Source organism: Pseudomonas sp. LY-1 (genome assembly GCF_053502595.1).
On the sequence record NZ_CP094353.1, the window covers coordinates 115,344 to 172,318 of the forward strand.

50 protein-coding genes and 1 pseudogene (2 of these 51 cut by a window edge) are annotated in these 56,975 nt (G+C 62.9%); 27 read left to right on the forward strand and 24 right to left on the reverse strand.

What is annotated here, in order from left to right:
- Positions 1-4,070, forward strand: partial view of a dermonecrotic toxin domain-containing protein gene (locus tag MOQ67_RS00520; protein ID WP_126589096.1) — the 3' portion only. It extends 499 nt beyond the left edge of the window; the window shows 4,070 of its 4,569 coding nt (coding positions 500-4,569); its start codon lies beyond the left edge, outside the window; it ends in the stop codon at positions 4,068-4,070.
- Here MOQ67_RS00520 and pdxR read toward each other — a convergent pair.
- Positions 4,055-5,605, reverse strand: coding sequence for a MocR-like pyridoxine biosynthesis transcription factor PdxR (gene pdxR, locus MOQ67_RS00525; RefSeq protein ID WP_126589097.1), 1,551 nt, complete (start codon positions 5,603-5,605; stop codon positions 4,055-4,057). The genes MOQ67_RS00520 and pdxR overlap by 16 nt on opposite strands.
- Positions 5,606-5,707: 102 nt before the next feature.
- On the opposite strand from pdxR, the gene MOQ67_RS00530 reads away from it, so the two are divergent.
- The 3 genes from MOQ67_RS00530 to MOQ67_RS00540 are packed head-to-tail and all read left to right on the forward strand — an operon-like array spanning position 5,708 to position 7,471.
- Positions 5,708-6,346 (forward strand): FMN-binding negative transcriptional regulator, encoded by a 639-nt coding sequence (locus tag MOQ67_RS00530; protein ID WP_126589098.1) that lies wholly within the window; start codon positions 5,708-5,710, stop codon positions 6,344-6,346.
- Complete coding sequence (locus MOQ67_RS00535; protein ID WP_017850022.1) at positions 6,343-6,789, forward strand: GNAT family N-acetyltransferase; 447 nt, start codon at positions 6,343-6,345, stop codon at positions 6,787-6,789. The genes MOQ67_RS00530 and MOQ67_RS00535 overlap by 4 nt, the downstream gene beginning before the upstream one ends.
- Before the next feature lie 10 nt (positions 6,790-6,799).
- Entirely contained in the window at positions 6,800-7,471 is a 672-nt protein-coding gene (locus MOQ67_RS00540; RefSeq protein ID WP_017850023.1) for a GNAT family N-acetyltransferase, read from the forward strand.
- A gap of 215 nt (positions 7,472-7,686) precedes the next feature.
- Here MOQ67_RS00540 and MOQ67_RS00545 read toward each other — a convergent pair whose 3' ends face one another.
- A complete protein-coding gene (locus tag MOQ67_RS00545; RefSeq protein WP_185833407.1) occupies positions 7,687-8,589 on the reverse strand; it encodes a homocysteine S-methyltransferase family protein in 903 nt (300 codons plus the stop codon).
- Between the two features lie 113 nt (positions 8,590-8,702).
- Here MOQ67_RS00545 and MOQ67_RS00550 point away from each other — a divergent pair, with 113 nt between their 5' ends.
- Together MOQ67_RS00550 and MOQ67_RS00555 are read left to right on the forward strand one after the other, a co-directional pair.
- A complete protein-coding gene (locus MOQ67_RS00550) occupies positions 8,703-9,524 on the forward strand; it encodes an ABC transporter substrate-binding protein (protein WP_017850025.1) in 822 nt (273 codons plus the stop codon).
- Positions 9,521-10,351 (forward strand): amino acid ABC transporter permease, encoded by an 831-nt coding sequence (locus tag MOQ67_RS00555; protein ID WP_057005205.1) that lies wholly within the window; start codon positions 9,521-9,523, stop codon positions 10,349-10,351. Before MOQ67_RS00550 ends, MOQ67_RS00555 begins: the two co-directional genes overlap by 4 nt.
- Positions 10,352-10,355: 4 nt before the next feature.
- Here the strand turns inward: MOQ67_RS00555 and MOQ67_RS00560 are convergent, their stop codons facing one another.
- Both MOQ67_RS00560 and MOQ67_RS00565 read right to left on the reverse strand, forming a co-directional pair.
- On the reverse strand, positions 10,356-10,637 hold the full coding sequence (locus MOQ67_RS00560; protein ID WP_017850027.1) for a helix-turn-helix domain-containing protein: 282 nt from the start codon (positions 10,635-10,637) through the stop codon (positions 10,356-10,358).
- A pseudogene (locus tag MOQ67_RS00565) lies at positions 10,634-10,846 on the reverse strand (type II toxin-antitoxin system HipA family toxin); the annotation flags it as partial. The pseudogene MOQ67_RS00565 and the gene MOQ67_RS00560, both read right to left, overlap by 4 nt.
- 410 nt (positions 10,847-11,256) lie before the next feature.
- Between MOQ67_RS00565 and MOQ67_RS00570 the strand changes: the two are divergent.
- A complete protein-coding gene (locus tag MOQ67_RS00570; protein ID WP_026140406.1) occupies positions 11,257-12,549 on the forward strand; it encodes an autotransporter outer membrane beta-barrel domain-containing protein in 1,293 nt (430 codons plus the stop codon).
- 88 nt (positions 12,550-12,637) lie between these two features.
- On the opposite strand, the gene oadA is transcribed toward MOQ67_RS00570, so the two are convergent.
- Positions 12,638-14,446 (reverse strand): sodium-extruding oxaloacetate decarboxylase subunit alpha, encoded by a 1,809-nt coding sequence (oadA, locus tag MOQ67_RS00575; RefSeq protein WP_017850030.1) that lies wholly within the window; start codon positions 14,444-14,446, stop codon positions 12,638-12,640.
- An 11-nt stretch (positions 14,447-14,457) separates the two neighbouring features.
- Complete coding sequence (locus MOQ67_RS00580; protein WP_003213442.1) at positions 14,458-15,873, reverse strand: acetyl-CoA carboxylase biotin carboxylase subunit; 1,416 nt, start codon at positions 15,871-15,873, stop codon at positions 14,458-14,460.
- A 196-nt stretch (positions 15,874-16,069) separates the two neighbouring features.
- Between MOQ67_RS00580 and MOQ67_RS00585 the strand changes: the two genes are divergently transcribed.
- Entirely contained in the window at positions 16,070-17,044 is a 975-nt protein-coding gene (locus tag MOQ67_RS00585; RefSeq protein ID WP_017850031.1) for a LysR family transcriptional regulator, read from the forward strand.
- On the opposite strand, the gene MOQ67_RS00590 is transcribed toward MOQ67_RS00585, so the two are convergent.
- The 3 genes from MOQ67_RS00590 to MOQ67_RS00600 form a co-directional block, all read right to left on the reverse strand.
- Positions 16,974-17,171: a PA3496 family putative envelope integrity protein gene (locus tag MOQ67_RS00590; RefSeq protein WP_079444958.1), complete on the reverse strand. Its 198-nt coding sequence runs from the start codon at positions 17,169-17,171 to the stop codon at positions 16,974-16,976. The genes MOQ67_RS00585 and MOQ67_RS00590 overlap by 71 nt on opposite strands.
- Positions 17,172-17,392: 221 nt before the next feature.
- Positions 17,393-18,259, reverse strand: a complete 867-nt coding sequence (hexR, locus tag MOQ67_RS00595) for a transcriptional regulator HexR (protein WP_017850032.1) — start codon at positions 18,257-18,259, stop codon at positions 17,393-17,395.
- A gap of 162 nt (positions 18,260-18,421) precedes the next feature.
- The gene (locus tag MOQ67_RS00600) at positions 18,422-21,295 is read right to left on the reverse strand and encodes an EAL domain-containing protein (RefSeq protein ID WP_017850033.1); all 2,874 of its coding nucleotides are present in this window, start codon (positions 21,293-21,295) and stop codon (positions 18,422-18,424) included.
- Between the two features lie 279 nt (positions 21,296-21,574).
- Between MOQ67_RS00600 and uvrD the strand changes: the two genes are divergently transcribed.
- From uvrD to MOQ67_RS00615, 3 genes are all read left to right on the forward strand, one after another.
- Positions 21,575-23,758: a DNA helicase II gene (uvrD, locus tag MOQ67_RS00605; protein WP_017850034.1), complete on the forward strand. Its 2,184-nt coding sequence runs from the start codon at positions 21,575-21,577 to the stop codon at positions 23,756-23,758.
- Positions 23,759-24,073: 315 nt separating this feature from the next.
- The gene (locus MOQ67_RS00610) at positions 24,074-24,943 is read left to right on the forward strand and encodes a Tim44 domain-containing protein (protein ID WP_017850035.1); all 870 of its coding nucleotides are present in this window, start codon (positions 24,074-24,076) and stop codon (positions 24,941-24,943) included.
- Between the two features lie 136 nt (positions 24,944-25,079).
- A complete protein-coding gene (locus tag MOQ67_RS00615; RefSeq protein ID WP_017850036.1) occupies positions 25,080-25,487 on the forward strand; it encodes an SMI1/KNR4 family protein in 408 nt (135 codons plus the stop codon).
- 35 nt (positions 25,488-25,522) lie between these two features.
- Here the strand turns inward: MOQ67_RS00615 and MOQ67_RS00620 are convergent, their stop codons facing one another.
- Positions 25,523-27,286, reverse strand: coding sequence for a cation:proton antiporter (locus MOQ67_RS00620; protein ID WP_017850037.1), 1,764 nt, complete (start codon positions 27,284-27,286; stop codon positions 25,523-25,525).
- 288 nt (positions 27,287-27,574) lie between these two features.
- Here MOQ67_RS00620 and MOQ67_RS00625 point away from each other — a divergent pair, with 288 nt between their 5' ends.
- On the forward strand, positions 27,575-28,060 hold the full coding sequence (locus MOQ67_RS00625; RefSeq protein ID WP_017850038.1) for an acyl-CoA thioesterase: 486 nt from the start codon (positions 27,575-27,577) through the stop codon (positions 28,058-28,060).
- 69 nt (positions 28,061-28,129) lie between these two features.
- On the opposite strand, the gene pdxY is transcribed toward MOQ67_RS00625, so the two are convergent.
- Entirely contained in the window at positions 28,130-29,002 is an 873-nt protein-coding gene (pdxY, locus tag MOQ67_RS00630; protein WP_017850039.1) for a pyridoxal kinase PdxY, read from the reverse strand.
- A gap of 119 nt (positions 29,003-29,121) precedes the next feature.
- Between pdxY and MOQ67_RS00635 the strand changes: the two genes are divergently transcribed.
- Complete coding sequence (locus tag MOQ67_RS00635; RefSeq protein ID WP_017850040.1) at positions 29,122-29,514, forward strand: DUF3301 domain-containing protein; 393 nt, start codon at positions 29,122-29,124, stop codon at positions 29,512-29,514.
- Here MOQ67_RS00635 and MOQ67_RS00640 read toward each other — a convergent pair.
- The 3 genes from MOQ67_RS00640 to zigA are packed head-to-tail and all read right to left on the reverse strand — an operon-like array spanning position 29,508 to position 32,367.
- On the reverse strand, positions 29,508-30,470 hold the full coding sequence (locus MOQ67_RS00640) for a CobW family GTP-binding protein (protein ID WP_126589100.1): 963 nt from the start codon (positions 30,468-30,470) through the stop codon (positions 29,508-29,510). The two genes, MOQ67_RS00635 and MOQ67_RS00640, sit on opposite strands and share 7 nt — an antisense overlap.
- A gap of 44 nt (positions 30,471-30,514) precedes the next feature.
- A complete protein-coding gene (locus MOQ67_RS00645; protein WP_126589101.1) occupies positions 30,515-31,159 on the reverse strand; it encodes a DUF1826 domain-containing protein in 645 nt (214 codons plus the stop codon).
- Positions 31,159-32,367, reverse strand: a complete 1,209-nt coding sequence (gene zigA, locus MOQ67_RS00650) for a zinc metallochaperone GTPase ZigA (RefSeq protein WP_017850043.1) — start codon at positions 32,365-32,367, stop codon at positions 31,159-31,161. The genes MOQ67_RS00645 and zigA overlap by 1 nt, the downstream gene beginning before the upstream one ends.
- A gap of 139 nt (positions 32,368-32,506) precedes the next feature.
- Between zigA and MOQ67_RS00655 the strand changes: the two genes are divergently transcribed.
- Positions 32,507-32,875, forward strand: a complete 369-nt coding sequence (locus MOQ67_RS00655; protein WP_126589102.1) for a glutamine synthetase — start codon at positions 32,507-32,509, stop codon at positions 32,873-32,875.
- Here the strand turns inward: MOQ67_RS00655 and MOQ67_RS00660 are convergent.
- On the reverse strand, positions 32,872-34,074 hold the full coding sequence (locus MOQ67_RS00660) for an N-acetylmuramoyl-L-alanine amidase (RefSeq protein ID WP_017850045.1): 1,203 nt from the start codon (positions 34,072-34,074) through the stop codon (positions 32,872-32,874). The two genes, MOQ67_RS00655 and MOQ67_RS00660, sit on opposite strands and share 4 nt — an antisense overlap.
- A gap of 129 nt (positions 34,075-34,203) precedes the next feature.
- On the opposite strand from MOQ67_RS00660, the gene folE2 reads away from it, so the two are divergent.
- Genes folE2 through MOQ67_RS00690 form a run of 6 tightly spaced genes read left to right on the forward strand, consistent with a single transcriptional unit; the run spans position 34,204 to position 39,413 of the window.
- Positions 34,204-35,094, forward strand: a complete 891-nt coding sequence (gene folE2 / locus MOQ67_RS00665; RefSeq protein ID WP_102618680.1) for a GTP cyclohydrolase FolE2 — start codon at positions 34,204-34,206, stop codon at positions 35,092-35,094.
- A complete protein-coding gene (locus MOQ67_RS00670; protein ID WP_126589103.1) occupies positions 35,091-35,759 on the forward strand; it encodes a metal ABC transporter ATP-binding protein in 669 nt (222 codons plus the stop codon). The genes folE2 and MOQ67_RS00670 overlap by 4 nt, the downstream gene beginning before the upstream one ends.
- Positions 35,759-36,625: a metal ABC transporter permease gene (locus tag MOQ67_RS00675; RefSeq protein WP_017850048.1), complete on the forward strand. Its 867-nt coding sequence runs from the start codon at positions 35,759-35,761 to the stop codon at positions 36,623-36,625. The genes MOQ67_RS00670 and MOQ67_RS00675 overlap by 1 nt, the downstream gene beginning before the upstream one ends.
- Before the next feature lie 11 nt (positions 36,626-36,636).
- Positions 36,637-37,515: a metal ABC transporter substrate-binding protein gene (locus MOQ67_RS00680; RefSeq protein WP_017850049.1), complete on the forward strand. Its 879-nt coding sequence runs from the start codon at positions 36,637-36,639 to the stop codon at positions 37,513-37,515.
- Positions 37,512-38,072 (forward strand): gamma carbonic anhydrase family protein, encoded by a 561-nt coding sequence (locus MOQ67_RS00685; RefSeq protein WP_017850050.1) that lies wholly within the window; start codon positions 37,512-37,514, stop codon positions 38,070-38,072. The genes MOQ67_RS00680 and MOQ67_RS00685 overlap by 4 nt, the downstream gene beginning before the upstream one ends.
- A 3-nt stretch (positions 38,073-38,075) precedes the next feature.
- Positions 38,076-39,413: a dihydroorotase gene (locus MOQ67_RS00690; RefSeq protein ID WP_057005200.1), complete on the forward strand. Its 1,338-nt coding sequence runs from the start codon at positions 38,076-38,078 to the stop codon at positions 39,411-39,413.
- Here MOQ67_RS00690 and MOQ67_RS00695 read toward each other — a convergent pair.
- Positions 39,410-39,931 carry a DUF3617 domain-containing protein gene (locus MOQ67_RS00695; RefSeq protein WP_017850052.1) on the reverse strand — a complete coding sequence of 174 codons (522 nt, stop codon included), beginning with the start codon at positions 39,929-39,931 and terminating at the stop codon, positions 39,410-39,412. The two genes, MOQ67_RS00690 and MOQ67_RS00695, sit on opposite strands and share 4 nt — an antisense overlap.
- A 130-nt stretch (positions 39,932-40,061) precedes the next feature.
- On the opposite strand from MOQ67_RS00695, the gene cls reads away from it, so the two are divergent.
- Positions 40,062-41,501 carry a cardiolipin synthase gene (gene cls / locus MOQ67_RS00700; RefSeq protein ID WP_017850053.1) on the forward strand — a complete coding sequence of 480 codons (1,440 nt, stop codon included), beginning with the start codon at positions 40,062-40,064 and terminating at the stop codon, positions 41,499-41,501.
- A 559-nt stretch (positions 41,502-42,060) separates the two neighbouring features.
- On the opposite strand, the gene cfaB is transcribed toward cls, so the two are convergent.
- The 8 genes from cfaB to hflK (MOQ67_RS00740) all read right to left on the reverse strand — a co-directional run bounded on the left by cfaB (position 42,061) and on the right by hflK (MOQ67_RS00740) (position 51,231).
- On the reverse strand, positions 42,061-43,245 hold the full coding sequence (cfaB, locus tag MOQ67_RS00705; RefSeq protein ID WP_126589441.1) for a C17 cyclopropane fatty acid synthase CfaB: 1,185 nt from the start codon (positions 43,243-43,245) through the stop codon (positions 42,061-42,063).
- Between the two features lie 87 nt (positions 43,246-43,332).
- Entirely contained in the window at positions 43,333-44,121 is a 789-nt protein-coding gene (locus MOQ67_RS00710; protein ID WP_017850055.1) for an HvfC/BufC N-terminal domain-containing protein, read from the reverse strand.
- The gene (gene bufB, locus MOQ67_RS00715) at positions 44,112-44,957 is read right to left on the reverse strand and encodes an MNIO family bufferin maturase (RefSeq protein ID WP_017850056.1); all 846 of its coding nucleotides are present in this window, start codon (positions 44,955-44,957) and stop codon (positions 44,112-44,114) included. The genes MOQ67_RS00710 and bufB overlap by 10 nt, the downstream gene beginning before the upstream one ends.
- 65 nt (positions 44,958-45,022) lie before the next feature.
- Positions 45,023-45,274, reverse strand: coding sequence for a BufA2 family periplasmic bufferin-type metallophore (bufA2, locus tag MOQ67_RS00720; RefSeq protein ID WP_046381596.1), 252 nt, complete (start codon positions 45,272-45,274; stop codon positions 45,023-45,025).
- Positions 45,275-45,389: 115 nt separating this feature from the next.
- Positions 45,390-47,276, reverse strand: a complete 1,887-nt coding sequence (locus MOQ67_RS00725; protein ID WP_026140408.1) for a cation-translocating P-type ATPase — start codon at positions 47,274-47,276, stop codon at positions 45,390-45,392.
- Positions 47,273-48,307, reverse strand: coding sequence for a protease modulator HflK (gene hflK, locus MOQ67_RS00730; protein ID WP_017850059.1), 1,035 nt, complete (start codon positions 48,305-48,307; stop codon positions 47,273-47,275). The genes MOQ67_RS00725 and hflK (MOQ67_RS00730) overlap by 4 nt, the downstream gene beginning before the upstream one ends.
- On the reverse strand, positions 48,304-49,293 hold the full coding sequence (gene hflC, locus MOQ67_RS00735; RefSeq protein ID WP_017850060.1) for a protease modulator HflC: 990 nt from the start codon (positions 49,291-49,293) through the stop codon (positions 48,304-48,306). Before hflC ends, hflK (MOQ67_RS00730) begins: the two co-directional genes overlap by 4 nt.
- A 12-nt stretch (positions 49,294-49,305) precedes the next feature.
- Positions 49,306-51,231 carry a protease modulator HflK gene (gene hflK, locus MOQ67_RS00740; protein WP_448675777.1) on the reverse strand — a complete coding sequence of 642 codons (1,926 nt, stop codon included), beginning with the start codon at positions 51,229-51,231 and terminating at the stop codon, positions 49,306-49,308.
- A gap of 319 nt (positions 51,232-51,550) precedes the next feature.
- Between hflK (MOQ67_RS00740) and MOQ67_RS00745 the strand changes: the two genes are divergently transcribed.
- The 6 genes in view from MOQ67_RS00745 to MOQ67_RS00770 are tightly spaced (at most 10 nt apart) and all read left to right on the forward strand, a layout consistent with a single transcriptional unit that may run on beyond the window.
- Positions 51,551-52,174, forward strand: coding sequence for a CDP-alcohol phosphatidyltransferase family protein (locus MOQ67_RS00745; protein ID WP_104904215.1), 624 nt, complete (start codon positions 51,551-51,553; stop codon positions 52,172-52,174).
- A 10-nt stretch (positions 52,175-52,184) separates the two neighbouring features.
- Entirely contained in the window at positions 52,185-53,939 is a 1,755-nt protein-coding gene (locus MOQ67_RS00750; protein WP_448675778.1) for a bifunctional alpha/beta hydrolase/class I SAM-dependent methyltransferase, read from the forward strand.
- Positions 53,940-53,941: 2 nt separating this feature from the next.
- The gene (locus tag MOQ67_RS00755; protein WP_126589440.1) at positions 53,942-55,240 is read left to right on the forward strand and encodes a phosphatase PAP2/dual specificity phosphatase family protein; all 1,299 of its coding nucleotides are present in this window, start codon (positions 53,942-53,944) and stop codon (positions 55,238-55,240) included.
- Entirely contained in the window at positions 55,230-55,673 is a 444-nt protein-coding gene (locus tag MOQ67_RS00760; protein WP_017850065.1) for a hypothetical protein, read from the forward strand. Before MOQ67_RS00755 ends, MOQ67_RS00760 begins: the two co-directional genes overlap by 11 nt.
- A gap of 9 nt (positions 55,674-55,682) precedes the next feature.
- Complete coding sequence (locus MOQ67_RS00765; RefSeq protein ID WP_126589439.1) at positions 55,683-56,303, forward strand: lysophospholipid acyltransferase family protein; 621 nt, start codon at positions 55,683-55,685, stop codon at positions 56,301-56,303.
- 1 nt (position 56,304) lies between these two features.
- Positions 56,305-56,975, forward strand: partial view of a phosphatidate cytidylyltransferase gene (locus MOQ67_RS00770; RefSeq protein WP_017850067.1) — the 5' portion only. The gene runs 262 nt beyond the window's last position; 671 of the gene's 933 nt are visible here — the first part of the coding sequence; the start codon lies at positions 56,305-56,307; its stop codon lies beyond the right edge, outside the window.

The following is a 56,975-nucleotide window of genomic DNA, read 5'->3' on the forward strand; positions in this document are numbered from 1 at the left end:
ACGAGGATGAATGCAACGTTGCCAGGGCGGTTTTTCACACGCCGGATTACGCCCAGCGCTTGCCCCAGGACAAATACGCGACCAAGGCTTATCTGATCGACGTCGACCTGGAATACGCCACACAGGTCAAACACCTCAACCTGTCGGCATTGGCGGTACTGGTCGGGCGCCTCGGCGAGCGCGACATCATCCTCAGCTATTCGATCGCCGACGGTTACGCCGCCTTCAAGAGCCTGCAAGCGCTTGGCGACGCCCTGAGCATTCAAGTGGCCACTCCACAGGCGACCAAGCTCCACTGGCGACTCTTCCAACCCTCAGGGGACTTTTTCGAGCAGCAGGCCTGTGCGTTTATTTCCCTGCAGATTCAGGCAATCGGCGCAATCGCGTTCAACAGCGGTGAGCTGATCCCGACCATGGCGCACGACAAGCCAGGCAGCGAAATCGCCCCCCGCGCCCCGCTGAATCAAGACAGAATCGGCTGGGTACATCGCGCCTTGCCCGACTGGATACTCACCGCGTCCTCGTCGGATCAGGCCACCTACGGGCGCTACATGATGGACCTCGCGGCCCTGCACCTGCGGCACGCGGGTAAAGCCTTTGATGACGGGATCAAGCACATCGGCGATTTTGCCCTGGATGCGATCCACACCCTGATGGTCAAGGACCACCCCGGCGTGGCCCGCACGACGCTGGACAGCGTGCGGATCAGCGTCACCAGCGTGCAAGCCTGGGGCACCCTGATCGTGCCGGGAAACACCCAGACCCAAACCTTTACCCTCGCCGAGTTGGCCCTGGAAAACCTGATAGCCCTGCCCTTGGGCAACAAAACCGTCGATTATGAAAACGGCAGTGCGGTGCCCGCCTGGATGACGGCGGCCTACCTGGAGCACTTGATTACCCAGGCGAACGTCGGCATGCACTACCCGGCCCTGGTCAAACGCACGCTGCTTGACGACGCTGCCGAGTCCCTGCGAAGGCAACGTCTCTACACCGCTCAATTACGCCTGCAACTGCCGCTACTGGCGTTGCAGTACAAAGTACGAGGTGTCCACGACCTGAGCGAACAGGGCTATCGCTATGTCTGCGCGGCGATGCATCCAGACAGCGCAGCCCGTGTGGTCGACGGCGCGGCGGTGGTCATCCGCCGCTTGTCCCTGCTCCCCAAACGCCGTCTGGGTTCGGCCGTCGACATCGTCGGCAACATGTTCGTCATTGGCCCTCAAGACCCGAAAAAAGGTCCTTGCCTGCTCTATCGCCCGCTGTCCAACCAACCGTTGATGCAGTTCCCGTCACCGACCAACCTGCTGTACGCGATCAAACAAGACACGCCATTGCGCCAATCGGTCCTGGCTTGGCTGCCCGATAAGGTGCGAACGGCTTACGCGCAGTTTGTGTTTCCCGGCAGCCTGCCCTCGCCGTGGGTATTTACCAGTGTGCTGAGCGACCCGCTGAATGCACTGGTGATGACCGGCCCCGTCGAACTGGGGCGGGAAGTGCTGCCAAACGACGACTTCGCCACACTGTTCCGAGCCAACGCCGACGCGCTGGTCACCCTGGCCGACCGCCAATCGGTGTCCAATGCCGAGGCGCGCTGGGAGAGTTTAAAGCACGCCGGGTGGCTGATGTTCAATACCGTGCTGCCGTTCATGGGCCGCGCCGCGGGCGCCGCGACCTGGATCTGGCAATTGATGGACGACCTGCAACAGATGGTCGACGCCAATGAGGTCGGTGACCGTTCCGCCGGGCTCTCGGCGCTGGTGGATATCTTGCTGACGCTCGGCATGGTGTTAACGACGCATGTCGCCACGGCGCATCGGCCCGAGTCGTCCATCGGGAAGCCCGCCAAGCCGCGCGCATTGCCGCCGCCGGAGGTCAAGGTAGAGGTCGTCCAAAAGCCGGATATCACGACGGCAGAGCTGCCCGTCGACCACGAACACACCCTGCACATCAGTGGCGCCCTGAACCGCAGCGCGCAGAACCTGGGCACGTTCCTCGACAGTTTTGCGCAGGCCAAGCCCGATCAATTGGGTACGCAACAGACCGTGGAAGGCCCCCATCAGCATCTCTATGCCAAAGCCTCACACTGGTACGCCCCGGTGGGTACACGATGGTTTGAAGTGATGGTCGACGAAAACGACACCGTGTTGATCATCGATCCGCGCCAACCAGGCCGGCGCGGCCCGCCGCTGATCGCCAATCGCCTGGGGCAATGGTTCGTCGACACGCGCTTGCGCCTACGCGCAGGCGGCCTGCGCAGCCGGCGCAAAAAAGGCGAAGCCCTCAGGCCGCCGAAAATCACCGATTTACGCCGGCAACTGGCAACCTTCGACAGCGAGCAAGCCCAGCGCCAGCACGGTCTTGAAGCCTTGCAAGGCGCCATCGACCGCACGGCGGGTGACGCCAAAGCCGCGGCCAGAACCACCTTTCTCGAACAGGTGGATACGCGTCTCAAAGAATTCGACGTACCGATTTCCCAGCTCAAATCCCTGAATATTCTCGACACGGTGCCCAACTATCAGGACGCCATGGTCGGCTACCTGGAACATCAGCTGTTTCTGGCGCGCTCCGCCATCAGCGAACAACAGATCCCGTTTCGCGAACGACTGGAAGCCATACAGGGCCACCTCGACATCGAGGGCGTTGAAGAAGAAGCCTTGCCCACCGTTCACTACCGCAACATGTATACCGCGACACACGCCATGGCGGAGCGCCTGGGCTACCTTCAGGCACGCTTCAAGGAGGCTCGTGCCCTGGGTGCGCGCGGGGTCAGGCTGATCCAGCAGCATGAGCCGCACCTGCCCGCTTATGCCCTTGATGATCTCAAGGCGTTCAAGATTACCCTGGGCCACTTCCTGTGCGTGGCCGAAGGCGCATCGGCCACACGCGCCGACGCCAGGGAAGCCTTGCGCCGTATCGTCGATGTGGCGGAGCTGGCGGTCCAAAGTTTCAGAGAGGCCGCACAACCGCGCAACATGGTGCCGCCGGAGCAGTTGATCGAAACCCTGGACAGCCTGATGGATCAGTTTTCCAGGGTTGACCAGAACCTGGTGGATCTGCCGGCCGAGTTTCCCAATGACCTCAACAAGCCCGACCTGGAAAACCTGCGCAAGCAAGTGGACGAGTTCGCTCGGCTCGCAGAGAAACAACTGACAACCCTGCTTCGCGAACGCAGAGCCATGGAGCCCACCGCGGGCCCGTCGCGCACCGTCCCCAGGGCGAAGAAAAAATACATCAAGACGCGTTTCAAGGGGATGGTGGTCGGCGAAGAGCGTGAAAGCCCCGACGAAGACGGCAAGACGCTGGTCGACGTAAAGGAACCCCTGACCGGCAAAGTGATTGCAACCTTCCATGAGAAGGAGCCGGGGGTTTGGGTCGAACGCGAGCTGACACCCAAGCCCGCTTCCCGCAGCCAGGCGCTTAACCTGGCAAACAGCATCAGCGACGGTCAGGCGCTGGTCGATGGGGTCGAAACCTTTATCGCCAACAAGGAAGCCTGGGCGAAGGAAACCCGGCAACTGCCGGTGGAAATCGAAGAGCGCTTCCACCAGCACGCCAAAAAACTGCAACGGGCCAACCAGGATATCGAAGAGGCGTTGACCTCCAGCAACCAGACCGAAAGCGCCTCGCCGTCAGCTGCGTTGACTAACCGCCGTCTTGATGAGGCGATCACCCAGCTTTACCGGGAAGGCAAACGGATCAAGCTCGAGGTGCTCAAGCGCCGACCACCGGAGGCGGCGCACGTCGAATTGCTGTTGCGCGAGGGCGCCGTCACGGTAGACCCGCCTGTCGGCGCCCGCACCCGACTCAGGGGCCGCGACAAGGGTTTCCTGCAGGAGTATGCGGTGGTGGACGTCAACACGAACCGTCCGTTGTGGTACGCACACTTTCACTACCCCACCCTCACCGGGCCGGAGGAAGCCTACACCGCCGCCCACCTGAAAAACCGCCAACAGCGCCTGATGGGCGGCAGGTTCGAACCCTTGAGCGACATCGCCGTGTACCGCAGTGAAATCGGTCTGCATCTGGCCCGCTCGCTGTTCCTGAAAGCCAAGCCTCAGCCCTCAGCCTGACCGGTCCAGGCCTGGCGCAACCGCGCGAGCGCCTGACGGATCGCCGCCTCGGGCACTGCGGCAAAGCCCAGCACCAGGCCGGCGCGTTGATCGTCCGGTGGCCCGGCCTGCGCTAGCCAATAGCTGCTCAGGCCATTGACCTCCACGCCCACCGCGCGGGCCTGCGCCACCAGTTGTTGTTCGCGGGCAAGGCTGTCCACCCGCACGGTGAGGTGCAGGCCCGCCGCACTGTTCGGCAGGCTGCCGACCCCCGGCAGCTCGTCCGGCCAGCCGTTCAACAGGACGTTGCGTCGACTGAGCGCAGCGCGACGCATGCGCCGGATATGCCGCTGAAAGTGCCCCGCCGCCATGAACTCCGCCATCACCGCCTGGGTGCTGACCTCCGAGTGCCGCACGTCCACGGCGCGGCGCTGGGCGAATGCGTCGACCAGCGTCGGCGGCAACACCAGGTAACCCAGGCGCAGCGCCGGGAACGCGACCTTGCCGAACGTCCCCACATACAGCACCCGCCCGCTGCGATCCAGGGCCGCCAGCGGGGCCAGCGGCGCGCCGCTGTAACGGTACTCGCCGTCGTAGTCATCCTCGACGACCCAGCCACCGCTGCGTTCGGCCCAGGCCAGCAACTCCAGGCGCCGGGCCAGGCTCATGACCACGCCCAATGGGTACTGATGGGACGGCGTGACATAGGCCAGGCGGCAGTTGTCGAGGCCGTTCAACACGCTGCAGTCGATCCCCTCGCTGTCCACCGCCACACCTTGCAGCTGCGCACCGGCCAGGGCGAAGGCATGACCGGCGGCGCGGTAGCCGGGATTTTCAATCGCCACGCCATCACCTGGGCTCACCAGCAACTGTGCACAAAGGCTGATTGCCTGCTGCGCGCCACTGGTGATCACAATTTGCTCAGCCGTACACTGCATGCCCCGCGAGCTGCGCAGGTAGGCGGCAATCAGGCTGCGCAAGCGCTCGTCCCCGGCCGGGTTGCCATAGCACAGTTGCTTGAGGTCCGGCTTGCGCCAAAAAGCCGCATTCAGCTTGGCCCAGACGTCAAAAGGGAACAGGTCAAAGGCCGGAACCCCCACCCGAAATGCCCGTGGAGGCCCTATGGGCGGCAAGGGCAAATGGTTGTTTTCGAGGCGCTCCAGCGCCGCGCTGTGGATAACTTTTTCGCCCGAAATATCGGCGTTTTTCAGCTCGATTGTGGATAAGGCTGGGGATAAGCCTGTTGAAAACCCTGTGGACAGTTTTGTGGATAGTTTTTTTGAACTGGGCAGTTGGGCGACATACGTCCCGTCGCCGACCCGGCTTTGCGTAAAGCCCTCGGCATACAGCTGATCGTAGGCACGCACCACGCTGTTGCGCGAAATCGACAACGCCGCCGCCAGGTCGCGCGTGGCGGGCAAACGCGTGCCGCCGGCCAGTCGCCCGTCCAGCACGCGTTGGCGCAGGGCTTCGTACAGCTGGCGGGTCAGCCCCTGACGACGATCCAGCTCGATTCCCGCAGGGTTGAACGACAACGGCGGCGCAAGGGACGACATTGGGCAGGCTCCAGAATTGGACCCATGAAATGGGTCATAGATGGCTCTTACAACGAACCATTAGCCTGCCTAGGATGCAGGCATTCGCCAAGGAATACTTTTATGTACACACCACGCGCCTTTGCCCTCGACGATTTGCCCGAACTGCAGCAACTGATCCAGCACACGCGCCTGGCGCAGGTGGTGACCGTGGGTGAACACGGCCTGCTGGCCAGCCACCTGCCACTGCTGCTCAACCCCAACGAAGGCCCGAACGGTACGCTCTACGGCCACATGGCCAAGGCCAACCCGCAGTGGCACGACCTGCAGAACGGCGGCGAAGCGCTGGTGATCTTTGCCGGGGCCGACGCCTATGTCAGCCCGGCGTTTTACCCGAGCAAGGCCGAGCACGGCAAAGTGGTGCCCACCTGGAATTACCTGGCCGTGCATGCCTACGGCACGGCCGACGTGTTTACCGACGCAGAGCGCCTGCTCGGCGTGGTCAGCGCCCTCACCGACCGCCACGAAGGCCGCCGCGACCAGCCCTGGAAGGTCAGCGACGCCCCGGCCGACTACATTGAAGGCATGCTCAAGGCCATCGTCGGTTTCGCCTTGCCCATCGAACGTCTGATCGGCAAACGCAAACTCAGCCAGAACCGCAGTGCCGCCGACATCCAGGGCGTGCGCGAGGGGCTGGCCGCCAGCCTCGACGTGCGCGACCAGACCCTCGCCCGTTTCATTCCCCAAGGAGCCCCAGAATGAGCCCGATCGACATCCGCCCCGTCACCGCCGCCGACCACGCCGCCTGGCTGGCGCTGTGGCACGCGTACTTGCAGTTCTACAACACCGAACTGCCAGACGCCGTCAGCCAGAGCACCTGGCAACGCCTGATCGACGCCCGTGAGCCGACCCATTCCGCGCTCGCCTGGCAGGACGGCAAAGCGGTGGGCATGGTCAACTTCATCTACCATCGCTCCAACTGGAGCATTGAAAACTCCTGCTACCTGCAAGACCTGCTGGTGGCGCCGGCCCAGCGTGGCGGCGGCGTGGGCCGCAAATTGATCGAACACGTCTATGCCACGGCCAAAGCCGACGGCTGCTGCAAGGTCCATTGGCTGACCCACGAGACCAATGCCACCGCGATCCAACTGTACGAACGCATCGCCGAACGCCCTGGCTTCATCCAATTTCGCAAAGGTCTTTAAGGAGCGCAGCATGTCCACCTCTCTCGCCGACTGGCAAGGTGCCCCGGCGCCCACGGTCCAACTGCTCGAAGGGCGTTTCATCCGCCTGGAAAAACTCGACCCGGCGCGCCACGCCGACGGTCTGTGGCAAGCCCTCGAAGGCCCCGGCGCCGACCCCAAGCTGTGGGACTATTTGCCATATGGCCCGTTCAGCGACCGCACCGCGTTCGATGCCTGGCTGAATAACCATGCCCAGCACAACGAGCCGTATTTCTTCAGCGTGATCGACCGCGCCAGCGGCGATGTGCAGGGCATCCTCAGCCTGATGTCCATCGTCCCGGCCCACGGGCGCATCGAAATCGGCCACGTCACCTTCGGCGCGCCGATGCAGCGCTCGCCGAAAAGCACCGAGGCCGTGTATCTGTTGGCCAAGCATGCTTTCGAACTGGGCTACCGCCGCCTGGAGTGGAAATGCAATAACGGCAATGCCCGCTCCAAATACGCCGCCGAGCGCCTGGGGTTCAGTTTTGAAGGGGTGTTCCGCCAGCACATGGTGGTCAAGGGGCAGAACCGGGACACGGCGTGGTATTCGATTCTGGACTCGGAATGGCCGCCGATCGGGGCAGGGTTTGAGCACTGGCTGTCGGAAGCCAACCAGGCAGGTTCAGGCCAATTGAAAAGCCTGGCGGAGTGTCGCGCCTAAATCCCACAGACAGCGCAGCACCAGAATATGAGAGCGGGCTTGCCCGCGAAGCGGTGGGTCAGTCGAGATTGATTTTCGACTGGTCTACCGCTATCGCGGCGTAGGTATCTACACATCCGATGACGCTGAAAACCCCGGTCGTATCGCGAGCTGTTGCTCTGTTTTTGCTCTGTTTTTGATTTTGATCTTAGGCGCCCCGTTAACCACGCTGGGTGTCAGTCGGCAAGCTGCTCGGCCAACACCGCAATATGCTCCGGTCCGATCCCGCAGCAACCGCCCAAATGGCTGGCGCCGCGCTTCTGCCAATCGGCAGCCCATTGCAGGTAGCCCGGCGGGTCGAGGTCGTCGCGCAACGGGTCGAGGCCGTCGTTGGCCGTGGCCTCCTTGGGCTGTGGCGGGAAGGCGTTGGCATAGGCGCCGATCTGGATCGCCCCCCCCAGGCGCTCGAAGGTCTGGCGGGCCGCATCAATCGCCGCGCCGATCACCTCCGGCTGGCTGCAATTGAACAACAACACCTGCACGCCCAGTTGCGCAGCTGCTTCGGCCGCCTCGGCCACCGGCTCGCCGGAACGCAGGCGCGGCACCTCGTCGGTGTCCTCGTCCTTCAAGGTAAACGACAGCCAGAACGGTTTGCCGTCCGCCGGCAGACCGGCATGAATGGCCCGCGCCTCGATGATCGAACTCTGGGTTTCCGCCAGCCACAGGTCGACATAAGGCGCCAGGCCGCTCACCAGGGGCGTCAGCAGTTCGCTGACCCGGTCGGCCTCGAACAGGTCGGGCCGATACGAGCCGAACAGCGGCGGCAGGGAACCGGCCACGCGCACTGCTTGGCCGGACGCCACCACCGCGCGTCGCGCCAATTCACCGGCCAACGCCGCCAGAGCCTGGCCCTCGGCGGCAAACCGCGCTTCGCCGATATGAAACGGTACGACGGCGTAGCTGTTGCTGGTGATCACGTCGGCACCGCTCTGGATGTAAGCCGCGTGTACCGCTTCCACCGCCTGCGGCGCTTCGCTCAACGCCAGCGCCGACCACTCCGGCTGCCGGAACGGCGCGCCGCGACGTTGCAGTTCGCGGCCCATGCCACCATCGAGAATTACTGTGCGTACTGCGGCCATATGCTTTTTACTCATAAGCTTATGAAAATAACTCACTATGAGAGTCTCTCTTATAACTATTTAATACGGTAAATTCGCTTCATAACAACTTCTTTTTTATTCGGGTGCCTCTCTTGAAACTCAAACCGCTACTGGCCCTGGGCCTGACCATGCTGGCTGCCTCCACCCAAGCCTTCGGCGGTGCAACCCTGGACCGGGTTGAGCAAAACCACGAATTGGTCGGCGTGCTGATGGAAAGCTATCCGCCTTTCTCGTTCCTCAACGAGCAGAACCAGCTCGACGGTTTCGACGTCGACGTGGCCAAGGCCGTCGCGCAAAAACTGGGGGTCAAACTGCGCCTGGAAACCCCGTCCTGGGACGTGATCGCCGCCGGCCGCTGGAGCGGGCGCTACGACATCTGCATCTGCTCGATGACCCCAAGCAAGGCCCGCGCCGAAGTGTTCGACTTCCCCGTGGAGTACTACGCCTCGCCTGCGGTGATCGTGGTCAATGCCAAGGATGAGCGCATCCACGGCGCCAAGGACCTGAGCGGCAAGAAAGTCGGCCTCACCAGCGCCTCCAGCTACGAGAGCTACCTGAACAAAAACCTGGTGATCGAAGGCGCCGAAGACACCCAACTGCAGTACCCGTTCGAGAACGTGCAGATTGCCCCCTACGACACCGACAACGTGGCCTTCCAGGACCTGGGCCTGGGCGCCGGCGTGCGCCTGGATGCGATCCTCACCAACCTGGTCACCGCCCAACCGCGCCTGAGCCAGGACAAGCGCTTCAAGCTGGCCGGCGAAGCGCTGTACGCCGAGCCCAACTCGGTGGCCATCGAAAAAGGCGACCCGCAGTGGGACAGCAAAGTGCGTGAAGTCTTCGCGCAGTTGAAGCAGGACGGCACCTTGAGCAAGCTGTCGCAAAAATGGATCGGCGCCGACATCAGCCAATGACCGCGTTCCCCACCCCACCCAAACCACCGATCAGCGCGTCGCGGCTACAACGATTCTTCGGTTTTCGCACGCGCCTGTACCTGACCTGGGCCGCGCTGTTCTGCCTGTTCGCCAGCTTCTTCCTGAGCTTTGACCTGAAGTTCTCGATCATCCTCGACAAGCTGCCCAATCTGGTCGGCGTGCATCTGGCGCCCAACGGGTTTCTGCAAGGCGCGGCGCTGACGGTGTTCCTGTGCCTGTGCTCGATCGTGGCGTCATCGATACTGGGCTTTATCACCGCCCTGGGGCGCCTGTCGAAAAGCGCGGTAGCCTTTGGCGTCGCGAGTTTCTATGCCTCATTCTTCCGTGGCACACCGCTGCTGATCCAGATCCTGCTGATCTACCTGGGCCTGCCGCAACTGGGCCTGGTGCCGGGGGCCATCGTCGCCGGGATCATCGCGCTGTCGCTGAACTACGGCGCCTACCTGAGCGAAATCTTCCGCGCCGGCATCCTCGGCGTGCCCCACGGCCAACGGGAAGCCGCCCTGGCCCTGGGCATGCGCGACAGTGCGATCTTCTGGCACGTCACCCTGCCCCAGGCCATGCGTACCATCGTCCCGCCCGCCACCAACCAGTTCATCTCGATGCTCAAGGACTCCTCCCTGATCTCGGTGATGGGCGTGTGGGAAGTGATGTTCCTCGCGCAATCCTACGGCCGCTCCAGCTATCGCTACATCGAAATGCTCACCACGGCGGCGATCATCTACTGGGTGATGTCCCTCGGCCTGGAACTGATCCAGGCGCGCATGGAGCGGCATTACGGCAAGGGGTATGTGCGACGGGGGTGAGGACTCAGTCATCCCACTCGCGACGCACCTTGACCACGCCCATCTGCAAGCCAAAGGGGCGGAACACGGCGTTCAGCGATTTCAGGGTTTGATTGCCCTCGCCGTGTTCGATATGCACCAGGGTACGCACAGAAATCTTGCACATCTTGGCGAACTGGCTTTGGTGCAGGCCAGTGACTTCGGTGCGCAAGCGGCGCACGGCTTCGCCAATTGCAAGGGAACCATCAGCCAGCCCCTGTTCGACTCGTTCGATTAACAGGGCGCGGGCATCCAGGGTAATGGTCATTTCAGCCCCCATTGCTTCAGACGCATGTCCAGTTTCCCCAACGGGACGCTGGGGTGGTTCAAGGTGACCGCTGGCAAACCGCCTGCAGCCAAGATGTCCGGCAGAGCTCGCAAGTGTTCGGCGTCTTGTCGCAGCCGCTCAAAACTTTGCTCAGGGTCAATAATCTCGGCCAGTGCATCGCAGACCCCTCGCCAATTGATATCACCTGCCCTGCAACGTCCATCAAAACCCTTTTCAGGCTCCGAGAACTCCAACCGCATAGCGTCACGCCAATGACCAGCGGTGAAAATCTGCAGTATCAAAGAGTAGGTCGTTTCCATCTGCATTTAAGTGCACCTGGCAAGCAATGTTCGGGACGCGTACTGCAATATAGTGCATTTCCCGCTCAGCAGATGACCAGATTTACGCATTAAAATGCATTTGTATCGCCAGAATTATTCTAAAAATGCATTTTAATGCAAATGAGATGGCCATTTATCCTGTCGCGGACAAAGCCCGATGCGTTTTTAATCGCACCGCACTACAGACAACTCCCGCAAACCAGGGGTCGATAGCCTGACAGTTATCGCCCCGCCATCTCGCTAAATTTCCGGCCTCATTCATCAGAGGTTGGGATCACATGCCCTTTACACCCCCACGATTTGCACTTGTCATGGCGCTTGCGATCAGCGCCGCCAGCCTTCAACACGCCCAGGCGCGGGGCGATATCGAATACCGGCCGTACCATTTCCAACCCTATGAGGCGCTTGATAATGAGTGGGCCGACGCAGCGTCTGAAAAAGCCGAGCCCATCGACGGTTACCTCACTCAGCGCGCCACCACGCACAATGGCCTGCAGCTCGCCAAGGCCCTGGAACCTGCGCTGGTTCAGTTGCTGGAGTCCGGCGAACTGACCTCCGAACAGATCAAAGCCCTGGAAAAATTCGCCGACGCGCTGGACAAGCAGCCCGGTGGCATCGGCGCAGCCCTTGAGCAATTGGCCGCCAGCCAGAACGCCAACCTCGCCGCCGCGACCCAGAACACCACGCAGCAACTGAGCAGCCAACTGCTGTCGATCCTGCGCACCCTGCCCGCCGACGACGCTGGCCACTTCTGGGTGCAAAGCCTGGGCAACGACGGCACGCTCGACAAAAAAGGCGGCAGCGCCGGTCTGAAACATGGCACCCAAGGCCTGTTGCTGGGGGCCGACTGGGCGCTGGACCACGCCTGGCGTGTCGGCGTGATGGGCGCCAAGTCCAGCAGCCACCTCGACGCCGCGCGTTTTTCCGCCGACCTCGACAGCTGGCACCTGGGCAGCTATGCCGTGCGGCAGGACGGCCCGTTGGCCCTGCGCCTGGGAGCGATCTACAGCAGCCATGACGGGCAGAACAAGCGCAGCGTCAAGTTGCTCGATTACACCGAGCAGCTCAGGGCCAATTACAACGCCAACAGCCAAACCGTCTTCTCCGAAATGGGCTACCAATTGGGCACTGCGGATTTGAGCGTGGAACCCTTTGCCGGCCTCGGTTACCAGCGCTATCACCGCGACGGTTTCAAGGAGCGGGGTGGCCTGACCGCGCTGAACGTCGGCTCGCAAAACCAACAGAACCTGAGCAGCACCTTCGGTCTTCGCCTGGCGTCGCTGTATCGGTTCGATAACCAGATGAGCCTGGCCCCCCACCTCAGCGCCAGTTGGAAACACCTGTACGGCGACGTCGACAGCCGGGTCAGCCAATCCTTTCGCGCTGCGCCGGGGCTGATTGACAGCTTCACTGTCCAGGGCACGTCGCTGGACCGCGACAGCCTGAACGTCCGAGCCGGCCTGGACCTCGCACTCTCGCCGCAACACACCGTGGGCCTGACCTACGCCAGCGAAACAGGCAACCATAGCCGCAACCAGGGCCTGATGGGCCAATGGCAAATGCGGTTCTGAGCCCACGCTGCGCGCCGGCCAAATTACAGGCGAAAAAAAAGGGAGCACCTGCTCCCCCGAGGATTAAACGGTAGTGTCGAAGGCTGGATCAGCCTTCGATTTCAATCAGGATTTCGCCAGGGTTCACCCGGTCGCCCTTGGCTACATGAACGGCGGTCACCTTGCCGGCAATCGCGGCCTGCACTTCGGTTTCCATCTTCATCGCTTCGGTGATCAGCACCGCCTGGCCGGCCTTGACGACGTCGCCTGGCTTGACCAGCACGTCGACGATATTGCCCGGCATCGTGGTGCTCACATGGCCTGGCTCGGTGGCTTGCTTGCGCTTGCTGCCGCCCCCGCCGACAAACTCGTTGAGCGCTTCGAACACCACTTCTTCGGGCATGCCGTCGATGGACAGGTAGAAGTGACGCTTGCCTTCAGCTTTCACGCCAACACCGGTGATGTCGACGCGGTAGCTTTCGCCGTGGACGTCGATGACGAACTCGGTCGGTACGCCTTCGCCACCCGCACGGGCCACGCCGCCGGCTTCCGGGATCGGCAGCAACACTTCCGGAGTCAGGGTGCCGGCGTCGCGTTCTTCGAGGAACTTGCGGCCAATGTCCGGGAACATGGCGTAGGTCAGCACGTCTTCTTCAGATTTGGCCAACGCACCGATTTCGCCGCGCAGCTTGTTCATTTCCGGCTTGAGCAGGTCGGCCGGGCGCACGTCGATCACGTCTTCGCTGCCGATGGCCTGGCGACGCAGTTGCCCGTTCACCGTGCCCGGCGCTTTGCCGTAGCCGCCTTGCAGGTAGAGCTTCACTTCGTTGGTGATGGTCTTGTAGCGCTCGCCGGCCAGCACGTTGAAGAACGCCTGGGTGCCGACGATCTGCGAGGTCGGGGTGACCAGCGGCGGGAAGCCCAAGTCTTCACGCACCCGCGGAATTTCAGCCAGCACTTCGCCCATGCGGTTGAGTGCGCCCTGCTCTTTGAGCTGGTTGGCCAGGTTGGAAATCATCCCGCCCGGCACTTGGTTGACTTGCACGCGCGTGTCGACCGCGGTGAATTCGCTTTCGAACTGGTGATACTTCTTACGCACGGCGTAGAAGTACAGGCCGATTTCCTGCAGCAGTTCCAGGTCGAGGCCGGTGTCGAATTCGCTGCCTTTAAGGGCGGCGACCATCGACTCGGTGCCCGGGTGGCTGGTGCCCCAGGCGAAGCTGGAGATCGCGGTATCGATGTGCTCGGCACCGTTTTCGATAGCCTTGAGCTGGCACATCGCAGCCAAACCCGCCGTGTCATGCGAGTGGATGAACACCGGCAGGCTCTGCTCGGCTTTCAGTGCCTTGACCAGCTCGCCGGTGGCGTATGGCGTGAGCAGGCCGGCCATGTCCTTGATCGCCACCGAGTCGCAGCCCATGGACTCCATTTGCTTGGCCTGGGCCACAAACGCGTCGATGGTGTGTACCGGGCTGGTGGTGTAGGCGATGGTGCCCTGGGCGTGTTTGCCGGCGGCCTTGACCGCTTCGATGGCCACGCGCAGGTTACGCACGTCGTTCATCGCGTCGAAGATGCGGAACACGTCGATACCGTTGACGGCGGCCTTGGCGACGAAGGCTTTGACCACGTCGTCGCTGTAGTGGCGATAGCCCAACAGGTTCTGGCCGCGCAGCAGCATTTGCAGGCGGGTGTTAGGCAACGCAGCGCGCAATTTGCGCAGACGCTCCCACGGGTCTTCTTTCAAAAAGCGCACGCAGGCGTCGAAGGTCGCGCCGCCCCAGACTTCCAGGGACCAGTAGCCGACTTTGTCGAGCTTGTCGCAGATCGGCAGCATGTCGTCGGTACGCATGCGGGTGGCCAGCAACGATTGGTGAGCGTCGCGCAGGATGGTGTCGGTGACAAAGATCTTCTTGCTCATTGTTATATTCCTCACAGGCCTGCGTGGGCGGCGATGGCGGCGGCGATGGCCAGGGCCAGCTCTTCGGGTTTGCGCTTGATCGAGTAGTTGGTCAGCTCAGGGTGGCTTTCCACAAAACTGGTGTTGAACTGGCCGCTGCGGAATTCCGGGTTGCGCAGGATTTCCTGGTAGTAGGCGGCGGTGGTCTTCACGCCTTGCAGGCGCATGTCATCCAGGGCACGCAGGCCGCGGTCCATGGCTTCTTCCCAGGTCAACGCCCACACCACCAGTTTCAGGCACATGGAATCGTAGAACGGCGGGATGGTGTAGCCGGTGTAGATCGCCGTGTCGGTACGCACGCCGGGGCCGCCGGGCGCGTAATAGCGGGTGATCTTGCCGAAGCTGGGCAGGAAGTTGTTCTTCGGGTCTTCGGCGTTGATCCGGAACTGCAACGCAAAACCACGGTGCTGGATGTCTTCCTGCTTCACCGAGAGCGGCAGGCCCGAGGCGATGCGGATCTGCTCGCGAACGATGTCGATCCCGGTGATTTCTTCGGTGATCGTGTGTTCCACCTGCACCCGGGTGTTCATCTCCATGAAGTACACCTCGCCCTCGGCGAGCAGGAACTCCACGGTGCCGGCGTTTTCGTAACCCACGGCCTTGGCTGCGCGCACCGACAGGTCGCCGATGTAGGCGCGCTGTTCAGGGGTCAGTTGCGGGCTCGGGGCGATTTCGATGAGCTTCTGGTTACGGCGCTGGATCGAGCAATCGCGCTCGAACAGATGCACCACATTGCCGAAGCTGTCACCGAGGATCTGCGCTTCGATGTGCTTGGGGTTGACGATGCATTTTTCCAGGAACACTTCCGCCGAACCGAAGGCCTTGGTGGCTTCGGAGATCACGCGGGGGAAGGCTTGTTCGAGTTCTTCACGGCTGTTGCAACGACGAATGCCGCGACCGCCGCCACCGGAGGTGGCCTTGAGCATCACCGGGTAACCGATGCGGTCGCCTTCGGTGAGGGCTTCGGCGATGTCGGCGACGTTGCCTTCGGTGCCGGGGGTGACCGGTACGCCGGCCTTGATCATGCTGCGGCGCGCTTCGGTCTTGTCGCCCATGCGGCGAATCACTTCCGCGGATGGGCCGATGAATTTAATCCCACGTTCGGCGCAAATGTCCGCCAGTTCCGCGTTTTCCGAGAGAAAACCGTAACCGGGATGCAACGCATCGCAACCGGTTTCCACGGCCAGGTTCACCAGCTTGCGCGGGTTCAGGTAACCGGCCAGGGGCTCGGCGCCGATGCTGTGGGCCTCGTCGGCACGCTTGACGTGCAACGCGTGGCGGTCGGCGTCGGAATAGACCGCGACCGAGCGAATGCCCATCTCGGCGCAGGCACGCACGATTCGCACGGCAATTTCACCACGGTTGGCGATCAGGATCTTTTTTATCACTTGGAAATTCCCTTGAGCCGATTGCTGCGTTCTTCGACCCGCTAGACTCGGGTCGGCGCGTGACTAAATGTTTCAAGCCAGTCGCGAGGCACACACTAAGCCTGCTGAGGGATTAACAAAAATCAATAATTATTGGGTCATGCATAAGTAAAGACTTATAGTTGGCGGACCGGACGCCGCCAAGAGGCTTTAAAAAATGCGTAAGTCATTGATGAGGCTGACATTACGTCAACTGCAGATCTTCAATGAGGTGTGTGATTTGCGCTCCTACAGCCGGGCGGCCGAGGAAATGTCCCTCACCCAGCCGGCCGTCAGCCTGCAAATTCGTCAGCTGGAAGAGCTGATCGGCCAGCCGTTGTTCGACTATGTCGGTAAGAAACTTTACATGACCGAGGCGGCCGAAGCGCTGCAACGGGCCAGTCGCGATATTTTCGGACGCCTGGAAAACCTCGATATGCAGCTGTCGGATATGCAGGGCTCGCTGCAAGGCCAACTGAAACTGGCGGTGGAGTCCAGCGCCAAGTACTTCGTGCCACACCTGTTTGCCGCGTTCAAGCGCCAGCATCCGGAGGTGCAATTGCATCTGACGGTGGTCAACCGCGCCCAGGTGATCCGTCGACTGTCGGACAACCGTGATGACTTGGTGATCATGTCCATGGTGCCCCAGGACATGGGCCTCGAATTCCTGCCGTTCCTCAACAACCCGATTGTCGCCGTGGCGCTGCCCGACCACCCCCTGAGCCAGCAAGGAGCGCTGCGCCTGCGCGACCTGGAGCCTTACACGCTGCTACTGCGCGAACCGGGTTCCGGCACGCGGCTGGCTTGCGAGGAGTACTTCAAGGAAAAACGCGTTCACTTCAGCCAGACAGTGGAAGTCGCCTCGGCCGAGGCGCAGCGCGAATGCGTGTTGGCCGGGTTGGGCGTGGCCTTGTTGACACGCCACGCCCTGAACCTGGAACTGGCCACCGGCGGGCTCAAGGAGCTGCCGGTGGAAGAACTGCCGCTGTACCGCAGTTGGTGCCTGGTGCAGGCCAAGGCCAAGCGCCTGTCACCGGTGGCCCATGCGTTCCTGGGCTTTATCCGCAGCGAGCGGGTGCAGATCAGCGCGCTGGCTGAGCGCTTCGCTGGGCAGCCGCGGGTGCCTGCCAGTGCAGTTCCGGGTAGTCCGTGATGCTTTGCAGCAATTGGCGTTGATCACAGCGGTCTTCGATTGCGCGACGGAACGCCATGCGGCGCTGGTCTTCCTGCTGACGACGGGTCTTGACGGAGCTGTTGCTATCTTCGTAGGGCCGGGCCATTTGGAGTCTCCCAATGCGAGTGCGGGGAGTTCAGGATGGGCGCGAGGGATGACGGTTTGGCGGCGCGGGGATGACAGGACGATGAATCTTCTGGACAGGTGAGACATGCACATGTGGGAGGGGGCTTGCTCCCGATAGCAGAGTGTCAGTCGATGCATATGCGACTGAACCACCGCTATCGGGAGCAAGCCCCCTCCCACATTTGGATCGCTGTATCGCGCTCAGTCGTCGAGGGCTTTGACGGACTTGGGCGACAGACGAAGGCTGCGCAGGCTGCGCTTGACGCTCTTGAGGTGGTTGACCAGGCTCGGCCCGCGCGCCATGGCCACGCCCATCGCCAGCACGTCGATCACCACCAGGTGGGCGATGCGCGAGGTCAACGGGGTGTAGATTTCGGTGTCTTCGTGGACATCGATCGCCAGGTTGACCGTGGACAGTTCCGCCAACGGCGTCTGGCTCGGGCACAGAGTGATCAGCGTGGCGCCGCTTTCACGCACCAGGTTGGCGGTGATCAGCAAGTCCTTGGAGCGGCCGGACTGGGAAATACAGATGGCCACGTCGGTCGGCTTCAACGTCACGGCCGACATCGCCTGCATGTGCGGGTCGCTGTAGGCCGCCGCCGTAAGCAGCAGTCTGAAGAATTTGTGCTGGGCATCGGCCGCCACCGCACCCGACGCGCCAAACCCGTAGAACTCGACACGCTGGGCCTGGGACATTGCCGTCACGGCCTTTTGCAGCGCCACCGGGTCGAGCTTCTCGCGCACTTCCATCAGGGTGTGCAGCGTGGTGTCGAAGATCTTGAGGCTGTAGTCGGCGACGGAATCGTCTTCGTGAATCGCAAACTGCCCGAAGCTCGCGCCGGCGGCCAGGCTTTGGGCCAGCTTGAGTTTCAGGTCCTGGAAGCCGGAACAACCGATGGCACGGCAGAAGCGCACGATGGTCGGCTCACTGATGCCCACGCTGTGGGCCAGGTCGGCCATGGAACTGTGCATTACGGCCGCAGGGTCAAGCAGCACGTGGTCGGCAACCTTGAGTTCCGATTTGCGTAACAGGTGGCGCGACTGGGCGATATGTTGCAACAGGTTCAAAGGACAGGACTCTTGTTATTGGCAGACGCCAGGGATGTAGCAAGCTTGTAGTTATACTACAAGAATTGCCGTTTTGCCCGTCCGATGCATCACTAAATCGCCCTGCTGCCCTTTGAATCTAAGGGCAGCCAAGTTGTAGCCACAAAGGCTGAAGGCACGTCTCTAGGAAAAATCCGCATTCTTCCGTAACAAATCTGCCAGCCCTTCGGCCTTCATCGGCCGGCTGATCAAGTAGCCCTGCACCTCATCGCAACGCTCCCGGCGCAGGAAATCCAGCTGCTGCTGATCTTCCACACCTTCGGCCACCACCTTGAGCGCCAAACCGTGGGCCATGGCGATGATCGCACGGGTAATGGCCGCGTCTTCCCGCCCCTGGCCGAGGCCGCGGATGAAGGTCTGGTCGATCTTCACGTAGTCCACGGGAATGCGCTTGAGGTAACTGAGAGACGAATAGCCGGTGCCAAAATCGTCGATGGCCAACTTCACCCCCAGGTCGCGCAGTTGCTGGAAGGTGGCGATGATGTGCTCGACACTGTCGAGCAGTTGGCTTTCGGTCAGCTCCAGCTCCAGGTATTGCGGGTCCAGGCCGGTTTCTTCCAGCACCTGGCGTACCAGGCTGACCAGCTTGCCTTGACGCAGTTGATGCACCGACAGGTTCACCGACACGCGTATCGGCGCCAGCCCCTGACGCTGCCACTCACAAGCCTGCCAGCAGGCCTGGCGCAGGACGAATTCGCCCAACGGTACGATCAGGCCGGTTTCTTCGGCCAGGCCGATGAAGTCGCTTGGCGGCACCGTGCCCCACTGCGGATGCTCCCAACGAATCAACGCCTCGGCAGCGTTCAGTTTGCCGCTGGCCAGGCACAATTTCGGTTGGTAGAACACCGACAGCTGGCGCTCGTCGATGGCCTTGCGCAGCTGGTTTTCCAGTTGCAAACGCTCCAGGGTGCTGGCTTGCAGGCTGTCGGTGTAGAACTGGAAATTATTCCCGCCCAGGTGTTTGGCGTGTTGCATGGCCATGTTCGCCTGGCTGACCAACGCCGAAATTTCCCGCGCATTATCCGGAAGCAGGCTGACGCCCATCGAGGCGCTGACCACCAACTCATGCCCTTCCACCGTCACCGGCACGCGCAACTTGGCCAGCAGGCGCGTGGCCACCCGCGCCAGGCTTGAGAGGTTGCCGTAGGCATCGAAAAGCACGGCGAACTCATCTCCGGACAAACGCGCGATGGTGTCGGCCTCGGGCAGGGCATTGATCAAACGTCGCGCCATTTTTTGCAGCAATTGGTCGGCGACGTCATGGCCCAGGCTGTCGTTGAGCAACTTGAAACGGTCCAGGTTGATATGCAGCAACGCCAGGCTGCGCCCGCCCTGGCGCACCCGCTGATGCGCTTCGCGCAGCCGCTCGCGAAACAGCGAGCGGTTGGCCAGGCCGGTCAACTCGTCATAGTGCGTGAGGTAGCGCATGCGCTCCTCGGATTCGCGCCGCGCCGAGAGATCGGCGAAGAAGCCTACGATATGGCTGACGTTTCCTCGAATATCGCGTACCACGTTCAGTTGCAGCCACTGCGGGTACAGTTCGCCGTTCTTACGCGTTTCCACCAGCTCGCCCTGCCAGGTACCGTGACTGAGCAGCGCCTGGCGGATCAGCGGAAAGTGCCGCCGGGCGTCGCGGCTGCACGGCAACTCCACCACATTGCGCCCGAGCATGTCGTCGATATCAAAGCCGGTGACGCGACTGAAGGCCTGGTTGACGGCGAGCAGCGCGTAGTCCGGGTCGAGGATCACAATGCCTTCGCTGGCCGCTTCGAATACGGTCGAGGCCAGGCGTTGCTGTTCCTCCAGCGCCTTGCTTGCGCTGATGTCACGACGCGTGCCGAGCATGCGCGTCACGCGACCGCTGGGCGCACGCTCCACGGCGCGGCCGCGGTCTTCGATCCACACCCAGTGGCCATCGCCATGGCGCACCCGGTATTCCACCAGATAGTCCTCGCTGCGGCCCTTGAGATGCTCCACCAGGGCACGCTTGAGCAGCGGCAAGTCGTCGGGGTGCAGGCGCGGCTTGAGGTGGCTGAGCATCGCCGTGACGAACTCGGGCTCCAGGCCGAACAGTTCCTTGAGCTGGGTGTGGTGGACTTCGTCGGTTTGCAGATTCCAGTCCCACAGGCCCAGTTCGCTGGCTTGCAAAGCCATCGCCAGGCGCGCTTCGCTTTTATTCAGGGCCAGGCTGGCGGCGTCCAGCTCCTGGCTGCGTTGCGCCACGCGGTCCTGCAGGCCGATTTGCGCTTCGCGCAGTTCCTGCTCGACCTGGCGGCGTTGCTCGACTTCGCGCACCAGTTCCTGATTCAACTGTTCACTGCGCTGCTGTGCCTGTTGCAGATGCTCGATCAGCGCCTGGTTCTGAAAACGCCGCAACAGCCCGTGCTGGATCAGGCGGTTGACCTGCCACGCCACCACACTCAAGGACGCCAGCAGGATCAGGCCGAGTACACCCCAACCCTGTTGCTGCGCGGCGCCGTTCCAGAAGAGATAGACAATGGCCGGCACCAGGCACGGCAGCGCGAATGACAGGAACGCCGGCAGGCTCACCGCATAGGCAACGCTGGCGGACAACGTCGCCGCGCCGATCAGGCCGAACACCCAGGCTTGCTGCGTAAAGCTGTCTGCCGGCACCAGGGCGATGGCGGCGATGGCCAGGGTCAGGCCGCTGACCGCCGAGCCGAGCATGAACATGCGCCGCCAGATCGGTTGGGCCTGGCGGCTGGGCATCGCCGAGTCAAAGGCGGCCACCTGGATCACGCGCAGCGCGACCAGCGCCAGCAGCCAGACCAGCCAGATGCTGTCGAGCAGGTAATGTTTGGGGTTCCAGATCAACCAGGCGCAGACCAGGCCGTTGACCAGCATCAATAAGGTCGGCAGCAGCGAACCCTGGTAGAGCAGGCGCGTGCGTTCGACCGCCATCTCGGTAGCGTAGTGTTTTCGGATAACCTGCGCGGGCGCCGCCATGGGGCTAAACAGGTCGGTGCTGAGGGTCATAGGCAGTGTTCTTATAATGGTGAGCCCGAAACGTCGACGGAGCATACACAAGCAAGCGCTCGGGCCAAACTGCTGCGCGTCATAAAAACCAGCGTGGCGTGCCGCGCAAATCTCGGGGCCAGACGGCTTGAGCGAGACGCGCCGCGGCCTGTGGCCCATGACCAACCAGTCATCAGCCCCGCCGGAACGCGTGCTCGCCCCGGCACGCGCCGCAGGTTTTCCGTCGGCCATCCGCCAATGGGATTTGCCCCACTCCCCCGCGGGCCATAGAATGCGCCGATGCGCGATGATCTCTCCCTTTTGCTGAATTCCCTCAACGATGCCCAACGCCAGGCCGTAGCGGCCCCCGTTGGCCGTCAGTTGGTCCTGGCCGGTGCTGGCTCCGGTAAAACCCGAGTGCTGGTACACCGTATCGCCTGGTTGATCCAGGTCGAGAACGCGTCCCCGCATTCGATCCTGTCGGTGACCTTCACCAACAAGGCCGCTGCCGAGATGCGCCACCGCATCGAGCAGTTGATGGGCATCAGCCCGGCCGGCATGTGGGTGGGCACCTTCCACGGCCTGGCGCACCGCCTGCTGCGGGCGCATTGGCAGGAGGCGGGCCTGGCCCAGACCTTCCAGATCCTCGACAGCGATGACCAGCAACGCCTGGTCAAGCGCGTGATCCGCGAGCTGGGCCTCGACGAACAGCGTTGGCCGGCGCGCCAGGCCCAATGGTTCATCAACGGCCAGAAAGACGAAGGCCTGCGCCCGCAACATATCCAGGCCAGCGGCGATTTGTTCCTGGCCACCATGCGCAGCATTTATGAAGCCTACGAAGCGGCCTGCGTGCGCGCCGGCGTGATCGACTTCTCCGAGCTGCTGCTGCGCGCCCTCGACCTGTGGCGCGATAACCCCGGCCTGCTGGCCCATTACCAGAAACGCTTCCGGCACATCCTGGTCGACGAGTTCCAGGACACCAACGCCGTGCAGTACGCCTGGTTGCGCCTGCTGGCCAAGGGCGGCGACAGCCTGATGGTGGTGGGCGACGACGACCAGTCGATCTACGGCTGGCGCGGCGCGAAAATCGAGAACATCTACCAGTATTCCGAAGACTTCCCGGACGCGGTCACCATCCGCCTGGAGCAGAACTACCGCTCCACCGCCGGGATCCTCAAGGCCGCCAACGCCTTGATCGCCAATAACACCGGGCGCCTGGGCAAAGAGCTGTGGACCGACGGCGGCGAAGGCGAAGCGATCAACCTGTACGCGGCGTTCAACGAGCACGACGAAGCGCGCTACGTGGTGGAAACCATCGAAAGCGCGTTGAAAACCGGCCTGGCGCGCAGCGACATCGCGATTCTGTACCGCTCCAACGCCCAATCGCGGGTGCTGGAAGAAGCCTTGCTGCGCGAGCGCATCCCGTACCGTATTTACGGCGGCCAGCGTTTCTTCGAGCGCGCCGAAATCAAGAACGCCATGGCCTACCTGCGCTTGCTGGAAGGTCGCGGCAACGACGCGGCGCTGGAGCGGGTGATCAATATCCCGGCCCGCGGCATCGGCGAAAAAACCGTTGAAGCGATTCGCGACCATGCGCGCCACGCCGATGTGTCGATGTGGGAAGCCATGCGCTTGCTGATCGCCAATAAAGGCCTGACCGGCCGTGCTGCCGGGGCGTTGGGTGTGTTTGTCGAACTGATCGAGAACCTGGCGGCCAAGTGCGCGGACATGCCCCTGCATTTGATGACCCAGACCGTGATCGAGCAGTCCGGGCTGATTGCCTATCACGAAGCGGAAAAAGGCGAGAAAGGCCAGGCCCGGGTGGAAAACCTTGAGGAACTGGTCAGCGCCGCCCGCGCGTTTGAAAACACCGAGGCCGATGAAGAACTGACCCCACTCGCCGCGTTCCTCGGCCATGCGTCGCTGGAAGCCGGTGATACCCAGGCCGATGAACATGAAGACAGCATCCAGCTGATGACCTTGCACAGCGCCAAGGGCCTGGAGTTCCCGTATGTGTTCCTGGTGGGCATGGAAGAAGGCCTGTTCCCCCACAAGATGAGCCTGGAAGAGCCCGGCCGCCTTGAGGAAGAACGCCGCCTGGCCTATGTGGGCATTACCCGGGCGATGCAGAACCTGGTGATGACCTACGCCGAGACCCGTCGCTTGTATGGCAGCGAGACCTACAACAAGGTGTCGCGCTTCGTGCGGGAAGTGCCCAAGGGGCTGATCCAGGAAGTGCGCCTGTCCAACAGCGTCAGTCGCCCGTTCGGCGGCGGCCAGCAGCAGAACTCCAGTAGCCTGTTTGCCGGTTCCGAGATCCCGGAAACCCCGTTCAGCCTTGGCCAGCAGGTCAAGCATGCGATCTTCGGCGAAGGGGTGATCCTCAACTTCGAAGGCGCCGGCGCCCAGGCACGGGTGCAGGTGAACTTCGCCGAGGGCAGCAAGTGGCTGATGATGGGTTACGCGAAGCTCGAAGCGGTCTGACACGCTGACCCCTTCCCCCTGTAGGAGCGAGCTTGCTCGCGAAAAACCCTCAGACAACGCGTCTCATCCAGGATGCCCGCGTTATCGTTGGCGATCTTCGCGAGCAAGCTCGCTCCTACAGACAGAAGGACGGTTCAGCATGAAGGTTTCGCGTCCACCCTTGTTTTTGATGCGTGCGGGCCAATATCTGTAACTAGTCCTACAGACCCTTCGGATTCTGTCTTACGCAAAAGCCCGAAACATTATGTCGCTAGCCACTGTCACGACACCTGTGCAACATGGCGCGCGTGCAATCCACAAATGGGAATTCCCTTTATGAAACGTTTTCTTAGCATCGCCATGGCGCTGTGCATTGGCCTGACGATGAGCCTCGATGCCAACGCCAAACGCTTCGGTGGCGGCAAAAGCATAGGCTCGGCACCGACTCACCAGACCAGCCAAATGGCTCCGTCCGCCGGCGTCGGCGGTGCTGCCGCCACTGCCGGCGCGGCCGGTGCCGCTGGCGCAGCCGCCAAGGCCGGCGGTGCTTCGCGCTGGTTGGGCCCTCTGGCCGGTATCGCCGCCGGTGGCCTGCTCGCATCCATGTTCATGGGCGGCGGCTTCCAGGGCATGCAGATCTTCGACATCCTGATCATGGCGGTCATCGCCTTCCTGATCTTCCGCTTCATCGCCGCCCGTCGTCGCAAGCAGCAGGAGCACATGGCTCCAGCCGGCGCGCCGATGCAGCGTGAAGTGTTCGAGCAGAAGCCAGCCATGGGTTCGATCTTCGGTGGTTCGGCCGCGCCTGCTGCTGCCCGCCCGGTGATCAATGCGCCAGCCTGGTTCAACGAAGAGCGTTTCGTCGAAGCGGCCCGCAGCCACTTCCAGTCCCTGCAGCAGCACTGGGACGCCAACGAAATGGATAAAATCTCCGAGTTCGTGACCCCGCAACTGCTCGAGTTCCTCAAGCGCGAACGCGCCGACCTGGGCGACGGCTTCCAGTCGACCTACATCGACGACCTGCGCGTGCAGCTCGAAGGTGTGGACGATCGCGCCGACAAGACCATCGCCACCCTGACGTTCAGCGGTGTGTCGAAGACCTCGCGTTTCGACCAGGGCGAAGTGTTCAGCGAAAGCTGGAACATGGAACGCGCCCAAGGCGACAACCAGCCTTGGCTGGTCGCCGGTATCCGCCAGAACGGCTGATAGCCACACGCTTGAACAAGCCGTAAGCAAAACCCCGGACATGTTCCGGGGTTTTCTATTTCACGGTTGCACTTATAGCGAGCTACTGTATAAAACGCCCCTGTAAACCGCGCCATCTAGCAAGAGGATCCCGGCCGTGGAAGAAGTCATCGAACAATTGCGTGAAGCCAACGAACCGGTTCCGGTTCCTCTGGAACTGCCTGATGAAGACCAACTGGTGGAAATCGAGGAACAGCTGTTCATCGACATCCCGTTTGTCTTCCGCGAATTCCTGCTAACCGTCAGCGACGTGGTGTACGGCAGCCTGGAACCGGTGACCGTCACCGACCCGCAGTCCCACACCTACCTGCCGGATGTGGCGGCCAACGCCTGGGATGCCGGTGTTGACCGCAGCATGATCCCGATCTGCCAGGACGGCGACGACTACTACTGCGTCGAAGAAGACGGCACCGTCGTACTGTGGTGCGGCGAAGAAGAACTCGTCACCGAAGAAACCTGGGAGTCGGTGTGGCACTGGGCACGGGACGTCTGGCTGGAAAGCTGACACCTGCGGCTCGCGCGCGGGGCGGCCCAGCCTCCTCAGTGTTCCGGCGTATCCTTGTGGTTATCCAGAGTCTCCAGCAAAGCGACCTGCATCCGCGTATGCACGCGGATGAACCACCGCCAGAGCACGGCCGCCACCGCCGCCGCGACCACGGCGATCAGCACCAGCAACTTGTTGGTCGGCAGAATACTCGCCGACAACGCCGCCAATAGCAGGAAGATCACCAGCAACGACAAAATCGGGATCACCTCGGCGATCACCCGACGCACGCGCTGGGTATGCCGCCCGGCCATTTCCGGCTTGACGCTCATCTCCGCCAGCAGCATCGACAGCGCCTTGAGCTTGCGGTACGCCGCAATCAGGAACGGCAGCGACAACAGCAACGCCGCGCCCCAGATCAACGCCTTCTGCCAGCTTGGATCACTGATCCAGCCCTCCAGATACCCGCCGATACGCAGCGCGAAATAACTGCCGGTAAAGAAGATCGCCACCACCAGCGCCAGGTTCACCCCCACTTGCAGCACGATTTTGCGGATCATCGACGCCAGCAGCGCCCCCTCGCCGTGGGGCTGAATGCTGCGCAGCCATTCGCCATAGAGGCCAAATACCCGGCTCATGCGCTTGGGCATCACGGCGGCAATCTTCAGCGACAATGGGTCGGCGCCGCGAATCAGGTACGGGGTGAGCAATGTGGTGATCGCCGACACCGCGACCGCCACCGGGTAGAGGAAGTCACTGGTCACCTGCAAGGTCATGCCGAGCGCCGCGATGATGAAGGAAAACTCACCAATTTGTGACAGACCCATCCCAACGCGCAACGAGGTGCGGCCGTCATTGCCGGCGATAAATGCGCCCATGCCGCAGGACAACATCTTGCCCAGCACCACGGCCACGCTGATCACGGCAATCGGCCAGGCATATTGCAGCAGGATCTGCGGGTCGATCATCAAGCCAATGGCGACAAAGAAGATTGCGCTGAACATGTCGCGAACCGGCTCGATCAGGCGCTCGATCTTAATCAACTGACGGGATTCGGCCATGATCGCGCCGATCAGGAACGCCCCCAGCACCATGCTGTATTCCAGCTTGACCACCAGCAGGCAAAAACCGAAACACAGGCCCAGCACGGTGATCAGCAGCATTTCATTGCTGTCGAACCTGGCCACGTAGGCCAGCAAGCGTGGCACCAGCAAAATCCCGATGACTAGCGCGACGATCATGAACAGCGAGAGCTTGCCGACCGTGGAAAACACTTCACCGGAGCTGACCGTGCCACTGACGGCGATGCTCGACAGCAAGGCGATGATGCCGATGCCGAGGATGTCCTCGACGATCAGCACGCCGAAAATCAGTTGGGCGAAGCGCTGGTCTTTCATCTTCAGGTCGTTGAGCGCCTTGACGATGATGGTGGTCGAGGAGATCGCCAGGATCGCGCCGAGGAACAGCGAGTCCATGGTGTTCCAGTCGAACCAGCGGCCGATCTCGTAGCCGATCCAGATCATCAGCACGATTTCCAGGAAGGCCGCGATAAACGCCGTGGCTCCCACCTTGAACAGCTTGCGCAGGCTGAACTCCAGGCCCAGGCAGAACATCAGGAAGATCACCCCCAGTTCGGCGAGGGTCTTGATGGTGTCTTCATCGTGGATCAGGCCGAACGGCGGCGTGTGGGGGCCGATGATGAACCCGGCGACGATGTAACCGAGCACCACCGGCTGCTTGAGGCGATGAAACAGGATAGTCACGACCCCAGCCACCAACATGATCACGGCCAGATCCTGGATAAAGCTGATGGCGTGCATGGCGAGGGGCTCCTTGAGGGTACTGGCGCTTTTCCCACGTCCACCGCACCTTTGAAACTTCGTAAAGAGCGGAAGGAAAAGTCTGCCTTGATCGTAAGAAATGCCCTTAGAAAGGCTTTTGAAGGTTAACACCGCGACTTCCGCCGAAAAGCCGGTGCAATATATGGAAACAGATCGCTGCAGGCGTGACGGCAAGCCGCCTACCGGCGTCCCGTAAGAGATGGCGCTGCAATGACTCGAGCATCCACAGAGGTGCCTCCCCACCAATGCCTAACCCGTGAGTGTGCTATGGAACCCGGAAACGCCCAGCTGTCGATGACGGTACTGATGACCCCTGATATGGCCAACTTCTCAGGCAATGTCCATGGCGGCACCCTGCTCAAGTACCTCGACGAAGTGGCCTACGCCTGCGCGAGCCGTTATGCCGGGCGTTATGTCGTGACCTTGTCGGTGGACCAAGTGATTTTTCGTGAACCGATCCACGTCGGCGAGTTGGTGACCTTCCTCGCATCGGTCAACTACACCGGCCACACCTCGATGGAGGTGGGCATCAAGGTGGTGACCGAAAACATCCGCGAGCGCTCTGTGCGCCATACCAACAGTTGCTTCTTCACCATGGTCGCCGTGGACGACCAGCGCAAACCCGCCGCCGTGCCGCAACTGCAACCGCACAACAGCGAAGACCGCCGCCGGTTTGCGCAGGCGCAGCAACGCCGGCAGATCCGCCAGGAGTTGGAAAAGCGCTACCAGGAAATCAAAGCCGACGCGCTGTAAGCCCCGAGCTGTATACCCAAGCAAAATGTGGGAGGGGCTTTGCCCCCTCCCACATTGGGTTTTGTGTCCTTACAGGCCGATCGGCGTGGCCTCGAAACGCACGCGAGGATGGGCGATGCGATCCTGGGCACGCACCAGCTCCAGTTCATAACTGGCGCAGGCCTGGGTTTCCAACAGCACTTCATGCACCGCCGCCGCGGTGAACTCGAAAGCGGCCACCAGGCTGTCGCCCAACAATACCCGCGCCAGGAACAACCCCGAGGTCAGGTCGCCCACGCCCACCGGCTGGCGGGGAAACGCCAGCAGCGGCCGGCGCAGGTGCCAGCTGCCTTCGGCTGTCACCAGCAGCATCTCAAAGCCTTCCGGCAATTTGCCGGGGTAATCCAGGTGCTTGACCAGCACGGCCTTGGGCCCGCGTGCCAGCAGGGCTTTGGCCATGCCCAGGCAGTCGAACAGCGATTGCGGCTTGCGCCCGGAAAAGCTGTCCAGTTCCAGCTGGTTGGGGCACAGGAAGTCGGCCATGGCAGCGGCTTCGTCCAACAGAAAATCACTGACTTCCTGCGGCACGATGCAGCCCTTTTCCGGGTGGCCCATCACCGGGTCGCACAGGTACAGGGCCTTGGGGTTGATCGCCTTGATCCGCGCCACGCCGGTGAGGATCGCCCGGCCCTGGGCCGCGCTGCCGAGGTAGCCGGAGAGTATGGCGTCGCAGTTGCCCAATTCACCGATGGCCGCAATACCCTCCACCAGCGCTGGAATCTGCTGCGGCGCTAACACTTCGCCCGTCCACTGGCCATACTGGGTGTGGTTGGAGAATTGCACCGTGTTGAGCGGCCACACGTTCACCCCGACCCGCTGCATGGGGAACACGGCGGCGCTGTTTCCGGCGTGGCCAAAGACCACATGAGACTGGATCGCAAGCAGATGAGGTGTGCGTTTCATGCAGGGGATTTCCGTAAAACCATTGAAATTCTGGTCGCGCAGTATGCGACCAAACACAGCCTGTACGACAGGCCGACGACACAGTTAAGCTGCTCTCACTTCGTTGGAGTTTTTTTCGCATGCTGACCCTGGGAAACATCTTCGTGTTGATGCTGCTGGCGACCGGCGCCGCCTGGGTATGGCACAACCACGGCCTGCGCGAGCGCGCGTTGGAGCGGGTCAAGCAGCATTGCGCCAAGCTCGATATCGAGTTGCTCGACGGTGCCGTGGCCTTGAAGCGCATCGGTTTTGTGAAGGATGCCAAAGGACGGCGACGCCTGGCGCGCATCTACAATTTCGAATTCACCGTGACCGGCGAAACCCGCCACCCCGGGACCATCACCCAGTTCGGCGCCCACAGCGCGCAGATCGAACTGGCGCCCTACCCGTTCGAAATCAAGACGCCGCTACCCAGCGCCGACGTGATCGAACTCAGCCAGTGGCGCCAGGACCACGCCAAGCACCGTCAATGACGGCAGGCGGCCAGCGCCTGCTGTAGCGCGGCCACGTCCTGTGGCGCGCTGAAAATCAGTTCGATACGCGAATCACGCCGCCATTCGCTGGGTTGCCAGACGAGTGGGCTGTTATCCACAGCGTTGCCGGAGATCCAGCCGTCGGTGCTGTGGATAACCAGTTTGGCGCGGCGCCAATCCCAGCGTGTCAGCCATTGCGCCAGACGCTGGTGATCGAATGACTGGCTTGGATGCCAGCGCCAACCGATGCTCCAGCCGCCCTCCTGGGCCTGGCTCAAGCAGATCGGCAACGCAGGATCGCTCCACACCGCCGGCATTTGCGCCACCCCCTTGGGCGCCACGAAGTTATCCACAGCCGCTGCAGCCTGTGCGTTCAGGCCTGGCAAAAGCTGCAGTGGCAATTGCGCCTGACGCGTCCAGTAAAACGGAACCTCGACTAACTGCCGTTCGATCGCCTCGCGCTGTGCGGCGTCCAACGTCTCATCCTTGTTCAGGACCAACAGGCCGGCGCTGGCGAGTGCTTCGCGCTGCGCCTCCGGCAATGGTTTGCCCGCCGCCAGGGCTTGCGCATCCAGCACCAGCACGCAGGGCTGAACCGCGAGCACATCCTGCCATGGCGCCTCGCGCAATTGCTTGAGCACCTGCGCCGGGTGCCCGAGCCCCGAAGGCTCGATAAACAGGCGGTCAGGCTTGGCCTTACGCAGCAAGCGGCCCAGTCCGACCTGGAACGGCGCACCATTCACACAGCACAAGCAGCCACCCGCCACTTCGCCCAGGGCAATGCCGTCGTCAGCCTGGGTCAGCAAGGCCGCATCCAGACCGATCTGCCCGAATTCGTTGATCAACACCGCCCAGCGCTCGTTGGCCGGGCGTTGGGCGAGCAGGTGTTTGATCAGGCTGGTCTTGCCGGCGCCCAGGGGCCCGGCAATCACATGAGTAGGAATGTTCTGCAGCATAGAGGGCATCATTCAAGCCGTGTAGAGCGTTTGATCCTACGCGGTTATGCCAGCCAATCCAGCGTCAGAATTAACCGTCGCTCATCGGCTTTAAGCTGCGGCGAGCGGTGAATCAGGCCGTGAGCTTCGTTGCCATGCCACTTCGTCCCTTTGAGCAACGCCACTTCGCCGCAGTGAATCTGCTCGATACGCTCGCTGGGCTCGGCATCCGCCTGGCCCAACTGGCGGCGGTCCATCACGCCTTCGCGCAACCATTGGCTGCCGATGCCGGCATAGGTGGTGATCAGGCGCACTGGCACATGGTCGACGTGAAAGCGCGGGCACATGGCTTTGTCCAACAGGCGCAAACGCACGCCGATCCGACGGGCGCCGAGCAGGCAGGCAAACGCGCCGACCAGCCATGACACATCGGCGATAAACCCTTCGTAACCCTCAAGATCGCGGCAGCAGGCGGCTAATCCCTGCACGTTCGGCACCGCGTCGTCGCTGGCCAACTCGATGACCAGCGACTCGGCCAACGGCTCGTCGAGCGCCACCAGCAAGGCGCCGAACTCGGCGATGTGCAACGGCAATTGGCGCTGCCACAGCGCCAGGTTGACGCCGTCTTCGAGAATCTCGGACAGCGCCAGCGGGGTGTCGCCGCAGGTCTGGCGGATCACCGGGCGCAGGGGGATGAGCGGTGCCAGCATCAGGCGGCCGCCTCTTCATACCAAGGGCCAAAAGGATCGGCCAGCAAGCGCCATGCGTCGACGCCCAGGGCCATTTCTTCATCGGTCAGCAGGCAGGCGTCCAGTTCGGCACGCATCTGCGCGAAGTCGATGTTCTGCCCGATGAACACCAGTTCCTGACGGCAATCGCCAGTGCTTGCTTGCCAGTGGCCCATGATCGCGGCGACGCTTTCTTCGTCCTGCGGCCACTGGCTTTTCGGCACAAAACGCCACCAACGTCCGGCAAAACCATGGCGCATCAGGCCACCGGCCTGGGACCAACTGCCGGCGTCCTGCGGCTTGCTGGCCAGCCAGAAAAAGCCCTTGGAGCGCAGGAGTTTGCCGTTCACCCAAGGGCGGTCGATAAACTCGAAAAAGCGCTGCGGATGGAACGGACGGCGCGCACGGTAAGCCGTGGAGGCGATGCCGTACTCTTCGGTTTCCGGCACATGCTCGCCGCGCAGTTCCTGCAGCCAGCCGGGGGCCTGGGCGGCGCGTTCGAAGTCGAAGCGGCCGGTGTTGAGGATTTTGTTCAGCGGCACTTCGCCCATGACCATCGGAATGATCTCGGCCTGGGCGTTCAGGCGTTCGAGGATGGCCATCAGTTCCTCACGCTCGTGGCGGCCGATCAGGTCGATTTTGCTGATCAGGATGACGTCGGCAAATTCGATCTGCTCGATCAACAGGTCGGTGATCGAGCGTTCGTCTTCTTCGCCAAGGGTTTCGCCCCGCGACGCGAGGCTTTCGGCGGCCTGGTAGTCGAGCAGGAAGTTCATGCCGTCGACCACGGTGACCATGGTGTCCAGGCGCGCGATATCGGCCAGGCTCTGCTCGTTTTCATCGCGAAAGGTGAAGGTTTCGGCCACGGGCAACGGTTCGGAGATGCCGGTGGATTCGATCAACAGGTAATCGAAGCGACCATCCCTGGCGAGTTTTCCGACCTCTTCGAGCAGGTCTTCACGCAAGGTGCAGCAGATGCAGCCGTTGCTCATCTCCACCAGTTTTTCTTCGGCGCGGTTGAGGGTGACGTCGCGCTGCACCTCGCCGCCGTCGATGTTGATTTCGCTCATGTCGTTGACGATCACCGCCACCCGCAGGTTGTCGCGGTTGCGCAGGACATAGTTGAGCAGCGTACTTTTACCGGCGCCGAGAAAGCCGGACAACACGGTAACGGGGAGACGATTGGGCATCAGGTCATTCTCATCAGGCCGCCCGTTCAAGCCGGGCTGTACTTAATGTTATATTATAACAACGCAAATAAGCCAATCCCCCGCTTGCTCATCATGACCAACGGAGCAATGCTGGCGCCTGTCTACGTCGAGAAGCCCTATGAAATATCTACTCTGTAGCCTGCTGTTGCTCATCACGACCCAGGCCTGCGCCCAAGTGCCGCGCCTGTCGGCCAATTGCACGCGCAGCGCCAACCTGCTGGCCTGCATCGATCCGCTGGGCAATGCCTACAGCGTGGCGACGGTTGGCAGCACCACGTATCTGCGCGGTTTCGAGGCGATCGGCAGGCGCTATTGGGCACAAACCAACAGCCGCTACGGGCAACTGACGTTCTTCACCGGCTTGGCCTCGGACGGTGAAGCGTGGGTCGGCTACACGCGGCGTGTGGGCTGGACCACGATCAACCGGTTTTCCAGCTCCGGTGGCGCCAGCGCCACGTTCACCTGCAGCCGTGTGACCGGCTGTTAGGCCTGGTTGTGTTTCTGTTCCTGGACCCAAGCCATGTAGCTGTTCACCGGCGGGTTCTTCTGGAAATAGCGCTGCAGGCCGAGGAACAAACCCTCCGCCACCGCCTGTTGATGCCGCGCCGTGACCAGCCGCGCACTGTCCCGCGCATTGGAGATAAACCCGGTCTCCACCAGGATCGACGGGACATCCGGTGACTTGAGCACCGCGAATCCGGCCTGTTCCACACGCTTTTGATGCAACGAGGTGATGCCTTCCAGGCTGCCCAGGATCGAGCTGCCCAGTTGCAGGCTGGAGGCGATGGTGGCGTTCATCGACATGTCGAGAATCACCCCGGCCAGCATCGGGTCCTTGTCCTTGAGGTTCAGCAGACTGGTGGCGCCCAGCAGGTCGGCGCCGTTTTCCCGTTGCGCCATGAACCGCGCCGTGGCCGAGGTGGCACCGCCTTCGGACAAGGCATACACCGAAGCCCCCGACGCGGTGATCCGTGGCGCCGCATCCGCATGCACCGAGATAAACATGTCGGCGTTGTGTTTGTGGGCGATCTCCACGCGCTTGCGCAGCGGCACGAAGAAGTCATCGTTGCGCACCAGCTTCACATCGAACCCTTTCTCGCGCTTCAAGCGTTTGGCCAGCAATTGCGCAATGGACAGCACCACGTCTTTTTCGCGCTGGCCCTTGGAACCAATGGCACCGGGGTCTTTGCCGCCGTGGCCGGGGTCGACCACCACGATGATGTCGCGCTTGGGGTGCGCCCTGTCGACCAGCGGCCGGGGTGCGGCCGCTATTGGGTGAGGCACCTGGGTGGCGCTGGTGAGATCAAGCACCAGGCGGTGCCCTTGCCCATCCTGGGGCGGCAACAAAAAGCTGGTGAGCTGCATCGGCGTAGCGAGGTCCAGCACGATGCGCGTATCCGCCTTGCCGAAGTGCCCGGAGCGAATCGAGGTGATCCCGCTGTTCTTCAAGACCAACTGAGAGAAGTCGCCACTGAGCCCGGCGCCGCTCAGGTCGATGATCAGGCGTTCCGGCGCGGTCAGGGAAAAAGTCTTGTAGTTCACCGGGCCACTGAGGTCGAACACCAGCCGCAGCTTGTCGTCCGAGCGCCACAGGCGGGCGTTGCGAATCTGCGTGGCCGACGCGGTGAAGGGCAAGGTGAACAGCGGGCTGACCAGGAGCAGGTTGAGGAGCTGACGTCTGTGCATGACAAATACCGCAAATAAAGGAGCGTCCTTACTCGACATGACTGAAAAAAGGCCGGAGCAGAAAATTCATCGTCGACTCAATCGTTATAATATAACATGTCTTTTTTATCGCCAACGATGGACCTGCTCATGAATGCGCTGACTCTGCCGGATATCGCCGCGCAGGCTTCACGCCAAGCCTTGCCGCTCGACTGGGTGGGCATGTGCGGCATCGCCTTGCCTATTTTGATCGACGACCAACGCCTCGCCGCCACGGCCGATGCCGGCGTCAGCCTGGACGACGGTGCCGCCCGTGGCATTCATATGTCGCGCCTGTACCTGGCGCTGGAGATGCTCGACCAGCAGCCACTGACTCCGGCACTTCTGCGTAAGGTACTGCAGCGTTTTCTCGACAGTCATGAAGGTTTATCTAATAACGCCTACCTGCGTATCCACACCGGTCTGCTGCTCAAGCGCCCGGCATTGGTCAGCCCACTGGCTGGCTGGAAGGGCTACCCGGTGAGTATCGAAGCGCGCGTGGAAAACCAGATGTTCCACGTGGAACTAAACATCGAGGTGACTTATTCCTCAACCTGCCCGTGCTCGGCGGCCCTCGCCAGGCAGTTGATTCAGCAGCAATTTCTCGAAGATTTCGGCAACACGCCGTTGCAGCACGCCGATGTGCTGACCTGGCTCGGTAGCGCCAACGGCATCGTCGCCACGCCCCACAGCCAGCGCAGCAGCGCGCAACTGCGCGTCCAGTTGCGCGGCGAGCAGCTGGCGCTGACCGAGTTGATCAATACCGCCGAAGCCGCCCTCGGCACCGCCGTGCAAACCGCGGTGAAACGTGCGGACGAACAAGCCTTCGCCCTGGCCAACGGGCAGAACCTGATGTTCTGCGAAGACGCTGCCCGTCGCTTGAACCTCGCCTTGAAACGCTCGGATGCCGTCCAAGCCTTCCACCTCAAAGTGATCCACGCCGAAAGCCTGCACGCGCACGATGCCGTGGCTGAAAGCCGTTGGACGAGACACTCAGCATGATCACCTGCACCGCTTTGCGCTGGGGTGCCCCCGGCCAACCCCTGACACCCGCCGTGGACTTCACCCTGGAAACCGGCAGCCTTACCGGCGTGATCGGCCCCAACGGCTGCGGTAAAAGCAGCCTGCTCAAAGTCATCGCCGGCCTGCAAAAGCCGCTGGCGGGCAAAATCCGCGTGGATGTGCCGCGTCGCGGCGGCGTGTCCTTCCTGCCCCAGCAACAACACCTCGATCGGCAGTTCCCCATCAGCTTGCAAGAGCTGGTCGCCGCCGGTTTCTGGGGCACCCGACTCACCCCGCAACAACGCAGCGAACGCCTGCACGCCGTATTGGAAGACTGGTGCCTCAGCGGCCTGGAACAGCGCCCGTTGATGGCCTTGTCCGGCGGCGAACTGCAACGCGCCCTGCTCGCCCGCATGAGCCTGGCCGAAGCGCCGGTGTTGCTGCTCGACGAACCCCACGCCGCCCTCGACGAAGACGGCCAGGCCCTGTGCTGGAAACATATCCACACCTGGCATGACGAAGGCCGCACGGTGGTCGTGGTCTGTCATGACTTGGCCTCCGTGCGTCAATACACCCAGCAAGTGGTGCAGATCAAAAGCACGGGCTGCCGGTTCGGGCCGAGCAAAGAACTGATCCGCCCGCAACCGCACATGCAGGTGGCCTGATGCACTTCACCGCCCACCTGTGGATGCCGTTTCTCGACTTCGTGTTCATGCGCCGCGCCTTGATCGGCGGCCTGGTACTCGCTTGCAGCACCGCGCCGCTGGGGGTGTTCCTGATCCTGCGGCGCATGAGCCTGATCGGTGACGCCGTCGCCCACGGCATCCTGCCCGGTGCCGCCCTGGGTTTCTGGTTCGCCGGCCTGAGCCTGCCCGCGCTGACCATCGGCGGCCTCGGCGCCGGCCTGAGCATGGCGGGGTTGGCCGCGTGGATCACCCGTCGCACCGGCCTGCGCGAAGACGCCAGCCTGGCCGCCATCTACCCCATCTCCCTCGCCGCCGGTGTGCTGATCCTCGGCCTTGCCGGCAAGCGCCTGGACCTGCTGCACCTGCTATTCGGCTCGGCCCTGGCCGTCGACGAAACCACCTTGACCGGCATGCTCTGGGTCTCTGGTTTCAGCCTGGTCGCCATGGTGCTGATCTACAAACCGCTGCTGCTGGACACCCTCGACCCGCTGTTCCTGCAAACCGTCAGCCGCCTCGGCCCATTGGCCCACGGGCTGTTTTTGACCCTGGTGGTGCTGAACCTGGTGATCGGTTTCCAGGCCATCGGCGCGCTGATGGTGGTGGGTTTGATGATGTTGCCGGCCATCGCGTCCCGCTTCTGGAGCCGGCGCTTGCCGGTGCTGATTGCGGTATCGGCAGTGCTGGGATGCCTGTCGGTGTGGCTTGGCTTGTTGCTGTCGTTCTACTACTCACTGCCCAGCGGCCCGGCGATTGTGCTGGTGGCTGGCGGTGGGTACCTGCTGTCCGTGATCTTCGGTCCGGTGCATGGCTTGCTGCGCCGCCCGCCCTTGCTGTCATCCCAATGAGGTGTCTCCCGATGCGTGCTCTACTCGTGTTGTTCAGTCTGCTACTGCCGTTGTCCATGGCCCAGGCCGCCGACAAACTCCAGGTGGTGACCAGCTTCAGTATTCTCGACGACATTACCCACCAGATCGGTGGCGAACACATCCAGATCAGCAACATGGTCGGCCCCGACGCCGACGCTCATACCTACGAGCCGACCCCGGACGACGCCAAGGCGCTGCTCAAGGCCAAGCTGATCATCAAAAATGGCCTTGGCTTCGAGCCGTGGCTGGACCGCCTGGTGACCAGCACCGAAACCCGCGCCACCGTGGTTACCGCCAGTAAAGGCGTGATTTCCCACACCATGGAAGAAGACGGCGAAACCATCCCGGACCCGCACGCCTGGCATAACCTGGCCAACGCCGAAATCTATGTGAACAACATCACCAAGGCGCTGGTGGCCGCCGACCCAGCCAACCAGGCCGACTACCTGCGCAACAGCCAGGCGTACCTGAAAGACATCTACCGTTTGCTCGCCGAGGCCAAGGCCAAGTTCGGCGCACTGCCAGCGGGCAACCGCCGCATCGTCACCTCCCATGACGCGTTCGGCTACCTGGGCCAGGCCTATGGCATCCAGTTCCTCGCGCCTCAGGGTTTGTCCACCGAGCGTGAGCCTTCCGCCGCCGAAGTCGCCGCGCTGATCACTCAGATCCGCAAGGATAAGGTCAAAGCCGTGTTCATTGAAAACATCAAGGACTCGCGCCTGCTCAAACAGATCGCCAGCGAAAGCGGCGCGCAGATCGGCGGCACGCTGTATTCCGACGCCCTCGCCGCAGAAGGCCCGGCCAGCACCTTTATCGGGCTGTTCGAATACAACCTCAACACCCTGTGCGCCGCGTTGGGCAAACCATGATCCGCAAGAACCCATCCGGTGATCTGCCGGTGATTGCCGAATCGGCCTACGTCGATAAAACCGCGATCATCTGCGGCAAGGTCATCATCGGTGAGAACGTATTCGTCGGCCCCTACGCCGTGATCCGCGCGGACGAAGTCGACGCCAGCGGCGACATGGACCCGATCACCATCGGCGCCAACTCCAATATCCAGGACGGCGTGGTGATCCACTCCAAATCCGGCGCGGCGGTGACCATCGGCGAGTTCACTTCCATCGCCCACCGCTCCATCGTCCACGGCCCCTGCAGCGTCGGCGACCGCGTGTTCATCGGCTTCAACAGCGTGTTGTTCAACTGCGCCGTCGGCGACGGCTGCGTGGTGCGCCACAACTCGGTGGTCGACGGCCGCGACTTGCCCGCCGCGTTCTACGTGCCTTCGACCACCCGCATCGGGCCCAACACCGACCTGTCGCAATTCCCGCCGGTGAGCGTCAGCGCGTCGGAGTTTTCCGAGGACGTAGCGCGTACCAACGTCGATCTGGTGCAGGGTTACAAAGCCCTGCAAAACGAGTTCTGAAGCATGAGCCGCCTGTTGATCCGCAACGCCCGACTGGTGAATGAAGGCCAGGTATTCGACGCCGACGTGCTGGTCGCCCATGGCCGTATCGAGAAGATCGCCAGCAGCATCACGGGGCACACGGCGCCTGTGGAAATCGACGCCCACGGTCAATGGCTGCTGCCGGGGATGATCGATGACCAGGTTCACTTTCGCGAACCCGGCGCGCCGGACAAAGGCGGTTTCTACAGCGAATCCCGTGCAGCGGTGGCCGGCGGCATCACCAGTTTCATGGACATGCCCAACACCCGGCCGGCCACCCTCACCCTGGAAGCGCTGGCCGACAAAAAACGCCGCGCCGTCCAGCACTCGGTGGCCAACTACGGTTTTCACTTCGGCGTCAGCAACGACAACCTCGACACCGTCGCCGCGCTCGACCCGCGGCAAGTGGCCGGGGTCAAAGTGTTCATGGGCGCGTCCACCGGCAACATGCTGGTGGACGATCCACGGATTCTGGAGCGCCTGTTCGCCGATGTGCCGACGATCCTGCTGGCCCACTGCGAACACACGCCGAGTATCCAGGCCAACGAACAGCGCTTGCGCGAGCGTTTCGGCGACAACCTCCCTGCCGCCGCCCACCCGCTGATCCGCGATGCCGAAGCCTGTTATCGCTCGTCTTCACTGGCGGTGGAACTGGCCAAGCGCCACGGCACGCGCCTGCATGTGTTGCACCTGAGCAGCGCCCGCGAGTTGGCGTTGTTCGAAGACCAGCCGCTGGCGCAGAAACGCATCACCGCCGAGGTCTGCGTCCATCACCTGTTGTTCGACGACCGCGACTATCACCGCCTGGGCCACCAGATCAAATGCAACCCGGCGATCAAGACCCGCGCCGACCGCGACGCCTTGCGCCTGGCCCTGCTCGGCGAGCGGCTGGATGTGATCGGCACCGACCATGCACCGCATACCTGGGCGCAAAAGCAGTTGGCGTATGGTGAGGCGCCGTCGGGTTTGCCCCTGGTGCAACATGCGTTGCCGGCGTTACTGGAGTTGGTGGCCGATGGGCTGCTGCCGCTGACCACCCTGGTGGCGAAAACCAGTCATCGCGTCGCCGACCTGTTCGCGATCCCGGACCGTGGCTACCTGCGTGAAGGCTATTGGGCCGACCTGGTGCTGATCAAACCCGAACCCGAAGGCAAGCCGGTCCGCAGCCAGCCGATCCTGGCGCGCTGCGGCTGGACACCGTTCGCCGAGCGCCGCTTTCGCCACAGCGTCAGCACCACTCTGGTGTCGGGCCAGTTGGCCTGGCACACCGGCCAGGTGGTCGACAGCTGCCAGGGCCTGCCCCTGCACTTTCAGCGTTAAGCGCGCGGTTTGACGCTGCCGCAGTTTTCCCCCAGCCACTGGGCGTGACTGTCCAGGCTGCCCTTCTGCTGAATGCCGGTGGCATTGAAGGTGCCGTTGACCGTGGTGGTGAATTCCTTCTGGCTCTGGAAGGTGGCCACGCCGGTGCCCTGGGCTTTCGGGCAGCTGAAACGGAATTTCCACTGGTTGCCGCTCTTGTCGGTCACTTGCTGTTTGCAGCCCGACTGCGGATCGGTCAGCGGGATCGCGTCGGAGGCGACCTGGGCGGGGGTGAGGCACACCTGCACGCCTTTACCGGCCATGGTGATGCCTTGTTTCTCCAGCATGGCGCGCTGTTCGGGGGTCATTTGTTGCTTGAGCTGACCGAGGATCAATGACAAATCCGGCAGGTCCTGGTTATCCACTTTCATGTTGCTCGTGGTCAATTCCCACAAACCAGGCGCCAGCATCTGCGCCTGGGCCGCCACGGGCAGCGACAAACCAATAACCATGGCCAAACCTAGCAGACGAGCATTCATCGGGTAACTCCTGGATAATTGTGGGCATTAGACGCCACAAAAGCGCCAGTGTTGCACGGCAAATAAAATAGCGACATTCCTGACCGAACATGGTCTGTTAGGCACTGGATTGCCTGGAGTACCATCGTCCATGGATTTTTTTGGCCCGCACCTGCTCGCCTACTTCATCGCCACGCTGCATTTTCTCGGGACGCTCGCCGCGATCCATGCAGTGCTGACCGTCAGGACCGCCCAAGGCTCGATTGCCTGGGCGTTGTCGCTGATGTTCATACCCTACCTCACGCTGATCCCATACCTGATCTTCGGCCGCAGCACCTTCGATGCGTACATCCAGGCGCGGCGCCAGGCCAACCAGGAAATGCACACTGCGATCAACGAGCTGAACTGGCGCCCGTGGGTCGAGGAAGCCCTGGCCGCCCGCAACTCCAGCGCCTACGCCTCCCTGCGAGCGATGCCGAAGCTGGGCCGCATGCCGTGCCTGGCGAATAATGAAGTGCGTTTGCTGATCAATGGTGACGCCACCTTCAGTGCGATCTTCGAGGCAATTCGCCGCGCCAAAACCGCCGTGCTGTTCCAGTTCTTCATCATTCATGACGACGAGCTCGGTCGGCAGTTGCATGCCTTGCTGAAGGAAAAAGCCGCCCAAGGCGTCGCCGTCTACGTGCTCTACGACCGCATCGGCAGCCACGCCCTGCCCTCTCACTATGCACAAACGCTGCGCGACGCCGGGGTGCAGGTCAAGGCGTTCGCCACCCGCAGCGGCTGGCTCAATCGCTTCCAGGTCAACTTCCGCAACCACCGCAAGATCGTGGTGGTGGATGGCATCACCGGGTTTGTCGGCGGGCATAACGTCGGCGATGAGTACTTGGGCAAAAAGCCGCCGCTGGCGCCGTGGCGCGATACCCATGTGCAGGTCACCGGCCCGGTGGTGGCGTGCCTGCAGGAATCGTTTGCCGAAGACTGGTTCTGGGCGGCGCGGGAACTGCCGCCGCTGATCCTGCCGGACACCTACCCCGAAAACGGCGTGCTCTGCCAATTGCTCGCCAGCGGTCCGGCCGACCCTTATGAAACCTGCTCGCTGTTTTTTGTCGAAGCGATCCACGCCGCGACCGAGCGGGTGTGGATCACCAGCCCGTATTTCATCCCGGATGAAGCGGTGTTTGCCGCCCTGCGCCTGGCGGTGCTGCGCGGGGTCGACGTGCGCCTGCTGCTGCCGTCGCGGCCCGACCACCGCATCGTGTATGCCGCCTCCAGCCTTTACGCGATCGAAGCGGTGCGCGCCGGGGTGCGGGTGTTCCGCTATACGCCGGGGTTTCTGCACCAGAAAGTGGTGTTGGTCGACAGCGAAATCAGCGCCATCGGCAGTGCGAACATGGACAACCGTTCGTTCCGCCTGAATTTCGAGGTGATGTTGCTGACCGTCGATGAAGCCTTCGCCCAGCAAGTGGAACACATGCTGCTCGATGACTTCGCCCAGGCCCATGAAGTCAGCCAGGAAGAAAGCCGCGAAACCCGCCGCCTACAACAACTGGGCATGCGGGTCGCGCGGCTTATCTCACCGATTCTCTAACAGACGCTGCGGTAAAAAGTGGGAGGGGGCTTGCCCCCGATAGTGGTGAATCAGTGGCCAATCCGCTAGCTGACACACCGCCATCGGGGGCAAGCCCCCTCCCACATTTGGATCTGCGGGGCTGTGGGAAAATGCTTCAGCGGTAGATATCTTCCCGCATCCACGGCAGTTCATGGCTGCCATCGGCGAAGGGTTTTACCGCCAGTATGCAGATCGCACGGCGTGTTTCACCGCTTCACCAACAGACGCCGCGGTAAAAAGTGGGAGGGGGCTTGCCCCTCCCACATTTGGATCTGCAGGGCTGTGGGAAAATGCTTCAGCGGTAGATATCTTCCCGCGTCCACGGCAGTTCATGGCTGCCATCGGCGAAGGGTTTTACCGCCAGTATGCGGATCGCACGGCGTGTTTCACCGCTTCACCAACAGACGCTGCGGTAAAAATGTGGGAGGGGGCTTGCCCCCGATAGCGGTGAATCAGTGCCCAATCCGCTAGCTGACACACCGCAATCGGGGGCAAGCCCCCTCCCACATTTGGATCTGCGGGGCTGTGGGAAAATGCTTCAGCGGTAGATATCTTCCCGCGTCCACGGCAGTTCATGGCTGCCATCGGCGTGGGGTTTTACCGCCAGGATCTGGTGCAGGTTGATCCAGCCCCGCGCAAACGCGTAGGCGCAACCGGCCAGGTACAACCGCCAGATGCGCAACGCCTGCGCCGGCACCATCTTCGCCGCCGCTTCCAGGTTGTCTTCCAGGCGTTCGCTCCAGTGGTCCAGGGTGCGTGCGTAGTGCAGGCGCAGGCTTTCCACGTCGACCACTTCAAGCCCGGCTTCGCTGAGTTCGGCGGTCATCATCGCCAGGTGCGGCAGTTCGCCGTTGGGGAAAACGTAGCGCTCGATGAAATCCCCGGCGCCGCGGCCCACGGGGCGTCCGTCGGTGTGCTTGGCGGTGATGCCATGGTTCATCACCAGCCCGCCTTCGCGCACCGCGCCAAACAGGGTTTTGCAGTATTGCGCCAGGTTGGCGTGGCCGACGTGTTCGAACATGCCCACGCTCACCACTTTGTCGAAACGACCGTCCTGGGGCAGATCACGGTAATCGAGCAGTTGCAGGTCCACCTGATCGTCCAGGCCCTCGGCTTTCACGCGTGCCTTGGCCAGGGCCAGTTGCTCCTTGCTCAGGGTGATGCCGAACACCTTTACCCCGAACTCCCGCGCCGCATACCGCGCCAGCCCGCCCCAACCACAGCCGACATCAAGCAAATACTCCCCCGGCTGCAAGCGCAACTTGCGGCACAGGTGGCGGAATTTGTCTTGTTGGGCCTGATCGATGGATTCGCTGCCGGTTTCGAAATAACCGCAGGAATACGCCATGTCCTGGTCGAGCCACAGCTGGTAGAACTCGTTGGACAGGTCGTAATGGTAGGAAATCGCCGCTGCGTCAGTGGCCTTGTCGTGGAACGAGCGCACCGGACGATCGCCCCCATCGTCATCGACCAGGGCGTGACTCAACTCGTCACACACCCGGATCACCTCGGAGATGGAGCCTTCCAGCTCCAGTTTGCCCTCGACGAAGGCTTCGCCCAATGAATCGAGCGTGGGATGGGAAAGCTTGGACACAATCGTGGGGTCCTTCACCACGATGGTCACACTGGGCTCAGGGCCCAAGTTGAATTCATGGCCGTCCCAGAGTCGAAGACGCAGCGGTAGCTGAAGATTCTGTAAGGCCGGTGGAAGTTGCGCGAGCATGAGTAGTCCCCCCTTGTTTCAGACGTCTGGAAAGAGGGTAGACCATCCGACGACCGGGTAGGAAGCTATCGATCTGATAACCTGCGCTTATGGAATCCGGCGTTCGAGCAAACCGTCCTGAACCCACTGTTTCAGCCATGAGACTGCTTGCAGGGGCGCACCCTCTCCATGACTGACCGCCAACCGTTCGCACAGTTCTGAAAAACACCAGCCGGTGCTCACCATGCCCGCCAGGGCGCAGGTTTGCGCGGGTTCCAGGCTGCGGTAGCGGCATATCTGCTGATCGCGCCACACCAGGCAGACCTGCGGCGCGTCCAGAGGCTGGCCGGCGTGCAAGGCCGATTTAGCCTTGGCGGCACGCCAGGTTTCGACGGTATTGAAGCGGCAAAATATCTGCTGAACGGTCGGCGCCAGGGTGACCTGCAAGCCCGGCCAGTCGGGCGGCGGCAGTCGCGCCATGTCGTCCAGGGTCAGCGGCGTGCCCGGCGGCGCATCGAACGCCAGGGTAAACGCCCACTCCAGCCGTGCCAGCTCGGCCAACGGCGCGCTTTGTTCAGCCACCAGGTGCTCTTGGATAAACCCCGCAAACCGCTCGCCCAGCCAGCGCAGGCTGTAATGGGCGGACGGATAGCGACGCACGTAGGCCTCGGTCAGCGAGGCGAATTCGTCATCGCCCAGCCAATACCAGAGGGCGCCGAAGTCCTGCCGTAATACGTCCTGCAAGCGCGACAGGTAGGCGTTGTGATAAATCGCCAGGCCGGTTTCCACATCCAGCGTAGGACCACCCAGCAAGGTGGCGGCAAAGCCAATGCCGGCCACGGGCGTTTCGGCTAATAAATGCTCTTCGAAGGCCCGTTGCCAATCTGTCAGGCGCATAGCGTTCTCCTGAGCAAGGCGCTCGCCCCCAGCGACCGGGCCTTGTCCAACTCGCTGAGCAAGTCTTCGAACGGCGGGAAATGGTCGTCGCGCTCGAGCAACGTCGAGACCGGGCCCAGGTGCTCCAAGGTCTGTTGATACAGCGCCCACACCGGATCACACACCGGGTGGTCATGGGTATCGACCACGTAATCGCCGTAGTCCATATGCCCCGCCAGATGCAGCTGGCGGATGCTCTGCGGCGGCAGGTTGTGAATGAACGTCCAGGCATCGAAGCCATGATTGCGCGAGCTGACGTACACATTGTTGACGTCCAGCAGCAACTGGCACCCGGTCAAGTGGGTCAGCGCGTTGAGGAATTCCCACTCGGTGAATTCATCCGCCTTGGCGCGCACATAGCTGGAGACGTTTTCCAGCACCAGCGGGCGCTGCAACACATCCTGTACCTGAAGCACGCGACTGGCCACGTGATACAAACTTTCTTCGGTGTACGGCAGGGGCAGCAAGTCATGCAATTGATGCGCGCTGCCGCGGCTCCAGCACAGGTGATCGGAGATCCACGCCGGCTGGATGCGCGCGGCGAGTTGCTGGAGTTGCTTGAGGTAATCGGTATCGAGCGGATGGGGCCCGCCGATGGACAGGGACACACCGTGCATCACCAACGGGTAGCGCTCGGCGATTGCGTCCAGGTAGTACAAGGCTTTACCGCCCTGCACCAGGTAATTCTCGGAGATCACTTCGAACCAATCCACGGCCGGCGATTGTTCAAGGATCTGCTGGTAGTACTCACTGCGTAGACCCAGGCCGTAACCCAGGCTCGGAAGGGATGTAGACATCAGGCACTCCTGGGCAAAAGTGTCCGCAGCGGTGACGGCGACCGCTGCGGGGTACGCGAGGCCGATTACGCGCCGACTTTGCCACCGGCCGCGTCGCACGCAGCCTTGGTCATGGCCTTGAAGCCATGGCCCTTGCAGACTGCCTGGCCCTTGCAGGCGTTTTCAGCGGTCTTGCAGTCATTCATGCCTTTGCAGGAGGTTACGCCGTAGCAATGAACCGGAGCGTCGGCGGCCTGGACCTGGGTGGTGACACCGGCAAACAAGGCGGCGGCAGCGAAAGCCAGGGCAGCACCGGAAACGACGTTTTTGATGGTCATGGGGTCATCCTCATAAATCGTGGTTAGGTCGGCTGAGCGGAATGCTCAGTCGCGACATAGCACTAGAGTGAGGTGCCCCCTTGCCGTTACAGCACCTTCAAAAAAAACCTGGGATTTATTCCTCCAGCTTCGACAGCGGCTCCTGAAACCGCAGCAACCGCCCGGCATTGCCCAGCACCAGCAAGGTGCTGAGGTTGTGCAACACCGCCGCGATCATTGCGCCGGCGGCGCCCAACCAGCCAAACGCAGCGAACACCACGATCGCCAGCGTCCAGCCCAGGCCGATGATCACATTGACCTGCAACGTCTGCCGGCACCGTCGGCTCAAGCGCACACAGGTGCCCAGGCGGCGCAAGTCGCTGCCAATCAACACCACATCCGCCGAGGCCAACGCAATGTCCGCACCGCCCGCGCCCATGGCCACGCCGACCACGCCGGCCTTGAGCGCCAGGGAGTCGTTGATGCCGTCGCCCACCACCATCGGCCGGAAACCGCTGCTGATTTCGCCCAACACGCGGTTGAGCTTGTCTTCCGGCAACGCCTGGGCTTCGACATCGCTGATGCCCACGTCGAGGGCCAGGCTGTCGGCCACGCTTTGGCGGTCGCCGGTCAGCAGCAGTTGCCGCCCCAGGCCCAGGTCGCGCAGCTCTTGCAGGGCCTGGCGGGCTTCCGGTTTGACGCTGTCGGCCAGCAACAGCCAGGCGAGGAACGCACCGTTCAACGCCAGCCCGGCAATCGGGCCATCATGGTCGGGGACGCGGGTGGTGACGATGCCCAACTGCTCGAACAACTCCGGCCGGCCCAAGGCCGCTTCGCCCTGCGCGGTCTGGGCCACCACGCCGAGGCCTTGGCGTTCGCGGATGTCGGTGAGCACCAACAGCTGTTCCTGGCTCGCCAACCCGGCCAACGCGCGGCTGACCGGGTGGCTGCTGGCCGAACCGAGGCTGGCCGCCAGGTTCAACAACCCTTGGCGGTCCGGCGCGGTGGTTTGGATGGACTGCAGGCGCAGAGTGCCGAAGGTCAGGGTGCCAGTCTTGTCGACCACCAGCGAGGTCAGGTCCGCCAACTCTTCGAGGAACGCCGAGCTGCGGATCAGAATCCCATGCCGCGCCGCCACAGCGATCCCGGCAATCGCCGTGGCCGGGGCCGACAGCACCAGGGCGCATGGGCACGCCGCGACCAGCACCGCGAGCATCGCCTGGGCGTCATTGGTGACAAACCAGGTCACCGCTGCCAGCAACAGCACCAACACCATATAGCTGCCAGCGTAACGCTCCAGCAGCCGCGTGATCGGCGGCTTGGAACGCTCGGCGTTCTGCATCAGGGCGATGACTTTGCCCAGGGTCGACTCGTTGCCGGTACGCGTCACTTCCAGGCGCAACAACCCGTCGAGGTTGATCGCACCGCCGAACACTTGCACGCCGACACTGGCTTCCAGCGGCACCGACTCGCCGGTGATCGGCGCCGTGTCGAGGCTGGCCTGGCCGGACAGCACCACGCCATCGGCAGGCACGCGGTCGCCGGCGCGCACTTCGACGATGTCGCCGCTGTTCAGCGTGCCGTTGTCGACTTCGCGGATGCTGCCGTCCGCCTGCACCAGGCGTGCGTGGCTGCGGGTCAGTTTGCCGAGGGCGTGGATCGCTTCCTGGGAGCCGATCACGCTGCGCTCTTCGAGCACATGGCCGAAGATCATGATGATCGGCAGCAACGCGGCGGTCAGCAGATCGCCCGTGGCCCACGCGCCGAGCATCGCCAGGGCGATGAGTTGGTCGGTGATGCCATGCAGGCTGGGAAAACGCAGGCTGTACCAGGCCGAGCGCATCACCGGCACAGCCACCAGCAGCGAGGCCACGCCGAGCAGCAACTGGCTGACGCCGCTCTGGTCCGGCGCCAGCCAGCGCCACACCAGGCCCAGCACGAGCAAGCCGAGGGCGAGCATGGCCAGGGTCAATTGCCGGGCGGCGCTGCGCTGCTCGGCGGATGTCAGCATGGGTGCGCTCATTGTTCGGCTCCCTGAATGATCAAGCGGGAGTCGTCTTTGGGATCGACCGTGGTCACGGAACCGGCCTGGCCGAGAATCTTCGGCAAGCGCTCGCGGTACAGGCGCAACAGCAAGCCGGGGTCTTTGACCTGGGCCAGGCTGGCGACGGTGGCGGTTTGCGCCTGCGCGTTGGCCAGGCGTTCGCTGGCCTGGGCGTGGGCGACTTGCACCAGGCGGTCAGCCTGTTGGTTGGCGGTCTGGGTGAGCTTTTCCGCGTCGGTGCGCGCATTCGCCACCGCTTTGTCGGCTTGCTGGCTGGCAGTGAGCACCGCATTGAAGGCATTCACCGCCGGGCTCGGCAGGCTCGATTGCACATCGACGCGGGTGACTTCGATGCCCACCCCCAAGCCGCTGGCGGTCAACTCCGCCAGGCGCTTGTTGATGCCTTGCACCAGGTCGCCGCGCAGCCGTTCACGGCGCTCGGCGGCGCCGTTGTCGCTGCTGATCAATTCGGGGCGCGCCACCAGGATGGTGTCCAGATCCCGCGCCGCCGTCAGGGCCACGGCGCTGCGCGTCACCAGGCGATCCAGCGCCGGCAGCACGTGCTCGCCCTGCAGCACAAACGCATAAGGTTCGGTGACTTTGTAGAACACCCGCACATCCAGCTGCACCACGCCGGCATCGCCGGTCAGCAGGTAGCCGGACCCGGCCAGAGCATCGCTCAACGGCGTGGCGAAGCTGGCCACGCGATCGGCCTGCACCGCGGCATCGGAACGCAGCAGATTGCCGACCCGCCGCTCGATCACCCGGTCTGCCGCCGGCAACAGCACGACTTGCTCGAACGGCTGCGGCCACGCCAGCAACAGTCCGGCATTCTGAACCCGATCGAGTGCGCCGAAGTGCAGCACCACGGCGCGATTCTGCGGGTCGATCTGCCGCACATTGGAAAACGCCCAGGCCAGGGCGGCCAACACCGTCACCGCGTACAGCGCCATGAACGTCAGGCGCCCGGCCTGAATCCATGGGCTGTCCGGGCTGTCACGCTCGATCATGGCTGGACGTCCTTCGGCCCGTCCACCAGCGCGCGGAACGGCGCGGCGTCGGTGCGCAGGATGATCTTGGTGCCCGGGGTGACCACGGTGCCCAGGGTATCCAGGGAACGCAGCAGGTTGTACAGCTGGGGATTGCCGGCGTAGGCGCGACCATAGATCTGCGCCGCTTCGACCCGCGATTGCGCTTCGATGTCGGCGGCTTTCACCGTGGCATCGGCCTGCACGATGCGCGCATCGCGCTCGGCGGCGGAACGGATCTGCGCCGCCTCACGCTTGCCCACGGCGGTGCGTTCGGTAGCGATGGTTTCGCGCTCGGCGCGCATGCGGTCGACGGTGGCGGTGAGCGTCACCGACGGCAAGGTCAGCCGCTCGATGCCCACCTGCGCCACACGCACGCCATAGGTGGTGAGCAATTGTTGATCGATCTGCTGGCGCAACTGCGCTTCGAAATCGCTGATGCGTACCTGGCTGGCGTCGGTATTGATCAGGCTGGACAGGTCGAAGCTGGCCGCCGTGGTTTCCAGCGCCGAACCGACAAACGTCCGAATCTGCCGCGCCGCTTCATCCGGCTGGTTCTGCACCGCGCGCATGAAGCGCTGCACATTGTCGGCATCGCCCTGCACCTGCCACGCCACATAAGCCTGCACGATGATGCGCAGACCATCGCGGGTGCCGACATCCTGCAAACCGCTGGAGGTGGTGCGCAGGCGCAGGTCCACCGGGATCGCCGCTTCGAACGGCGCCGGCCAGCGCCAGCCCAGGCCCGGTTCCAGCAGCACCCGCGACGGGTTGCCGAAACGGGTAATCACCGTGGCTTCGCCGGAGCGCACTTGCACCAGGCTGGCGGCCGCTACTGCAAACAACACCAGCAACACAGCCCAGGCCATGCGCCGCCAAGGGAACGGGCCGGCGGGTTGTTCGTCACCATGGTGGTGATGATGGTGGCCGTGGTGGTGGTGACCATGATCGTGAGAATGAGCGCTCAACAGACAGACTCCTTATTGAACGGCTTTACGCGGCACCGAAGGATCGGCCGGCAAGGTAAAAGAACGCAGATCGATCGTCGGCGCACTGTCGGCGCCCAGGCGATGATCCAGAATCAACAGCTTGGCGTGAGCCAGGCCCTGGGTCAGCTGGCCGAGGTATTGCTCCAGCACGAAGGCTTTGCCCGCGCTGGCGTAGGCTTTTTGTTCGGCGGCAAAACGCAGGTCCGCCGCCCGGGCTCCGGCATTGACCTCGTGCGCGGTGGCCTGGGCCTGGTCGCGGACGGTGCTGGCTTGCAGCAGGGCCTGGTTGGTTTGTTCGCTGGCGGCGCCGCGTTCGCGGGAGATCAGCGCCTGAGCGTCGATCTGCGCCGCTTGCACGCCGTGGTAGGCGTTGGCGGCACCGGACGGCGGGTGGATGGCTTCGACCACCGTGGCGAGAATCTCCACGCCGCTGTCGAGTGTATGCAGGTCCGCTTGCACGGCGCGGCCGATCTCGTCGGCCAGGCCGGTGCGTTGTTCGCCGAGCAATTCGTCGAGGGTCCGCGAGGCAAAGTCATGCACGAGGATGCGGCTGGCAGTGCTGCGGATCAGGGTCGGCACATCCGCGCTGTTATAGGTGGCGGCCAGTGCAGCCTGGTCGGTCAGGCCGATACGGTAGACGAAGCGCACATCCATATTGACGATCTGGAAGCTCTGCTTGTCGCCACGGCTGCTGGCGATCACCTGGGACTTGTCGTTCACATGGCTGGCGTCCCACAACCGGTTGGCGATCAGCGGCGCCGGGCCTTCGGCCGCCGCGAGTTCCGGGCTGGCGGCTTCGCTGACGCTGGTCGCCAGCTCATGCACCACGCCGTTTTCCACGTTCAGCACGCGGCCCAGCGGCCACGGCAACCCGGCATGCAAGCCAGGGCCGAAGACTTGCACCGGTTTGCCAAAGCGCTCATAAATCCCACGGCCTTGCAGGGGCACTTCATGCACCCCCGTCAGCGCCCAGCCGACGGCCAGCACCACCAGCAGCACCGGCAGGAATGCCCGACGCATGTAGGTAAACGCCCAGATCTGGCGCAGGTCGATGCCGAAGCGATTGTGCAATTCGTGCTGCAAGGCCTGCAGCGGTTGCGGCGGCCAGCGCAGCAGCCCGGCGATAAAACTCTGCGCCATCAGGCGTGGTTCGAGACGCGGTTGGCGCGGGCTGAACAGTGACAGCGCGGCCCGTAACAGAAACTCCAGCGCGACCAGCGCCGGCAACAGCCCGACCAGCGTCGCCAGGCGCAACGGCCACACCGACCCGGCACTGGCAAACAGCAGGCAAATCGCGCTGATCACCAGGCACGCAATCGCCACCCGGCTCAGTTGCGCCAACTGCGCGGCTTCCGGCCATTGCGCGGCGGTTTCCTGGGCCAGGCGCCGCTCGAACACCAGCAGGCCAAAGGCCAATGCCAAGGCCAGCGCAGCGCCGATACTTGCGCCTTGGCCGACCGCTGCCGCGGGCAAGCCCAGGTTCCAGAACTCGACAATGCTGACCAGCGCGAACAACGACCAACCGCCGAGCCACAACACCGGCGCGCCGATCTGGGCCAGCAACCCTCTGCCGAAACGCCCTACTAGGCGCGCCTGCCAGCCAGCGGGTTCACTCTCTGCTTCGAGTAACTCAGGTGCCGACGCTTCCAGCGCCTGGGCACGCCAATCGGCCACCCACCACGCCGACTGCAACCCGGCCACCAGCACCAGCAACGCAGACGCGCAATTGATCAACACCACCGGCCAGATCGACAACGGGGCGAACAGCGCGACGAACAACGCCAGCACCCAGCCGCTGATAGCCACCGCAGTCAGGCTGATACCGGCCTGCCTCAATCGACGGGCATGGAACAGCCCTTGCTGAAAACGCGGCAGTCCTTCAACCGAAGCGCCGTCAGCTTCTAGATCCACTTGCATCCACTCATGCCCGTTCACACATAATTCGTTACGATATAACACATGGCGTGAAATTTTTGTTCGTTAAACACCGTATTCACCTGCAACACAGACCCACTGTGGGAGCGGGCTTGCTCCCGATGGCGGAGGGTCAGGTAATACATGGGTTGGCGGGGCCGCCGCCATCGCGGGCAAGCCCCCTCCCACATTTGGTCTGCATCGCGCTCCGGAACGTGACTACCCCCCCATAAACACGTGCCATCACTGGTGCAGGCCACGATTAGTCGGCACACTTCAGGCCAGTTTTTCGCGGGCTTACGGACAAGGAAACGTCACTCCCATGATTTCGATCTATCAGCTCAAACCGCGTTTTCAAAACCTGCTGCGCCCCCTCGTGCAGCGCCTCTACGACAACGGCACCACCGCCAACCAGATCACTGTGCTGGCCGGGGTCATCTCCCTGCTGGTCGGCCTGCTGATCGCCGGCTTCGCCCAACACCTCTGGCTGTTCGCGCTGATCCCGCTGTGGATGATCCTGCGCATGGCCCTCAATGCCATCGACGGCATGCTCGCCCGCGAATTCGGCCAGCAGTCGCGCCTGGGCGCCTACCTCAATGAACTGTGCGACGTGATCGCCGACAGCGCGCTGATCCTGCCCTTTGCGTTGATCCCCGGCGTCAGCCTGACGCCGGTGCTGCTGGTGACCTTGCTGGCAGTGTTCAGCGAATACGCCGGGGTGCTCGGGCCGATGGTGGGCGCGTCGCGGCGCTACGACGGGCCGATGGGCAAGAGTGATCGGGCCTTCGTCCTCGGCGTGCTGGCCAGCGGCGTGGCGCTGGGCTGGCTCGGTGCCGGCTGGGTCGACACGGTGATGTGGCTGGTCGCCGCCCTGCTCGCCTACACCGTGGTCAACCGAGTGCGCCAGGGCCTCAAAGAAGAACAACACATTTCCCCTTCTGCATAAGGATTTTGCGATGCGCGAACAGCGAGAACACACCTTCAGTACCCATGATGGCGTCGAGCTTTTCTACCGGCACTGGCCCGCCACCGCCCCGGCAGGCGGCGAGCCGCGCAAGGCGATCCTGCTGTTCCATCGCGGCCATGAGCATTCGGGGCGCATTGCCCATCTGGTCGATGAACTGAACCTGCCCCATTTCGACTTCTTCGCCTGGGACGCCCGTGGCCACGGCCAATCCCCCGGCGAGCGCGGCGACAGCCCCAGCTTCGCCACCAGCGCCCGCGACGTGCAGACGTTCTGCGAACATATCGGCGCCACTTACGGCGTCGAGGCGGAAAATCTTGCAGTCATCGCCCAAAGCGTCGGCGCGGTGATCGCAGCCACCTGGGTCCACGACTACGCACCGAAAATCCGCGCCCTGGTGCTCGCCTCCCCGGCGTTCAAAGTCAAACTGTATGTGCCCTTCGCCCGGCCGGGCCTGGCGCTGATGCGCAGGTTTCGCGGCAACTTTTTCGTCAACAGTTACGTCAAGGCCAAGTTCCTCAGCCACGACCCGGAGCGCGTCGCGTCCTACGACAGCGACCCGCTGATCACCAAGGCGATTTCGGTGAATGTACTGCTCGGGCTGTACGAAGCGGCCGACCGGGTTGTCGCCGATGCCCAGGCGATCCAGGTGCCGACCCAACTGCTGATCTCCGGCTCTGACTTCGTGGTCCACCGCAAACCCCAACAACAGTTCTTCGACCGCCTTGGCAGCCTGAAAAAAGAGCTGCATATCCTCCCCGGCTTCTTCCACGACACCCTCGGCGAGCGCGACCGTGCGGTGGCCGTGAGCAGCGCCCGGCGTTTTATTCTGCAGAACTTCACGCACTCGCTGGACCGCGCCTCGCTGCTCGATGCCGACAAACTGGGCGCCACCTGTGCCGAATCCGAAGCCCTCGCCGCGCCGCTGCCGCGCAATTCCCTGCGCGACCTGTACTGGCGCCTGACCCGCGCCAGCATGGGCCTGGGCAAGAACCTGTCGGACGGCGTCAAGCTGGGCTTCGACACCGGTTTCGACTCCGGTAGCACCTTGGACTACGTGTACCGCAACACGCCCACCGGCAAAGGCGCGCTGGGGCGGATGATCGACACCCATTACCTCAACTCCATCGGCTGGCGCGGCATTCGCCAGCGCAAGCTGAACGTCGAAGAGCTGCTGCGCCTGGCCATGGCCACGCTGCGCACCGATGATCGCGAAGTGCGTATCGTCGATATCGCCGCCGGCCACGGTCGCTACATTCTCGAAGCCTTGCAGGGCGTTTCGCCGCTGCCGGAATCGATCCTGCTGCGTGACTACAGCGACATCAACGTGCGCGACGGTGGTGCGTTGATCCGCGAGAAAGGCCTGGGCGAGATTGCGCAGTTCATCAAAGCCGATGCGTTCGACCGTGCGGAGCTGGCAGCGCTGGCGCCCAAGCCGACGCTGGCGGTGGTCTCCGGGTTATATGAACTGTTTGCCGACAACGCCATGGTCGGCGGTTCGCTGGCGGGCCTGGCCGAAGCCGTGGAGCCCGGCGGTTATCTGGTCTACACCGGCCAGCCATGGCACCCGCAGTTGGAACTGATCGCCCGCGTATTGACCAGCCATCGCCAGGGCCAGGCCTGGGTGATGCGCCGGCGCAGTCAGGCGGAAATGGATCAACTGGTGCAAGCCGCCGGTTTCCGCAAGATCACCCAGCGGGTGGATGAGTGGGGCATCTTTACCGTATCCCTGGCACAGAAGATCTGAACATGCGCGAACCCGGCCTGTTAAAGCCCGCGTTCCTGTGGCTGTTGCTGTTGGCCCCGCTGTTTTTCAGCACCTACGGCTTTGCCACATGGATCACCAGCCAGCGCAGCGACGTCGGCACACTGGTGTTCGATTGGGAAACCCACATGCCGTTCTGGGCCTGGACCATCGTGCCCTACTGGACCATCGACCTGCTCTACGGTTTCTCCCTGCTGCTGCCCAACAGCCGCCATGAACTGAAGCAACATGCGCTGCGCCTGCTGAGTGCGCAGCTCATCGCCGTGAGTTGCTTCCTGATCTGGCCACTGCGCTTCACCTTCGAACGGCCGGAGCTGGATGGCGTGTTCGGCTGGCTGTTTGCCGTGCTGGCCGGTTTCGACAAACCGTTCAACCAGGCGCCGTCGCTGCATATCGCGCTGCTGGTGATCCTGTGGATCATGTACCAACGCCACACCCAGGGCGCCTGGCGCTGGCTGGTGCATGGCTGGTTCGGGTTGATCGGGGTTTCAGTGCTGACCACTTATCAACACCACTTTATCGACTTACCCACAGGTGCCCTGGCGGGTTGGCTGTGCGTGTGGCTGTGGCCGCTGGAACATCCGAGCCCGCTGCTGAATGCGCGGCTGACCCGTGATTCCACGCACTGGCGCCTGGGGTTGCGCTACGGCCTGGGCGCGCTGGGGCTGTTCATCCTCGCGCTGACTTACGGCGGGTGGTGGCTATGGCTGCTGTGGCCGGCGCTGTCCCTGGGGCTGATCATGGCGAATTACGTCGTCCTCGGCGCGCCAGGTTTCCAGAAGCGTGCCGACGGTCGACTGACCCCTGCGGCGCGCTGGCTGTATGCGCCATATCTGGCAGCGGCGTGGCTCAATTCACGGCTGTGGACGCGCACGCATCCACAGCCCGACCTGATTGTGGATAACGTCTCGCTCGGTCGGCTTCCTACCGTGCGCGAGCAAGGTTCATTCAAGGCCATCGTCGATCTGTGCGCGGAATTGCCGATTAATCCACAGGGCCGTGCCTATCAATGCGTCCCCGTCCTCGACCTGATCGCGCCGACCCCCGCCGAATGCCTGCAAGCCGCGCAAGCCATCGAACGCCTGCGCGCCAGCGGCCCGGTGTTGGTGTGCTGCGCCCTTGGCTATTCGCGCAGCGCCACCGCTGTGGCGGCCTGGCTGCTGCACAGCGGGCGCGCCGCCACGGTGGATCAGGCACTGGCTATTATTCGTACAGCGCGGACCGAGGTGGTCCTGCATCCCGCTCATCGCCATGCTTTGGAGGCCTTGCCCCATGCCGGCTGATATGGAACTCCAGGTCGTCGCCAGCCTGCTGCGCCGCGGCCGCTCACTGGATCAGTTATCCACAGGCCTGACGCTGCTGGGCGTGTTGTTCGGCCTGGCGCAACTGCTGATGGCCAGCATCGCGCCGATCTGCCTGCTGCTCAGCCTGTGGATGATTATCCTCGGCCTGCTGCAGAAGTACTGGGCGCTGCGCGTGGCCTTCGATGCCGACCTGTTCGCCCTGCTCGCCCGTAACACCGAACGCACCCCGGACCTCGACCAGGCCCTGCAAACCCTCGGCCTGCAGTCGCCCAAACGCGCCGGCCGACCCTGGACCGAACGCCGTCGCGGCGCCCTCAAACTGCTGCGCAAGCAAGCCTGGCTACTGGGCGCTCAAGTGCTGTTGACCCTGGGCGTGATTCTCGCCAGCCCTTGGCTACCTTTCGCCGGATAAGGAATTCCCATGTTCGAACCCGTGGTCGCCACCCTGATTACCTCGATGGCCCGCACCGTCACCGGCGCCCGCAGCCTGTGGCTGGGCTGCGCGCCGGTGGCGGTGCAACGCATCTACTTCGCCAACCACAGCAGCCACGGCGATTTCGTGTTGCTGTGGGCATCGCTGCCACAGAACCTGCGCAAATTCACGCGCCCGGTGGCCGGCAGCGACTACTGGAACAAAAGTGCGCTGCGCCGCTACATCATCCACCGCGTGTTCAACGGCGTGTTGATCGACCGCGAGCGCAAAGACCCTGTGGATAACCCCTTGCAGCCCATGCTCGCCGCACTGGAAGGCGGCGACTCGCTGATCATCTTTCCCGAAGGCACGCGCAATCTGGAAGACGGCTTGCTGCCGTTTAAAAGCGGCCTGTATCACCTGGCAAAAAGTTACCCACAGGCCGAATTGATCCCCGTGTGGATTGCCAACCTCAACCGCGTCATGCCCAAGGGCCGCGTCCTGCCGCTGCCTCTGCTGTGTACCACCAGCTTCGGCGCGCCACTGCAATTGGAAGAAGGCGAAGACAAAGCCGCCTTCCTTGCCCGCACCCGCGACGCCCTGCTCGCCCTCGCCCCGGAGCATTCCTGAGATGGATAGCCAAACCCTGATGCTGTTCGGCGGGATCGGCGCGATCCTGGTACTCGCCTCGCTGATCGGCCTGATCCTCAAGCTGCGCACCCGTGGCACGCCGAATGCGGTGATCGACAACCTCAACGCCCGCATCAACGCCTGGTGGGTGATGGTGGTGATGATCGGCATCGCCTTCTGGCTCGGCACCGGCGCGGTGATCGTGCTGTTCTATGCCGTGTCGTTCTATGCCCTGCGTGAATTCCTCACCCTCACCCCGACCCGGCGCAGCGACTACCCGGCGCTGGTGGCCGCGTTCTACCTGGCGCTGCCGCTGCAATACCTGCTGATCTACGCCGACTGGTACGGGCTGTTCTCGATCTTCATCCCGGTGTACGTGTTCCTGCTGCTGCCGATCCTCGCCTCCCTCGGCGGCGACAGCACACACTTCCTGGAGCGCGCCTCGAAGGTGCAATGGGGCTTGATGATCGCAGTGTTCTGCGTGTCCTTCGTGCCCGCCCTGCTCACCCTCGACATCCCCGGCTATGAAGGCCGCAACCTGCTGCTGATTGCCTACCTGGTGATCGTGGTGCAACTGTCGGACGTGTTGCAGTACGTGTGCGGCAAGCTGTTCGGCAAACACAAGATTGCGCCCAACCTGTCGCCGTCGAAAACCGTCGAAGGCTTTGTCGG

Bases quoted from the DNA above. Each gene is read 5' to 3' on its own strand.
- MOQ67_RS00660 (WP_017850045.1), bottom strand. From the start codon at position 34,074: ATGCACAGACGTCAGCTCCTCAACCTGCTCCTGGTCAGCCCGCTGTTC.
- pdxR (WP_126589097.1), bottom strand. From the start codon at position 5,605: ATGTCGTCCCTTGCGCCGCCGTTGTCGTTCAACCCTGCGGGAATCGAG.
- folE2 (WP_102618680.1), top strand. From the start codon at position 34,204: ATGAATGCGCTGACTCTGCCGGATATCGCCGCGCAGGCTTCACGCCAA.
- cfaB (WP_126589441.1), bottom strand. From the start codon at position 43,245: ATGCTCGCGCAACTTCCACCGGCCTTACAGAATCTTCAGCTACCGCTG.
- MOQ67_RS00620 (WP_017850037.1), bottom strand. From the start codon at position 27,286: ATGCACGCCATCAGCTTTATCCAGGATCTGGCCGTGATCATGTTGGTG.
- hflK (WP_448675777.1), bottom strand. From the start codon at position 51,231: ATGCAAGTGGATCTAGAAGCTGACGGCGCTTCGGTTGAAGGACTGCCG.
- MOQ67_RS00645 (WP_126589101.1), bottom strand. From the start codon at position 31,159: ATGCTGGCACCGCTCATCCCCCTGCGCCCGGTGATCCGCCAGACCTGC.
- MOQ67_RS00685 (WP_017850050.1), top strand. From the start codon at position 37,512: ATGATCCGCAAGAACCCATCCGGTGATCTGCCGGTGATTGCCGAATCG.
- bufB (WP_017850056.1), bottom strand. From the start codon at position 44,957: ATGTCTACATCCCTTCCGAGCCTGGGTTACGGCCTGGGTCTACGCAGT.
- MOQ67_RS00540 (WP_017850023.1), top strand. From the start codon at position 6,800: ATGTCCACCTCTCTCGCCGACTGGCAAGGTGCCCCGGCGCCCACGGTC.
- MOQ67_RS00695 (WP_017850052.1), bottom strand. From the start codon at position 39,931: ATGAATGCTCGTCTGCTAGGTTTGGCCATGGTTATTGGTTTGTCGCTG.
- MOQ67_RS00535 (WP_017850022.1), top strand. From the start codon at position 6,343: ATGAGCCCGATCGACATCCGCCCCGTCACCGCCGCCGACCACGCCGCC.
- MOQ67_RS00765 (WP_126589439.1), top strand. From the start codon at position 55,683: ATGTTCGAACCCGTGGTCGCCACCCTGATTACCTCGATGGCCCGCACC.
- uvrD (WP_017850034.1), top strand. From the start codon at position 21,575: ATGCGCGATGATCTCTCCCTTTTGCTGAATTCCCTCAACGATGCCCAA.
- MOQ67_RS00710 (WP_017850055.1), bottom strand. From the start codon at position 44,121: ATGCGCCTGACAGATTGGCAACGGGCCTTCGAAGAGCATTTATTAGCC.
- MOQ67_RS00530 (WP_126589098.1), top strand. From the start codon at position 5,708: ATGTACACACCACGCGCCTTTGCCCTCGACGATTTGCCCGAACTGCAG.
- MOQ67_RS00725 (WP_026140408.1), bottom strand. From the start codon at position 47,276: ATGAGCGCACCCATGCTGACATCCGCCGAGCAGCGCAGCGCCGCCCGG.
- MOQ67_RS00640 (WP_126589100.1), bottom strand. From the start codon at position 30,470: ATGCTGCAGAACATTCCTACTCATGTGATTGCCGGGCCCCTGGGCGCC.
- MOQ67_RS00655 (WP_126589102.1), top strand. From the start codon at position 32,507: ATGAAATATCTACTCTGTAGCCTGCTGTTGCTCATCACGACCCAGGCC.
- MOQ67_RS00545 (WP_185833407.1), bottom strand. From the start codon at position 8,589: ATGGCCGCAGTACGCACAGTAATTCTCGATGGTGGCATGGGCCGCGAA.
- oadA (WP_017850030.1), bottom strand. From the start codon at position 14,446: ATGAGCAAGAAGATCTTTGTCACCGACACCATCCTGCGCGACGCTCAC.
- MOQ67_RS00600 (WP_017850033.1), bottom strand. From the start codon at position 21,295: ATGACCCTCAGCACCGACCTGTTTAGCCCCATGGCGGCGCCCGCGCAG.
- MOQ67_RS00635 (WP_017850040.1), top strand. From the start codon at position 29,122: ATGCTGACCCTGGGAAACATCTTCGTGTTGATGCTGCTGGCGACCGGC.
- MOQ67_RS00745 (WP_104904215.1), top strand. From the start codon at position 51,551: ATGATTTCGATCTATCAGCTCAAACCGCGTTTTCAAAACCTGCTGCGC.
- hflK (WP_017850059.1), bottom strand. From the start codon at position 48,307: ATGATCGAGCGTGACAGCCCGGACAGCCCATGGATTCAGGCCGGGCGC.
- pdxY (WP_017850039.1), bottom strand. From the start codon at position 29,002: ATGAAACGCACACCTCATCTGCTTGCGATCCAGTCTCATGTGGTCTTT.
- MOQ67_RS00590 (WP_079444958.1), bottom strand. From the start codon at position 17,171: ATGGCCCGGCCCTACGAAGATAGCAACAGCTCCGTCAAGACCCGTCGT.
- zigA (WP_017850043.1), bottom strand. From the start codon at position 32,367: ATGCCCAATCGTCTCCCCGTTACCGTGTTGTCCGGCTTTCTCGGCGCC.
- MOQ67_RS00690 (WP_057005200.1), top strand. From the start codon at position 38,076: ATGAGCCGCCTGTTGATCCGCAACGCCCGACTGGTGAATGAAGGCCAG.
- MOQ67_RS00610 (WP_017850035.1), top strand. From the start codon at position 24,074: ATGAAACGTTTTCTTAGCATCGCCATGGCGCTGTGCATTGGCCTGACG.
- MOQ67_RS00760 (WP_017850065.1), top strand. From the start codon at position 55,230: ATGCCGGCTGATATGGAACTCCAGGTCGTCGCCAGCCTGCTGCGCCGC.
- MOQ67_RS00585 (WP_017850031.1), top strand. From the start codon at position 16,070: ATGCGTAAGTCATTGATGAGGCTGACATTACGTCAACTGCAGATCTTC.
- MOQ67_RS00680 (WP_017850049.1), top strand. From the start codon at position 36,637: ATGCGTGCTCTACTCGTGTTGTTCAGTCTGCTACTGCCGTTGTCCATG.
- cls (WP_017850053.1), top strand. From the start codon at position 40,062: ATGGATTTTTTTGGCCCGCACCTGCTCGCCTACTTCATCGCCACGCTG.
- MOQ67_RS00560 (WP_017850027.1), bottom strand. From the start codon at position 10,637: ATGACCATTACCCTGGATGCCCGCGCCCTGTTAATCGAACGAGTCGAA.
- MOQ67_RS00750 (WP_448675778.1), top strand. From the start codon at position 52,185: ATGCGCGAACAGCGAGAACACACCTTCAGTACCCATGATGGCGTCGAG.
- MOQ67_RS00555 (WP_057005205.1), top strand. From the start codon at position 9,521: ATGACCGCGTTCCCCACCCCACCCAAACCACCGATCAGCGCGTCGCGG.
- MOQ67_RS00755 (WP_126589440.1), top strand. From the start codon at position 53,942: ATGCGCGAACCCGGCCTGTTAAAGCCCGCGTTCCTGTGGCTGTTGCTG.
- MOQ67_RS00670 (WP_126589103.1), top strand. From the start codon at position 35,091: ATGATCACCTGCACCGCTTTGCGCTGGGGTGCCCCCGGCCAACCCCTG.
- bufA2 (WP_046381596.1), bottom strand. From the start codon at position 45,274: ATGACCATCAAAAACGTCGTTTCCGGTGCTGCCCTGGCTTTCGCTGCC.
- MOQ67_RS00625 (WP_017850038.1), top strand. From the start codon at position 27,575: ATGGAACCCGGAAACGCCCAGCTGTCGATGACGGTACTGATGACCCCT.
- MOQ67_RS00675 (WP_017850048.1), top strand. From the start codon at position 35,759: ATGCACTTCACCGCCCACCTGTGGATGCCGTTTCTCGACTTCGTGTTC.
- MOQ67_RS00570 (WP_026140406.1), top strand. From the start codon at position 11,257: ATGCCCTTTACACCCCCACGATTTGCACTTGTCATGGCGCTTGCGATC.